Annotated in this window: 60 protein-coding genes and 2 tRNA genes (2 of these 62 only partly in view); 43 read left to right on the plus strand and 19 right to left on the minus strand. The window is 67.4% G+C overall.

Annotated elements, in window-relative coordinates:
- From hisG to tatC, 14 genes are all read left to right on the plus strand, one after another.
- Positions 1-399, plus strand: partial view of an ATP phosphoribosyltransferase gene (hisG, locus tag CAP38_RS14000; protein ID WP_086122046.1) — the 3' portion only. It extends 261 nt beyond the left edge of the window; 399 of the gene's 660 nt are visible here — the last part of the coding sequence; its start codon lies off the left edge, out of view; it ends in the stop codon at positions 397-399.
- Positions 396-1,751, plus strand: a complete 1,356-nt coding sequence (gene hisD / locus CAP38_RS14005; protein WP_086122047.1) for a histidinol dehydrogenase — start codon at positions 396-398, stop codon at positions 1,749-1,751. The genes hisG and hisD overlap by 4 nt, the downstream gene beginning before the upstream one ends.
- On the plus strand, positions 1,748-2,842 hold the full coding sequence (gene hisC / locus CAP38_RS14010; protein ID WP_086122048.1) for a histidinol-phosphate transaminase: 1,095 nt from the start codon (positions 1,748-1,750) through the stop codon (positions 2,840-2,842). Before hisD ends, hisC begins: the two co-directional genes overlap by 4 nt.
- The gene (gene hisB / locus CAP38_RS14015) at positions 2,839-3,468 is read left to right on the plus strand and encodes an imidazoleglycerol-phosphate dehydratase HisB (protein WP_086122049.1); all 630 of its coding nucleotides are present in this window, start codon (positions 2,839-2,841) and stop codon (positions 3,466-3,468) included. The genes hisC and hisB overlap by 4 nt, the downstream gene beginning before the upstream one ends.
- A gap of 13 nt (positions 3,469-3,481) precedes the next feature.
- Positions 3,482-4,144: an imidazole glycerol phosphate synthase subunit HisH gene (gene hisH / locus CAP38_RS14020; protein ID WP_086122050.1), complete on the plus strand. Its 663-nt coding sequence runs from the start codon at positions 3,482-3,484 to the stop codon at positions 4,142-4,144.
- A gap of 21 nt (positions 4,145-4,165) precedes the next feature.
- Positions 4,166-4,906, plus strand: coding sequence for a 1-(5-phosphoribosyl)-5-[(5-phosphoribosylamino)methylideneamino]imidazole-4-carboxamide isomerase (hisA, locus tag CAP38_RS14025; protein WP_086122051.1), 741 nt, complete (start codon positions 4,166-4,168; stop codon positions 4,904-4,906).
- A gap of 3 nt (positions 4,907-4,909) precedes the next feature.
- On the plus strand, positions 4,910-5,689 hold the full coding sequence (gene hisF, locus CAP38_RS14030) for an imidazole glycerol phosphate synthase subunit HisF (RefSeq protein ID WP_086122052.1): 780 nt from the start codon (positions 4,910-4,912) through the stop codon (positions 5,687-5,689).
- Entirely contained in the window at positions 5,689-6,078 is a 390-nt protein-coding gene (gene hisI / locus CAP38_RS14035; protein WP_086122053.1) for a phosphoribosyl-AMP cyclohydrolase, read from the plus strand. Before hisF ends, hisI begins: the two co-directional genes overlap by 1 nt.
- Positions 6,079-6,082: 4 nt before the next feature.
- Positions 6,083-6,448, plus strand: a complete 366-nt coding sequence (locus CAP38_RS14040; protein WP_086122054.1) for a phosphoribosyl-ATP diphosphatase — start codon at positions 6,083-6,085, stop codon at positions 6,446-6,448.
- 25 nt (positions 6,449-6,473) lie between these two features.
- Positions 6,474-6,863 (plus strand): hypothetical protein, encoded by a 390-nt coding sequence (locus CAP38_RS14045; protein WP_086122055.1) that lies wholly within the window; start codon positions 6,474-6,476, stop codon positions 6,861-6,863.
- A complete protein-coding gene (locus CAP38_RS14050) occupies positions 6,860-7,222 on the plus strand; it encodes a histidine triad nucleotide-binding protein (protein WP_086122056.1) in 363 nt (120 codons plus the stop codon). The genes CAP38_RS14045 and CAP38_RS14050 overlap by 4 nt, the downstream gene beginning before the upstream one ends.
- Positions 7,223-7,350: 128 nt before the next feature.
- Positions 7,351-7,584 carry a Sec-independent protein translocase subunit TatA gene (gene tatA / locus CAP38_RS14055; protein WP_086122057.1) on the plus strand — a complete coding sequence of 78 codons (234 nt, stop codon included), beginning with the start codon at positions 7,351-7,353 and terminating at the stop codon, positions 7,582-7,584.
- An 84-nt stretch (positions 7,585-7,668) separates the two neighbouring features.
- Positions 7,669-8,160 carry a Sec-independent protein translocase protein TatB gene (tatB, locus tag CAP38_RS14060; RefSeq protein ID WP_086122058.1) on the plus strand — a complete coding sequence of 164 codons (492 nt, stop codon included), beginning with the start codon at positions 7,669-7,671 and terminating at the stop codon, positions 8,158-8,160.
- Positions 8,160-8,936 carry a twin-arginine translocase subunit TatC gene (gene tatC / locus CAP38_RS14065; protein WP_086122059.1) on the plus strand — a complete coding sequence of 259 codons (777 nt, stop codon included), beginning with the start codon at positions 8,160-8,162 and terminating at the stop codon, positions 8,934-8,936. The genes tatB and tatC overlap by 1 nt, the downstream gene beginning before the upstream one ends.
- A 1-nt stretch (position 8,937) precedes the next feature.
- Here the strand turns inward: tatC and CAP38_RS14070 are convergent, their stop codons facing one another.
- Positions 8,938-10,089, minus strand: a complete 1,152-nt coding sequence (locus CAP38_RS14070) for a Do family serine endopeptidase (protein WP_086122060.1) — start codon at positions 10,087-10,089, stop codon at positions 8,938-8,940.
- Between the two features lie 63 nt (positions 10,090-10,152).
- Between CAP38_RS14070 and CAP38_RS14075 the strand changes: the two genes are divergently transcribed.
- Positions 10,153-10,914 (plus strand): Nif3-like dinuclear metal center hexameric protein, encoded by a 762-nt coding sequence (locus CAP38_RS14075; RefSeq protein ID WP_086122061.1) that lies wholly within the window; start codon positions 10,153-10,155, stop codon positions 10,912-10,914.
- A complete protein-coding gene (gene pdxA / locus CAP38_RS14080; RefSeq protein WP_086122062.1) occupies positions 10,911-11,954 on the plus strand; it encodes a 4-hydroxythreonine-4-phosphate dehydrogenase PdxA in 1,044 nt (347 codons plus the stop codon). Before CAP38_RS14075 ends, pdxA begins: the two co-directional genes overlap by 4 nt.
- A 9-nt stretch (positions 11,955-11,963) precedes the next feature.
- Here pdxA and mscL read toward each other — a convergent pair whose 3' ends face one another.
- Positions 11,964-12,392 carry a large conductance mechanosensitive channel protein MscL gene (gene mscL / locus CAP38_RS14085; RefSeq protein ID WP_086122063.1) on the minus strand — a complete coding sequence of 143 codons (429 nt, stop codon included), beginning with the start codon at positions 12,390-12,392 and terminating at the stop codon, positions 11,964-11,966.
- A 199-nt stretch (positions 12,393-12,591) separates the two neighbouring features.
- On the opposite strand from mscL, the gene petA reads away from it, so the two are divergent.
- The 6 genes from petA (at position 12,592) to CAP38_RS14115 (ending at position 16,790) form a co-directional block, all read left to right on the plus strand.
- Positions 12,592-13,209 (plus strand): ubiquinol-cytochrome c reductase iron-sulfur subunit, encoded by a 618-nt coding sequence (petA, locus tag CAP38_RS14090; protein WP_086122064.1) that lies wholly within the window; start codon positions 12,592-12,594, stop codon positions 13,207-13,209.
- Between the two features lie 47 nt (positions 13,210-13,256).
- A complete protein-coding gene (locus tag CAP38_RS14095) occupies positions 13,257-14,657 on the plus strand; it encodes a cytochrome bc complex cytochrome b subunit (RefSeq protein ID WP_086122065.1) in 1,401 nt (466 codons plus the stop codon).
- Between the two features lie 30 nt (positions 14,658-14,687).
- Positions 14,688-15,443: a cytochrome c1 gene (locus CAP38_RS14100; RefSeq protein WP_086122066.1), complete on the plus strand. Its 756-nt coding sequence runs from the start codon at positions 14,688-14,690 to the stop codon at positions 15,441-15,443.
- Positions 15,444-15,562: 119 nt separating this feature from the next.
- Complete coding sequence (locus CAP38_RS14105; RefSeq protein WP_086122067.1) at positions 15,563-16,174, plus strand: glutathione S-transferase N-terminal domain-containing protein; 612 nt, start codon at positions 15,563-15,565, stop codon at positions 16,172-16,174.
- Between the two features lie 11 nt (positions 16,175-16,185).
- Entirely contained in the window at positions 16,186-16,683 is a 498-nt protein-coding gene (locus tag CAP38_RS14110; protein ID WP_086122068.1) for a ClpXP protease specificity-enhancing factor, read from the plus strand.
- 31 nt (positions 16,684-16,714) lie between these two features.
- Positions 16,715-16,790: transfer RNA gene (locus tag CAP38_RS14115), tRNA-Thr, on the plus strand.
- Between the two features lie 4 nt (positions 16,791-16,794).
- Here CAP38_RS14115 and CAP38_RS14120 read toward each other — a convergent pair.
- On the minus strand, positions 16,795-17,112 hold the full coding sequence (locus CAP38_RS14120; RefSeq protein ID WP_179188559.1) for a DciA family protein: 318 nt from the start codon (positions 17,110-17,112) through the stop codon (positions 16,795-16,797).
- Between the two features lie 46 nt (positions 17,113-17,158).
- Between CAP38_RS14120 and CAP38_RS14125 the strand changes: the two genes are divergently transcribed.
- The 5 genes from CAP38_RS14125 to CAP38_RS14145 all read left to right on the plus strand — a co-directional run bounded on the left by CAP38_RS14125 (position 17,159) and on the right by CAP38_RS14145 (position 23,645).
- Positions 17,159-18,106, plus strand: coding sequence for a M23 family metallopeptidase (locus CAP38_RS14125; protein ID WP_179188560.1), 948 nt, complete (start codon positions 17,159-17,161; stop codon positions 18,104-18,106).
- Positions 18,107-18,273: 167 nt separating this feature from the next.
- Complete coding sequence (gene secA / locus CAP38_RS14130; RefSeq protein WP_086122071.1) at positions 18,274-21,018, plus strand: preprotein translocase subunit SecA; 2,745 nt, start codon at positions 18,274-18,276, stop codon at positions 21,016-21,018.
- Positions 21,019-21,047: 29 nt separating this feature from the next.
- Positions 21,048-22,295 (plus strand): bifunctional glutamate N-acetyltransferase/amino-acid acetyltransferase ArgJ, encoded by a 1,248-nt coding sequence (argJ, locus tag CAP38_RS14135; RefSeq protein ID WP_086122072.1) that lies wholly within the window; start codon positions 21,048-21,050, stop codon positions 22,293-22,295.
- 10 nt (positions 22,296-22,305) lie between these two features.
- A complete protein-coding gene (locus CAP38_RS14140; RefSeq protein WP_086122073.1) occupies positions 22,306-23,184 on the plus strand; it encodes an ATP-binding protein in 879 nt (292 codons plus the stop codon).
- Complete coding sequence (locus CAP38_RS14145; RefSeq protein WP_086122074.1) at positions 23,184-23,645, plus strand: NUDIX domain-containing protein; 462 nt, start codon at positions 23,184-23,186, stop codon at positions 23,643-23,645. The genes CAP38_RS14140 and CAP38_RS14145 overlap by 1 nt, the downstream gene beginning before the upstream one ends.
- On the opposite strand, the gene CAP38_RS14150 is transcribed toward CAP38_RS14145, so the two are convergent.
- The 8 genes from CAP38_RS14150 to CAP38_RS14185 form a co-directional block, all read right to left on the minus strand.
- Complete coding sequence (locus tag CAP38_RS14150; RefSeq protein WP_086122075.1) at positions 23,631-23,849, minus strand: DNA gyrase inhibitor YacG; 219 nt, start codon at positions 23,847-23,849, stop codon at positions 23,631-23,633. The genes CAP38_RS14145 and CAP38_RS14150 overlap by 15 nt on opposite strands.
- Positions 23,846-24,601 carry a cell division protein ZapD gene (gene zapD, locus CAP38_RS14155; protein WP_086122076.1) on the minus strand — a complete coding sequence of 252 codons (756 nt, stop codon included), beginning with the start codon at positions 24,599-24,601 and terminating at the stop codon, positions 23,846-23,848. The genes CAP38_RS14150 and zapD overlap by 4 nt, the downstream gene beginning before the upstream one ends.
- 42 nt (positions 24,602-24,643) lie before the next feature.
- On the minus strand, positions 24,644-25,234 hold the full coding sequence (gene coaE, locus CAP38_RS14160) for a dephospho-CoA kinase (RefSeq protein WP_086122077.1): 591 nt from the start codon (positions 25,232-25,234) through the stop codon (positions 24,644-24,646).
- A gap of 4 nt (positions 25,235-25,238) precedes the next feature.
- Positions 25,239-26,096 carry an A24 family peptidase gene (locus CAP38_RS14165; RefSeq protein WP_086122078.1) on the minus strand — a complete coding sequence of 286 codons (858 nt, stop codon included), beginning with the start codon at positions 26,094-26,096 and terminating at the stop codon, positions 25,239-25,241.
- Positions 26,096-27,313, minus strand: coding sequence for a type II secretion system F family protein (locus CAP38_RS14170; RefSeq protein WP_086122079.1), 1,218 nt, complete (start codon positions 27,311-27,313; stop codon positions 26,096-26,098). The genes CAP38_RS14165 and CAP38_RS14170 overlap by 1 nt, the downstream gene beginning before the upstream one ends.
- A gap of 40 nt (positions 27,314-27,353) precedes the next feature.
- Positions 27,354-29,084, minus strand: a complete 1,731-nt coding sequence (pilB, locus tag CAP38_RS14175) for a type IV-A pilus assembly ATPase PilB (protein ID WP_086122080.1) — start codon at positions 29,082-29,084, stop codon at positions 27,354-27,356.
- Positions 29,085-29,229: 145 nt separating this feature from the next.
- Positions 29,230-29,306 (minus strand) — tRNA-Pro (locus tag CAP38_RS14180).
- A 53-nt stretch (positions 29,307-29,359) separates the two neighbouring features.
- The gene (locus tag CAP38_RS14185; RefSeq protein WP_256924465.1) at positions 29,360-30,343 is read right to left on the minus strand and encodes a polyprenyl synthetase family protein; all 984 of its coding nucleotides are present in this window, start codon (positions 30,341-30,343) and stop codon (positions 29,360-29,362) included.
- A gap of 247 nt (positions 30,344-30,590) precedes the next feature.
- Here CAP38_RS14185 and rplU point away from each other — a divergent pair, with 247 nt between their 5' ends.
- The 4 genes from rplU (at position 30,591) to proB (ending at position 33,478) form a co-directional block, all read left to right on the plus strand.
- Positions 30,591-30,902 (plus strand): 50S ribosomal protein L21, encoded by a 312-nt coding sequence (rplU, locus tag CAP38_RS14190; protein WP_086122082.1) that lies wholly within the window; start codon positions 30,591-30,593, stop codon positions 30,900-30,902.
- Positions 30,903-30,914: 12 nt separating this feature from the next.
- Positions 30,915-31,172 (plus strand): 50S ribosomal protein L27, encoded by a 258-nt coding sequence (gene rpmA, locus CAP38_RS14195; protein WP_086122083.1) that lies wholly within the window; start codon positions 30,915-30,917, stop codon positions 31,170-31,172.
- A 77-nt stretch (positions 31,173-31,249) separates the two neighbouring features.
- Complete coding sequence (gene cgtA, locus CAP38_RS14200; protein WP_086122084.1) at positions 31,250-32,320, plus strand: Obg family GTPase CgtA; 1,071 nt, start codon at positions 31,250-31,252, stop codon at positions 32,318-32,320.
- Between the two features lie 9 nt (positions 32,321-32,329).
- Positions 32,330-33,478: a glutamate 5-kinase gene (gene proB / locus CAP38_RS14205; RefSeq protein WP_086122085.1), complete on the plus strand. Its 1,149-nt coding sequence runs from the start codon at positions 32,330-32,332 to the stop codon at positions 33,476-33,478.
- 21 nt (positions 33,479-33,499) lie between these two features.
- On the opposite strand, the gene CAP38_RS14210 is transcribed toward proB, so the two are convergent.
- Both CAP38_RS14210 and CAP38_RS14215 read right to left on the minus strand, forming a co-directional pair.
- The gene (locus tag CAP38_RS14210; protein WP_086122165.1) at positions 33,500-34,051 is read right to left on the minus strand and encodes a CNP1-like family protein; all 552 of its coding nucleotides are present in this window, start codon (positions 34,049-34,051) and stop codon (positions 33,500-33,502) included.
- On the minus strand, positions 34,048-34,686 hold the full coding sequence (locus tag CAP38_RS14215; protein ID WP_086122086.1) for an RNA pyrophosphohydrolase: 639 nt from the start codon (positions 34,684-34,686) through the stop codon (positions 34,048-34,050). The genes CAP38_RS14210 and CAP38_RS14215 overlap by 4 nt, the downstream gene beginning before the upstream one ends.
- Before the next feature lie 173 nt (positions 34,687-34,859).
- Here CAP38_RS14215 and CAP38_RS14220 point away from each other — a divergent pair, with 173 nt between their 5' ends.
- Together CAP38_RS14220 and CAP38_RS14225 are read left to right on the plus strand one after the other, a co-directional pair.
- Complete coding sequence (locus tag CAP38_RS14220) at positions 34,860-36,605, plus strand: proline--tRNA ligase (protein ID WP_086122087.1); 1,746 nt, start codon at positions 34,860-34,862, stop codon at positions 36,603-36,605.
- Positions 36,602-37,231: a lytic transglycosylase domain-containing protein gene (locus CAP38_RS14225; protein WP_086122088.1), complete on the plus strand. Its 630-nt coding sequence runs from the start codon at positions 36,602-36,604 to the stop codon at positions 37,229-37,231. Before CAP38_RS14220 ends, CAP38_RS14225 begins: the two co-directional genes overlap by 4 nt.
- 13 nt (positions 37,232-37,244) lie before the next feature.
- On the opposite strand, the gene CAP38_RS14230 is transcribed toward CAP38_RS14225, so the two are convergent.
- The 5 genes from CAP38_RS14230 to hemA form a co-directional block, all read right to left on the minus strand.
- Complete coding sequence (locus CAP38_RS14230; RefSeq protein ID WP_086122166.1) at positions 37,245-38,252, minus strand: AAA family ATPase; 1,008 nt, start codon at positions 38,250-38,252, stop codon at positions 37,245-37,247.
- Between the two features lie 172 nt (positions 38,253-38,424).
- Entirely contained in the window at positions 38,425-38,748 is a 324-nt protein-coding gene (gene grxD, locus CAP38_RS14235) for a Grx4 family monothiol glutaredoxin (RefSeq protein WP_086122089.1), read from the minus strand.
- A gap of 48 nt (positions 38,749-38,796) precedes the next feature.
- A complete protein-coding gene (gene prmC, locus CAP38_RS14240) occupies positions 38,797-39,630 on the minus strand; it encodes a peptide chain release factor N(5)-glutamine methyltransferase (RefSeq protein WP_086122090.1) in 834 nt (277 codons plus the stop codon).
- The gene (gene prfA, locus CAP38_RS14245) at positions 39,627-40,712 is read right to left on the minus strand and encodes a peptide chain release factor 1 (RefSeq protein ID WP_086122091.1); all 1,086 of its coding nucleotides are present in this window, start codon (positions 40,710-40,712) and stop codon (positions 39,627-39,629) included. The genes prmC and prfA overlap by 4 nt, the downstream gene beginning before the upstream one ends.
- 65 nt (positions 40,713-40,777) lie before the next feature.
- Positions 40,778-42,067: a glutamyl-tRNA reductase gene (hemA, locus tag CAP38_RS14250; RefSeq protein ID WP_086122092.1), complete on the minus strand. Its 1,290-nt coding sequence runs from the start codon at positions 42,065-42,067 to the stop codon at positions 40,778-40,780.
- 47 nt (positions 42,068-42,114) lie between these two features.
- Between hemA and CAP38_RS14255 the strand changes: the two genes are divergently transcribed.
- Positions 42,115-42,375, plus strand: a complete 261-nt coding sequence (locus CAP38_RS14255; protein ID WP_086122093.1) for a hypothetical protein — start codon at positions 42,115-42,117, stop codon at positions 42,373-42,375.
- Here the strand turns inward: CAP38_RS14255 and ugpQ are convergent, their stop codons facing one another.
- Positions 42,376-43,164 (minus strand): glycerophosphodiester phosphodiesterase, encoded by a 789-nt coding sequence (gene ugpQ, locus CAP38_RS14260; RefSeq protein ID WP_086122094.1) that lies wholly within the window; start codon positions 43,162-43,164, stop codon positions 42,376-42,378.
- A 92-nt stretch (positions 43,165-43,256) separates the two neighbouring features.
- Between ugpQ and CAP38_RS14265 the strand changes: the two genes are divergently transcribed.
- The 9 genes from CAP38_RS14265 to aspS all read left to right on the plus strand — a co-directional run.
- A complete protein-coding gene (locus CAP38_RS14265; protein WP_086122095.1) occupies positions 43,257-47,132 on the plus strand; it encodes a DUF3683 domain-containing protein in 3,876 nt (1,291 codons plus the stop codon).
- Between the two features lie 36 nt (positions 47,133-47,168).
- On the plus strand, positions 47,169-47,582 hold the full coding sequence (locus tag CAP38_RS14270; RefSeq protein WP_086122096.1) for a gamma-butyrobetaine hydroxylase-like domain-containing protein: 414 nt from the start codon (positions 47,169-47,171) through the stop codon (positions 47,580-47,582).
- Positions 47,583-47,596: 14 nt separating this feature from the next.
- The gene (gene ubiE / locus CAP38_RS14275; protein ID WP_086122097.1) at positions 47,597-48,328 is read left to right on the plus strand and encodes a bifunctional demethylmenaquinone methyltransferase/2-methoxy-6-polyprenyl-1,4-benzoquinol methylase UbiE; all 732 of its coding nucleotides are present in this window, start codon (positions 47,597-47,599) and stop codon (positions 48,326-48,328) included.
- A gap of 35 nt (positions 48,329-48,363) precedes the next feature.
- On the plus strand, positions 48,364-49,374 hold the full coding sequence (locus tag CAP38_RS14280; protein WP_086122098.1) for a Tim44 domain-containing protein: 1,011 nt from the start codon (positions 48,364-48,366) through the stop codon (positions 49,372-49,374).
- Positions 49,375-49,436: 62 nt separating this feature from the next.
- Positions 49,437-50,006: an SCP2 domain-containing protein gene (locus CAP38_RS14285; RefSeq protein WP_086122099.1), complete on the plus strand. Its 570-nt coding sequence runs from the start codon at positions 49,437-49,439 to the stop codon at positions 50,004-50,006.
- A complete protein-coding gene (gene ubiB / locus CAP38_RS14290; RefSeq protein ID WP_086122100.1) occupies positions 50,003-51,568 on the plus strand; it encodes a ubiquinone biosynthesis regulatory protein kinase UbiB in 1,566 nt (521 codons plus the stop codon). Before CAP38_RS14285 ends, ubiB begins: the two co-directional genes overlap by 4 nt.
- A 113-nt stretch (positions 51,569-51,681) precedes the next feature.
- Positions 51,682-51,990 carry an FmdB family zinc ribbon protein gene (locus CAP38_RS14295; protein ID WP_086122101.1) on the plus strand — a complete coding sequence of 103 codons (309 nt, stop codon included), beginning with the start codon at positions 51,682-51,684 and terminating at the stop codon, positions 51,988-51,990.
- Positions 51,991-51,999: 9 nt separating this feature from the next.
- Complete coding sequence (locus CAP38_RS14300) at positions 52,000-52,674, plus strand: DUF502 domain-containing protein (RefSeq protein WP_086122102.1); 675 nt, start codon at positions 52,000-52,002, stop codon at positions 52,672-52,674.
- 45 nt (positions 52,675-52,719) lie between these two features.
- On the plus strand, positions 52,720-54,009 hold the 5' portion of the coding sequence (gene aspS / locus CAP38_RS14305; protein WP_086122103.1) for an aspartate--tRNA ligase. The gene runs 513 nt beyond the window's last position; 1,290 of the gene's 1,803 nt are visible here — the first part of the coding sequence; the start codon lies at positions 52,720-52,722; the stop codon falls past the right edge of the window.

A 54,009-nucleotide genomic window follows, 5' to 3' on the forward strand; every position in this document is an offset into this window, starting at 1 on the left:
CCGCTGGACCTGAAGATTGCCCGCTGCCGGGTGAGCGTGGCCGTCCGCTCCGACTTCGATTACGCCACCGCCGTGCGCCAGGGATCGCGCCTGCGCGTGGCCACCAAGTACACCACCATCGCCCGCGAGTTCTTCGCCACCAAGGGCGTGCATGTGGACCTGATCAAGCTCTACGGCAGCATGGAGCTGGCCCCGCTGACCGGGCTGGCCGATGCCATCGTCGACCTGGTCTCCACCGGCAACACGCTCAAGGCCAACCAGCTGGTCGAGGTGGAACGCATCATGGACATCAGTTCGCGGCTGGTGGTCAACCAGGCGTCGCTCAAGCTCAAGCAGGCCCGCCTGCGGCCCCTGCTGGACGCCTTTGCCGCTGCCACCGCGCAGGAGCCCCGCGCATGAACGCACCCTTCGCACCGAGCGCACGTCCGTTGCGCCTGTCCACCAACCAGGCCGACTTCGAGGCCGCCTTTGCGCAGCGCCTGCACTGGTCGGCCGAGACCGACGGTGCCATCGAGCAGCGCGTGGCCGACATCCTGGCCGACGTGCGCGCCCGGGGCGATGCCGCCGTGCTGGAGTACACCGCCCGCTTCGACGGCCTGCAGGCCGACGGCCTGAAAGCGCTGGAGCTGACCCAGGTCGAGCTGAAGGCCGCCTTCGACAGCCTGCCCGCTGCCCAGCGGCAGGCGCTGGAAGCCGCCGCCCGCCGGGTTCGCAGCTACCACGAGGCCCAGAAGCGCGCCAGCGGCGAGAGCTGGACCTACCGCGACGAGGACGGCACCCTGCTGGGCCAGAAGGTCACGCCCCTGGACCGCGTGGGCATCTATGTGCCCGGCGGCAAGGCGGCTTACCCGTCGAGCGTGCTCATGAACGCCATCCCGGCCCACGTGGCCGGCGTCGCCGAGATCATCATGGTGGTGCCCACGCCGCGCGGCGAGCGCAACCCGCTGGTGCTGGCGGCGGCCCATGTGGCCGGCGTCTCGCGTGCCTTCACCATCGGCGGGGCACAGGCCGTGGCGGCCCTGGCCTACGGGACGGCCACCGTGCCCCAGGTCGACAAGATCACCGGTCCCGGCAATGCCTACGTGGCCAGCGCCAAGAAGCATGTGTTCGGCACCGTGGGCATCGACATGATCGCCGGCCCGAGCGAGATCCTGGTGCTGGCCGACGGCACCACCCCGGCCGACTGGGTGGCCATGGACCTGTTCAGCCAGGCCGAGCACGACGAGCTGGCCCAGAGCATCCTGCTGTGCCCGGACGCCGCCTACATCGACGCGGTGCAGGCCGCCATCGACCGGCTGCTGCCCACCATGCCGCGTGCCGCCATCATCGCCAAGAGCCTCAACGACCGGGGCGCGCTGATCCACACCCGCGGCATGGACGAAGCCTGCGCCATCAGCAACCGCATCGCGCCCGAGCACCTGGAGGTGTCCAGCCGCGATCCGCACCGCTGGGAGCCGCTGCTCAAGCACGCCGGCGCCATCTTCCTGGGCGCCTACACCAGCGAGAGCCTGGGCGACTACTGCGCCGGCCCCAACCATGTGCTGCCCACCAGCGGCACGGCCCGCTTCAGCTCGCCGCTGGGCGTGTACGACTTCCAGAAGCGCAGCAGCCTGATCGAGGTGAGTGCCGCCGGCGCCCAGACGCTGGGCCAGGTGGCCGCCGAACTGGCCTATGGCGAGGGCCTGCAGGCCCATGCCCGCGCGGCCGAACTGCGGCTGGACCCGGTGCCGCCGATGCGGGGTGGCGCATGAGCGCGCGGCCCGACCCGCTGGGCATGATCCGCCAGGACGTGCAGTCCATGCACGCCTATGCGGTGCAGGATGCCGCCGGCATGGTCAAGCTCGACGCCATGGAGAACCCCTATCGGCTGCCCGATGCGCTGCAGCGGGCCTTGGGCGAGCGCCTGGGTGCCGTGGCCCTGAACCGCTACCCGGGCCCCCGGGTGGACGATCTCAAGGCCGGGCTGGCCGCCCATGTCGACCTGCCGCCCGGCTTCGGCCTGATGCTGGGCAACGGCTCGGACGAGCTCATCTCGCTGCTGGCCATGGCCTGCGACCGGCCCAGAGCCAGCATCCTGGCGCCCGAACCCGGCTTCGTGATGTACGCCATGAGCGCCCGTCTGCAGGGGCTGGCTTTCCATGGCGTGCCGCTGACGGCCGACTTCCAGCTCGACGAGGCCGCCATGGTGGCGGCCCTGCGGGCGCAGCGTCCGGCCATCACCTACCTGGCCTATCCCAACAACCCCACCGCCAACCTGTGGGATGCCGGCGTGATCCGCCGCCTGATCGACGAGGCCGCGCAGTTCGGTGGCCTGGTGGTGATGGACGAGGCCTACCAGCCGTTCTCCAGCAGCACCTGGCTGGATGCCATGCGCGCCGAGCCGCAGGCCCATGCCCATGTGCTGCTCATGCGCACCCTCTCCAAGTTCGGTCTGGCGGGGGTCCGCATCGGCTACATGGTGGGGGCTGCCCGGCTGGTGGCCGAGGTCGACAAGCTGCGCCCGCCCTACAACATCAGCGTGCTCAATGCCGAATGCGCGCTGTTCGCGCTGGAGCACCAGGGGGTGTTTGCCGAACAGGCGGCCGAGATCCGGCGCGAACGCTCGGCACTGATCGCCGCATTGGCCGCCATGCCCGGCGTCGAGCCCTTCCCCAGCGAGGGCAACATGGTGCTGGTGCGTGTGCCCGATGCCCAGCGTGCCTTCGACGGCCTCAAGGCCGCCGGCCTGCTGGTCAAGAATGTTTCTAAAATGCATCCGTTGCTGGCCCGCTGCCTGCGCCTGACGGTGGGAACCCCTGCCGAGAACGCCCAGCTGCTGCGCGCCTTCCCCACCGTCCTATGACCTCCACGCCCTCCGCCTTCCCCGTGCCGCGCCCCGGCGACCGCACTGCCGACGTGCAGCGCAACACCAGCGAGACGCAGATCGGCGTGCGCATCAACCTCGACGGCACCGGCGTGTCGGTGCTGTCCACCGGCATCGGCTTCTTCGACCACATGCTCGACCAGATCGCCCGCCATGGGCTGATCGACCTGCAGATCCAGGCCGTGGGCGACCTGCACATCGACGGCCACCACACGGTGGAAGACGTGGGCATCACCCTGGGTCAGGCCTTTGCCAAGGCCGTGGGCGACAAGAAGGGCATCCGCCGCTACGGCCATGCCTACGTCCCGCTGGACGAGGCGCTGTCGCGCGTGGTCATCGACTTTTCCGGCCGGCCCGGCCTGCACATGCGGGTGCCGTTCAAGAGCGGCATGGTGGGTGCCTTCGACACCCAGCTGGCCTATGAGTTTTTCCAGGGCTTCGTCAACCACGCCGGCGTGACCCTGCACATCGACAACCTGCACGGCGAGAACGCCCACCACCAGGCCGAGACCGTGTTCAAGGCCTTCGCCCGCGCGGTGCGCATGGCCATCGAGCGCGACCTGCGCATGGGCGACGTGATTCCCTCCACCAAGGGCTCGCTCTGAGCACACCGGCGCGATGAAATCCCAGACAGTGGCCGTGGTCGACTACGGCAGCGGCAACCTGCGCTCGGTGTCGCAGGCGGTGGTGCACGCGGCCCAGGGCAGCGGTGTGGACGTGGTGGTCACGTCCGACGCCGCCACCGTCATGGCGGCCGGCCGGGTGGTGCTGCCCGGGCAGGGCCACATGGCCGATTGCATGCGCGAGCTCTCGGCCTCCGGCCTGCTCGACGCCGTGCTGCATGCCGCCGCCCACAAGCCGCTGTTCGGCGTGTGCGTGGGCATGCAGATGCTGCTGGACCGCAGCGAGGAAGGACCCACCGACGGCCTGGGCCTGATCCCGGGCGACGTGGTCCGTTTTCAGCTGGAAGGCCGGCTGCAGCCCGACGGCAGTCGCTTCAAGGTGCCGCAGATGGGGTGGAACCCGGTGTTCCACGCCCTGGCCGGCCGGTCGGTCCACCCCTTGTGGCAGGGCATCCCCGACGGCGCCCACTTCTATTTCGTGCACAGTTTCCATGCCCGACCGGCCCAGGCCATCCATGTGGCCGGTGAAACCGACTATGGCGGCCGTTTTGCATCGGCCATCGCACGGGATAACATTTTCGCCACCCAGTTCCACCCGGAAAAAAGCGCCGCCCAGGGCCTGGCGCTGTACCGCAACTTCCTCACCTGGCAACCCTGAGCGCCCGCGCTCCTGCCCATCATGCTGCTGATTCCTGCCATTGATCTGAAAGACGGCCAGTGTGTTCGCCTCAAACAGGGCGACATGGACCAATCGACGGTGTTCGGCGAAGACCCGGCGGCCATGGCCCGCAGCTGGGTCAATCGCGGTGCGCGTCGGGTGCATCTGGTCGACCTCAACGGCGCCTTCGCGGGCAAGCCCAAGAACGAGCAGGCCATCCGGGCCATCCTCAAGAGCATCGGGTCCGAGGTGGATGTGCAGCTCGGGGGCGGCATCCGCGATCTCGACACCATCGAGCGCTACCTGGACGCCGGCCTGCGCTACGTGATCATCGGCACCGCGGCGGTCAAGAACCCCGGCTTCCTGCAGGATGCCTGCACCGCCTTCGGCGGTCACATCATCGTGGGTCTGGACGCCAAGGACGGCAAGGTGGCCACCGACGGCTGGAGCAAGCTCACCGGCCACGAGGTGGTCGATCTGGCCAAGAAGTTCGAGGACTACGGGGTCGAGTCGATCATCTACACCGACATCGGCCGCGACGGCATGCTCTCCGGCATCAACATCGAGGCCACGGTCAAGCTGGCCCAGGCGCTCACCATACCGGTCATTGCCTCGGGCGGTCTGTCCAACATGGAAGACATCCGCCGGCTGTGCGCGGTGGAGGACGAGGGCATCGAGGGCGTGATCTGCGGCCGCTCCATCTACAGCGGCGACCTCGATTTCGAGGCTGCCCAGAGCCTGGCCGACGAGCTCAACGGATGACCGATGCTCGCTAAACGCATCATTCCCTGCCTCGACGTGACCGGCGGCCGGGTGGTCAAGGGCGTCAACTTCGTCGAGCTGCGCGATGCCGGTGATCCGGTCGAGATTGCGGCCCGCTACAACGAGCAGGGTGCCGACGAACTCACCTTTCTGGACATCACCGCCACCTCCGACGGGCGCGACCTGATCCTGCCCATCATCGAGGCGGTGGCCTCGCAGGTCTTCATTCCGCTGACCGTCGGTGGGGGCGTGCGCACGGTGGACGATGTGCGCCGTCTGCTCAACGCCGGCGCCGACAAGACCAGCTTCAATTCCGCCGCCATCGCCAATCCCCCGGTCATCCGGGAGGCGGCCGACAAGTACGGCTCCCAGTGCATCGTGGTGGCGATCGATGCCAAGCGCCGCCAGGGAGACGATCTGGCAGCCCGCGGCGAGGGCTGGGACGTGTACAGCCACGGCGGGCGCAGGAACACGGGGCTGGATGCCGTGGCCTGGGCCCGGCAGATGGCCGACTTCGGCGCCGGCGAGATCCTGCTGACCAGCATGGACCGCGACGGCACCAAGTCCGGTTTCGATCTGGCCCTGACCCGTGCCGTGGCCGATGCGGTGCCGGTGCCGGTGATCGCTTCCGGCGGCGTCGGCAACCTCGACCACCTGGCCGACGGCGTGCAGCAGGGCGGCGCCGACGCGGTGCTGGCCGCCAGCATCTTCCACTACGGCGAATACACCGTGGCGCAGGCCAAGGCCCGCATGGCCGAGCGTGGCATTCCGGTGAGGCTCTGATGGACTGGCTCGATACCGTCAGATGGGACAGCCAGGGCCTGGTCCCGGTCATTGCCCAGGAAGCCGCCACCGGCGACGTGCTCATGTTCGCCTGGATGAACCGCGAGGCCCTGGCCAAGACCGCCGAGCTGGGCCGTGCCGTGTACTTCAGCCGTTCGCGCGGCAAGCTCTGGTTCAAGGGCGAAGAGTCCGGGCATGTGCAGCAGGTGCACGACATCCGGCTGGACTGCGACAACGATGTGGTGCTGCTCAAGGTCACCCAGCTCGGCCACGAGCCCGGCATCGCCTGCCACACCGGCCGCCACAGCTGCTTCTTCCAGCGTTACGAGGCCGGTGCCTGGCACACGGTCGAACCGGTCCTCAAGGACCCGACCTCCATCTACAAGTGACGCCATGTCCCTGACCGACGATCTGCAGCGGCTGGCCGCCGTCATCGAATCCCGCAAGCCGGCCAATGGCGGCGACCCGGACAAGAGCTATGTGGCCCGCCTGCTGCACAAGGGCCCCGACGCTTTCCTCAAGAAGGTGGGCGAGGAAGCCACCGAGCTGGTCATGGCCGCCAAGGATGTCGATCACGGTGGCGACCGCACCAAGCTGGTCAACGAGACCGCCGACCTGTGGTTCCACTGCATGATCGCCCTGGCCCACCATGGCCTGGGCCCGGCCGATGTGGTGGCCGAGCTGGTGCGCCGCGAAGGGCTCAGCGGGCTGGAAGAAAAAGCCCTGCGCAAGGCCCAGGCGCGTGAAGCCGGCGAATGAACCCACCGACTTTCGGGAGCGCACCATGACCGAACAGGACACCGCAGCCTCCACCGACAACGAGCGTGCACAGTCGCTCAAGTCGGTCGGCTGGCTCAGTTACGTGCTTCACCTCATCGTGGCGGTCGGTGCCGTGGTGCCCGGTACCCAGCCCGGGGTGGCCCTGCTGATCGTGGCACTGATCATCGACCTGGTGAAGCGCGACGATGCCCAGGGCACCTGGCAGGCCAGCCATTTCAGCTGGCGGATCCGCACCGTCATCTGGGCCGCCCTGCTGTACCTGCTAACCGCCCCGTTGTGGCTGGCCTTCCTGATCCCGGGCATGCTGGCCTGGGCGGCCATCTCCATCTGGTTCCTCTACCGCATCATCAAGGGCATGGTGGCCATGAACGCCAGCCAGCCCCTTCCCACATGAGCACCCACGACCCGAACTGCATCTTCTGCAAGATCGTTGCCGGCCAGATCCCCAGCCGCAAGGTGTACGAGGACGAGGACATTCTGGCCTTTCACGACATCCAGCCCTGGGCGCCGGTACACTTCCTGCTGGTTCCCAAGCGGCATATCGCGTCCATGGCCCAGGTCGGGCCCGACGATGCTGCCCTCATGGGACGCCTGATGACGTTGATTCCCCGTCTGGCCGCCGAACAGGGTTGCAATCCGTACCCCGAAGGCGGTTTCCGCATCGTGTGCAACACGGGTGTCGAAGGCGGGCAGGAGGTGCATCACCTCCATGTCCATGTCATGGGCGGTCCCCGCCCCTGGTCGCGAGGCTGACGCGACCCGGGCACGGCCTCCTCACGCCAGCCGGGCCAAGTCCCTGGTGTCATCAGTCCCTCATTCCCCCGGGCGTAAAATCGCCCGCCATGCGCTTTGCGCCCTGAATTCATCATCTGGAGATCTCCATGGGTACGTTTTCCATCTGGCACTGGCTCATCGTTCTGCTGATTGTGGTCATGGTCTTCGGCACCAAGAAGCTGAAGAACCTGGGCTCCGACCTGGGTGGCGCGGTCAAGGGGTTCAAGGACGGCATGAAGGAGGGCGGTCAGCCTGCTGACGCGCCTGCCACCCAGCAGGTGACCCAGAACGCTGCCACTGAGAAGACCACCATCGACGTCGAGGCCAAGCAGAAGAGCTGATGACCGGCTCCGGGCCGAGGTCCGATGCCGGCAGGCATCGGGCCAGTCGCGCCGCTTCCCTGCTGCTCAACCGATTGGCGACACATGATTGATCTGGGCATTTCCAAGCTCGCCCTCATCGGGGCGGTGGCGCTGATCGTCATCGGCCCCGAAAAACTGCCGCGCGTGGCCCGCACCGTGGGTGCCCTGCTGGGCAAGGCCCAGCGGTACGTGGCCGACGTCAAGGCCGAGGTCAACCGGTCCATGGAGCTGGAAGAGCTTCGCAAGATGAAGGACTCGGTGGAAAACGCGGCCCGCGACGTGGAGAGCTCCGTGCAGTCCACGACACAGGATTTCGAGAAATCCTGGTCCGAAGCCACCGCAGGCCTGGAATCCAGCGAGCCGCTGTCCGAACCGTCGTCCTCGCTCCTCGATCCGTCCTACCCGGTCTACCGGCATCCGCGCAAGAACTGGCGCGTGAAGCAGAAGGCCATGCCGCAATGGTTCAAGGCCCGGGCCGGCGTGCGGACCCGCACCCAGTCCGGCGCTGCCCGAGTGGCCCGGTTCCGGCCGCGCTCCACCTCCGTTCCCCGCTGATGTCCGATTCCCCGAATTCCACCGACGAACTCGCCGGGACCGAACAGCCCTTCGTGCAGCACCTCATGGAGCTGCGCGACCGCCTGCTGTACGGCGTGATCGGTCTGGCCATCTGCATGGCGGCACTGGCCATCTGGCCGGGGCCGGGCGGGCTGATCGACCTGATCGCCATCCCGATCAAGGCCCACATGCCGCCCGATGCCAAGCTGATTGCGGTGGGTGTGTTCTCGCCCTTCTTCGTGCCGCTCAAGGTGCTGGCCATGGCGGCCTTGCTGGTGTCGCTGCCCTGGTGGATGTACCAGGTCTGGGCGTTTGTGGCACCTGGCCTGTACAGCCACGAAAAGCGGTTTGCCGTGCCGCTCATCATCCTAGGCAGCCTGCTGGCCTACATCGGCATCGCCTTCGTGCAGTTCTTCGTGCTGGACAAGATGTTCGGCTTCATCCAGAAGTTCACGCCCGCCAGTGTGGCCGCCACACCCGACATTGCGTCCTACGTGGAAGCCATCCTGTCCCTGTATCTGGCCTTCGGGCTGGCTTTCCAGGTGCCCATCGTGGTGATCCTGCTGGTCAAGATGGGCATGGTCTCCATCCAGAAGCTCAAGGACTTCCGGGGCTATTTCATCGTCATTGCGTTCATCATTGCGGCGGTCGTCACGCCACCGGACGTCATCTCGCAGCTGGCGCTCGCCGTGCCCATGTGCATCCTGTACGAGCTGGGCATCTGGGGAGCCCGCTGGTTTGTCAAGCAAAAGCCGGAAACGGACGACGCTGCCTGAATCAGCGGCGGGTCGGTGCGCGGGGCACGTTGCGCTGACCCGGCACCACGTCGATCTTCAACCCGGTTTCCCGGCGTTGCACATCCAGGGTGGCCTTCTCGCCCGGTTTGAGCGAGGCAACGGCTGCCAGCAGGTCGGGCACCGTCTTCACTTCCTTCCCGGCCACGGCCGTCACGACATCGCCCGGGCGCATGCCGGCCTGCGCTGCCGGACCGTTCTGCAGCACGCCGGTGATGATCACGCCCTGTCCGCTTCGCACGCCGAAACTCTCGGCCAGCTCCGGGCTGAGATCCTGCGGTTCCACCCCGATCCAGCCGCGGGTGACCTTGCCGTCCTTGACGATGGCCTCCATCACGGTGCGGGCGGTGGAGGTGGGAATGGCAAAACCGATGCCCATCGACCCCCCCGAGCGGGAATAGATGGCGGTGTTGATGCCCATCAGGTGACCGTTGGTGTCGACCAGGGCGCCGCCCGAGTTGCCGGGGTTGATGGCCGCGTCGGTCTGGATGAAGTTCTCGAAGGTGTTGATGCCCAGCTGGGTGCGCCCCAGCGCGCTCACGATGCCGCTGGTGACGGTCTGGCCCACGCCGAACGGGTTGCCGATGGCCAGCACCTGGTCGCCGATCTGCAGCTCGTCCGACTGGCCCAGCGTGATGACCGGCAGGTCGGTCAGGCCGATCTTGAGGATGGCGAGGTCGGTTTCCGGGTCGGTGCCGATCACCTGGGCCACGGTCTGGCGACCGTCGTTGAGGATGACCTGGATCTCGTCGGCTTCTTCGATGACGTGGTTGTTGGTCAGCACGTAGCCCGCCGGGCTCACGATCACGCCCGAGCCCAGGCCCGACTGGGGCTGCGACGGCGCCTGATCCCCGAAAAAGAAACGGAACCAGGGGTCGTTGGTGTGCGGATTCTCGGCCGGCGCCTTGCTGGTGTTGATGCTCACCACGGCCGGAGACGCCAGCTTCGCCGCTTCCCTGAAGCTGCCCGCTCCGCCACCCGACACGATGCCGGCGGGTGCCTCGAACACCGGAATCACCGACAGACCCCGCTGGCTCGATCGGCCCAGCCACTGGGGCTGAAGGGTCGCCACCACGAACAGAATGCCCACCAGGACGGTGACGGTTTGCGCGAACAGGAGCCAGAGTCGTTTCATGCCGGTATTCTCCCGTATCCCGTGCGGGCGCTGTCCGCCTCCTGATCCACGTCACCACCCGCCATGCCGATTTCCCGTGAACAGCTCACCCAGGCCTTCGACCAGCTGCTGGAGCCCGGTCGCTTCAAGGACTACGGCCCCAACGGACTGCAGGTCGAGGGCCGGCAGGACGTGCGCCGCATCGTCTCGGGCGTGACCGCCAGCAGGGCACTGATCGAGGCGGCCATCGAGGCGGGCGCCGATGCCATCTTCGTCCACCACGGGCTGTTCTGGCGCGGCCAGGACGGTCGCGTGACGGGCTGGATGAAGCAGCGCCTGGCGCTGCTGCTGGCCCACGACATCAACCTCTACGCCTACCACCTGCCTCTGGATGCCCATCCGGATCTGGGCAACAACGCGCAACTGGCCCGTGTGCTGGGCATCGACCCCGAGCCGGCGCCGGGAGGCCGGTTCGGCGACCAGCAGCTGGGCTTGATCGGTGTCCGCTGCGAAGCATCCGCGCAGGCGCTGGCCGACCACGTGGCGGCCGTCCTGGGCCGCCCGGTGACGCTGGTGGCCGAGCCCGACCGGCCGGTTCGCCGGGTGGCGCTGTGCACCGGCGGTGCACAGGGCTACTTCGAGGCGGCCATTGCGGCGGGTGCCGATGCCTTCATCACGGGCGAGATCTCGGAGCCCCAGGCGCATTACGCCCGCGAGTGCGGGGTGTCGTACCTGGCCTGCGGCCACCATGCGACCGAGCGTTACGGCGCGCCGGCGGTGGCAGATCATGTGGCACGGGCGCTGGGTCTGGAGCACCAATTCATCGACATCCCCAACCCCGCATGACGCCCACGAACCGCCCGCCGCTGCTGATCTCCATGGGCGACCCGGCCGGCATCGGGCCGGAGATCATTGCGCGGGCCTTGCTGGAGCGTCCGGGTCTGATCGATGACGTGGTGGTCTGCGGCGATGCAGGCGTGATGGAGCGGGCGCTGGTGCTGGTGGCGGCCAACCGGGCGCCGGCGGGCGCGCGCCCGGTGCTGGCGGTGGTCGGGACGATGACCGATGCGCCGTCTGCCCCGCCGGGCACGCTCAAGCTGTGGCAGGCCTGCCGGCCGGTCGGCCCTGTCGCGCCAGGACAGGTCGATGCCGCTGCCGGCCGGGCCGCCGCCGACTGCGTGGTCGCAGCGGCCGGTGAAGTGCTGGCCGGACGGGGCAGGGCCCTCGTCACCGCACCCCTGCACAAGGAAGCACTGGCGGCTGCGGGCATCGATCACCCCGGACACACCGAGCTGCTGCAGGCGCTGGCGGCGAACCACGCCGGCGTGCCGGTGGGTGCCATGCCGGTGCGCATGATGCTGAGCTGTCCGGACCTCAGCGTGGTGCTGGTCAGCATCCATGTGGCGCTGCAGGAGGCCATCCGCCTGCTCACCCCGCAGCGGCTGGAGGAAACCATCCGCATCGCGCATGCGCATTTCCTGCGCTCCGGCGTGGCGAATCCCCGGGTGGCGGTGGCCGGCCTCAACCCCCATGCCGGCGAGGGCGGGCTGTTCGGCCGGGAGGATGTGGACATCATCGCGCCCGTGGTGCAGCGCTTGCTGGCGGAAGGGATGGAGGTCAGCGGGCCGCATCCGCCCGACACGGTGTTCATGCGGGCCCGCCGGGGGGCTTTCGATGTGGTGGTGGCGCAATACCACGACCAGGGGCTGATCCCGGTCAAGCTGCTGGGGCTCGATGACGGCGTGAACACCACGTTGGGCCTGCCGCTGGTGCGCACCAGTCCCGACCACGGTACCGCCTTCGACATCGCCTGGACCGGGCAGGCCAGCGCGGCCAGCCTGCTGGCTGCCATCGACGCCGCCCGCCGGTTCACCGGCGGCGCCTGAGTGCCTGGCTTACTTGCGCAGGCTGTCGCGGATCTCGCGCAGCAGGGCGATGTCTTCCGGGGTGACCGGCTCGGCCGGCGGGGCCGCGGGGGCCTCGCGCTTGAGCCGGTTGATCTGCTTGACCATCATGAAGATGATGAAGGCCATGATGGTGAAGTTGATCGCCACGGTGATGAAGCTGCCGTAGGCAAACACCGGCACCCCGGCCGCCTTCATGGCCGCCAGCGTGCGGGCCGTGCCTTCGGGCACCTGGGCCAGCGGGATGAACAGGTTGCTGAAATCGAGCTTGCCGAAGATCGCGCCCACCAGCGGCATGATGACGTCCTCCACCATGGAGGTGACGATCTTGCCGAACGCCCCGCCGATGATGACGCCGACCGCCAGGTCGATCACGTTGCCCTTGACCGCAAATTCCTTGAATTCCTGCAGCATTCCCATGGTTTTTCCTCCTCGATGAAACCTCAAATGTACTGATTCATTCTGACCGGTCGGCCCGGCTGTCCGCTTCGGGGTGTTCCCTCTGGCGCTGTCGCCTCGGTACCTTACCAAGCCGCCCTGACAAGGCGGGGCGCCAGCGGGCGTCCAGTACAATGCCGGGTTGTCCCCAATGTCCCCGTCCGATCCCAGAAAGAATCCCATGAGTGAAGCTACTGCCAACAAAGGCTCCGGCACCGTGGATAGCAGCCGCCGTACCTGGCTGATCACCTCCTGCGCCATGGGTGGCGTGGGTGCGGCCGCCGTCGCTGTTCCCTTCGTGAGCACCTTCCAGCCGTCCGAGCGGGCCAAGGCCGCCGGCGCAGCGGTCGAGGTCGATGTGTCCGGCATCGCCCCGGGCGAGAAGATCGTGGTGGAGTGGCGGGGCAAGCCGGTGTGGATCATGCGCCGCACCCCCGAACAGCTGGCCTCGCTGGAGGCGGTCGAGCCCGAGCTGGCCGACCCCAACTCCGACCGTACGGCCGTGCCCACCCCGGAATACGCCAAGAACCGTCACCGCTCGATCAAGCCCGAGTTCCTGGTGACCGTGGGCATCTGCACCCACCTGGGCTGCTCGCCTGGCGACAAGCTCACCCCGGGTCCGCAGCCCTCGCTGCCGGACAACTGGAAGGGCGGTTTCCTGTGTGCCTGCCACGGCTCGACCTTCGACGTGGCCGGTCGCGTGTTCAAGAACAAGCCTGCTCCCGACAACCTGGAGGTGCCGCCGCACCACTTCGTGTCGGACACCGTGCTGCTTGTCGGTGAAGAGAAGACGGCCTGACCGGGCCACTGCCATCCTGCACAGTCTCCTGAATCCAGAGGCATCCCATGGCTCAATTCAAAGAAATTTCCCCTGACGCCCCGGTGGGCGAGAAGGCATTGAACTGGATCGACAACCGGTTCCCGCTGTCCAAGCTCTACAACGAGCACCTCGCCGAGTACTACGCGCCCAAGAACTTCAACTTCTGGTACTTCTTCGGGTCGCTGGCGCTGCTCGTGCTGGTGATCCAGATCGTCACCGGCATCTTCCTGGTGATGCACTACAAGCCGGATGCCAACCTGGCCTTCGCCTCCGTCGAGTACATCATGCGCGATGTGCCCTGGGGCTGGCTGATCCGCTACATGCACTCCACCGGTGCCTCCGCCTTCTTCGTGGTGGTGTACCTGCACATGTTCCGGGGCCTCATCTACGGCAGCTACCGCAAGCCGCGCGAGCTGGTCTGGGTGTTCGGCTGCGCGATCTTCCTGTGCCTGATGGCCGAAGCCTTCATGGGTTACCTGCTGCCCTGGGGCCAGATGTCCTACTGGGGCGCCCAGGTGATCGTGAACCTGTTTGCAGCCATCCCCTTCATCGGTCCTGATCTGGCCCTGCTGATCCGTGGCGACTTCGTGGTCGGTGACGCCACCCTGAACCGCTTCTTCAGCTTCCACGTGATCGCCGTGCCGCTGGTCCTGCTGGGCCTGGTGGTGGCGCACATCATCGCCCTGCACGAAGTGGGTTCCAACAACCCCGACGGCGTGGAGATCAAGGCCAACAAGGACGCCACCGGCAAGCCGGTCGACGGCATCCCGTTCCACCCCTACTACACCGTGCACGACATCCTGGGCGTGTCGGTGTTCCTGATGATCTTCTCGGCCGTGGTGTTCTTCGCCCCCGAGTTCGGCGGTTACTTCCTGGAATACAACAACTTCATTCCGGCCGACCCGCTCACCACCCCGCTGCACATTGCTCCGGTCTGGTACTTCACGCCGTTCTACTCCATGCTGCGCGCCATCACCGCCGAGATGATGTACGTGCTGGTGGCCTGCGTGGTGCTGGGTGCGGTGCTGGGTGTGCTCAAGGCCAAGATCGCCTCGGCCCTGAAGGGTGGCATCGTGGTGGGCGCCGTGGCCTTGAGCGCGGCCATGCTGTCGATCGATGCCAAGTTCTGGGGCGTCGTGGTGATGGGTGGTGCCGTGATCATCCTGTTCTTCCTGCCCTGGCTCGACAACAGCCCGGTCAAGTCGATCCGCTACCGTCCGAGCTGGAACAAGTGGCTGTACTTCGTGTTCGTGGTGAACTTCCTGATCCTGGGTTACCTGGGCGTGCTGCCGCCGTCGCCGATCGGCGAGCGCGTGTCGCAGGTGGGCACCCTGTTCTACTTCGGCTTCTTCCTGCTGATGCCGTGGTGGAGCCGTCTGGGCGAGTTCAAGCCGGTGCCCAGCCGTGTCACCTTCCAGCCCCACTGAACGCCCAGAGCCTTTCGGAGAGTCATTCCCATGAAAAAAATCATTCTGGGCCTCATGCTGTCGCTCGGACTGTCGGGTGCAGCGCTGGCTGCGGGCCCGTCCATCCCGTACGACCAGGCGCCCAAGCGCACCAACGACATGGCGGCCCTGCAGAACGGCGCCAAGCTGTTCGTCAACTACTGCCTGAACTGCCACTCGGCGGCCTTCATGCGCTACAACCGCCTGCGCGACATCGGCCTGAACGACAAGCAGATCGCGGAGAACCTGACCTTCACCACCGACAAGATCGGTGACACCATGAAGGCCAACATCAACCCGGCCGATGCCAAGGCCTGGTTCGGCAAGGTGCCCCCCGACCTCACCCTGGTGGCGCGCTCGCGTTCCAGCCGTGCCGGCCCGGGTTCGGATTACATCTACACCCTGCTGCGCACCTACTACCGTGACGAGACCAAGCCCACCGGCTGGAACAACAAGGCTTACCCGAACATCGGCATGCCCAACCCGTTGTGGCAGCTGCAGGGCGAGCAGGCCCCGGTCTACGAGAAGGTGATGAGCCACGGTCAGGAAGTCCAGGTCCTCAAGGGCTGGACGCAGACCAAGCCCGGCACCATGACCCCGGCCGAATACGACCAGGCGGTGGGTGACCTGGTGGCCTATCTGCAGTGGATGTCCGAGCCGGCGCAGAACAGCCGGGTCCGCATCGGCGTCTGGGTGATGATCTTCCTGGCCGCATTCACCGTGGTCGCCTGGCGCCTGAATGCCGTCTTCTGGAAAGACATCAAGTAATCACCCCGCTGACCTCCGACCCGCGCGAGCAGGGTGACGGAGGTCCTGACCACAGTGGTTTGCGGTGCCTGAAGGGCACGTCGGCAGGCCACTGTTTTTTGCTTTGAGGAGCCTCCCCCATGATGGTCTTGTATTCGGGTACCACCTGCCCCTATTCGCATCGCTGCCGTTTCGTCCTGTTTGAAAAGGGCATGGACTTCGAGATCCGCGATGTGGACCTCTACAACAAGCCCGAAGACATCAGCGTGATGAACCCGTACGGTCAGGTGCCCATCCTGGTCGAGCGCGACCTGATCCTGTACGAGTCGAACATCATCAACGAGTACATCGACGAACGTTTCCCTCATCCGCAGCTCATGCCCGGTGATCCGGTGGACCGCGCTCGCGTGCGCCTGTTCCTGCTCAACTTCGAGAAGGAACTGTTCACCCATGTGTCCACGCTCGAATCCCGCACCAGCAAGGGCAACGAGAAGGCCCTGGAGAAGGCCCGTGCCCACATCCGTGATCGGCTGACGCAGCTGGCCCCGGTGTTCATGAAGAACAAGTTCATGCTGGGCGACAACTTCTCCATGCTGGACGTGGCCATCGCTCCGCTGCTGTGGCGCCTGGACTTTTATGGCATCGAGCTGAGCAAGAACGCCGCCCCGCTGCTGAAGTACGCCGAACGCATCTTCTCGCGCCCTGCCTACATCGAGGCGCTGACCCCGTCCGAAAAGGTCATGCGCAAGTAAGCGGCCCCGCCATGAGCAGCGAAGCGCCCGTCTCGTCCACCCGGCCCTACCTGATCCGCGCGCTGCACGAATGGTGTGCGGACAACGGCTTTTCGCCGTACATCGCTGTCCAGGTGGACGCATCGGTCCAGGTGCCCATGGAGTTCGTCAAGAACGGCGAGATCGTTCTTGACGTGAGCATGGACGCCACCAGCGGCTTGCGCCTGGGCAACGACTACATCGAGTTCAAGGCCCGATTCGGCGGCGTCGCGCGGGAGATCATCATCCCGGTGTCCCACGTGATCGCCATCTACGCCCGTGAAAATGGCCAGGGCATGGCGTTCCCGGCCCCGCCCCCGGCACCGGTTCCGGCCGCAGTGTCGTCGGTGCCGTCGGTGCCGTCCGCCCCGGCAGAGGCGGCCGGGGTGGTGGCATCTTCCGCTCCGGCATCGGCCGACGCGCCGTCCGGACCGGATACGCCAGGGCCTGATCGGCCCGCAGGACGCCCTCAGCTCAAGCGAGTGAAGTGAGCCGTAAAATGGTCGGCTTTCGGTGGTTCCGGCCGCTTTAGCTCAGTTGGTAGAGCAATCGCCTTGTAAGCGATAGGTCGTCCGTTCGAGTCGGACAAGCGGCACCAGTCTTCACCGGACCGGGGACTGGACCTTGAGCCGAATCGTTCGGATCGGGGCGCCCTGTTCGGTCAGACGTTCCAGAAAGCGTGGCAGCAGCTGGCGCAGCTTGGTCGACGCAGCGGTGCTGCGGACCAGCAGGCACCAGTCGGTGTCCTCCAGCGGGCCGGCCACCACGTGCGGACGCAGGGCGGCGGGCATGAGCGGCCGGATCTGCTGAAGACACCAGTCGGACTGGCGGATCCGCTCCTGCAGGGCCGCCAGTGTCGGAGCGGCGCCAGCGGCCTCCTCGAGGCTGAAGACATGGGGCGAGCGGAAGGGCGATGGCATGGTCGTGGCGGGGAACCCGAGTGCGACCCGAGTGAAAGGAAGCAGCGTGCACATCATTATCACGGACGCATGGCTGGCCCGAACCCAGGCCCTGCACCTCAACGGCTGGAAGCTGCTGGCCGCTGCATTCCTCGCCTCGTTGATGCTGATGCTGGGCTCGGTGGCGGCCTACCACTGGATCTTCCTCGAAGGCATCCGGCAGGGGTGGCCCGGTTTCGCTTCGGTGGCCCGTCTGGTGCAGCGCGATCAGGCCGCCTTGCAGGACGCCCACCTGCGCGCCAACATCGACGCCATGGCCCGCCGCCTCGGCGAAATGCAGGCCCGCATGATGCAGATCGACTCGCTCGGGGAGCGGGTGGCGGGCCTGGCCGGTCTGAACCCCGCCGAGGTCCGCAGCACGCCCGGGTCCGGAGGCGTGCTCGTCGGGCCCCGCCCGCTGGACCTGGGCGAACTCGGTCAGGCCATGGACCAGCTGGACCGCTCGGCCACCGAGCGGGTGGACTGGCTCACGGTGATCGAGTCGCGGCTGTTCGACCAGACCATCCAGCGTTCCCTCATCCCGACCGAACTGCCGGTCAAGGACGTGGAGCTCGGTTCGCGCTTCGGCCTGCGCATCGACCCCTTCACCGGCCAGCAGGCCATGCACACCGGTGTGGACTTCCCGGCCGAGGTGGGCACCCCCATCGTGGCGGCTGCCGGCGGCGTGGTGCAGGCGCAGGAATACCACCCCGCCTACGGCAACATGGTCGAGATCGACCATGGCAACAACATCGCCACCCGCTATGCGCATGCATCCCGGGTGCTGGTCAAGAAGGGCGACATCGTCAAGCGCGGCGATCTGATCGCCGAGGTCGGCAACACCGGCCGCTCCACCGGCCCGCACCTGCACTTTGAAGTGCTGGTGTCCGGCGTGCCCCAGAACCCGGCCCGATTCCTGGCTTCCAACCCGACGGTGGCCAACGTCCGCGCGCAGGCCCCGCCCCATCGCCACTGACGGCGCTTCAGGGTCCGGTGGATAGAATGTCAGCTTTGTCCCGTCAGGCTGCGCCACCACCGGAATCCGGGGTGTTTTGACCCTCCCCAGCGCGTCCTAGCCGGACGCATGTCCTTGAATTCCCAGCCTGGTCGGCATGCAAGCAGCATGCGGGCGGGCCCGCATGTATGGCCACCAACTTCCTCACCAAACTCTTCGGCAGCCGAAACGACCGACTGCTCAAGCAGTACCGCAAGACTGTGGAGCGCATCAACGCGCTGGAACCTCAATTTGAAAAGCTCGACGACGGGGCCCTGAAGGCCAAGACCGACGAATTCCGCCAGCGCCTGGCGCAGGGCGAGGCCCTGGATGCGCTGCTGCCGGAAGCCTTTGCCGTGGTGCGCGAGGCGAGCAAGCGCGTCATGAAGATGCGCCACTTCGATGTGCAGCTGATCGGCGGCATGGCCCTGCACCAGGGCAAGGTGGCCGAGATGCGCACCGGCGAAGGCAAGACACTGACCGCCACGCTGCCGGTCTACCTAAACGCCCTGACCGGCAAGGGCGTGCACGTGGTGACGGTGAACGATTACCTGGCCAGCCGCGACGCCCAGTGGATGGGCCGGCTCTACAACTTCCTCGGACTGACCGTCGGCATCAACCTGCCGCAGGCACCGCGCGACGAGAAGCAGGCCGCCTACCGTGCCGACATCACCTACGGCACCAACAACGAATATGGCTTCGACTACCTGCGCGACAACATGGTGTACGAGGTGGCCGACCGGGTGCAGCGCGGCCTGAACTACGCCATCGTCGACGAGGTGGACTCCATCCTGATCGACGAAGCGCGCACCCCGCTGATCATCAGCGGCCAGGCCGAAGACCAGACGCCCATGTACCTGGCCATCAACCGTCTGGTGCCCCAGCTGGTGCGCCAGGAAGGCGAGGCCGACGTGCGCACCGGCGAGGGCGTGATCAAGCCCGGCGACTTCACCGTCGACGAGAAGGCGCACACCATCCACATGACCGAGCAGGGCCATGAAAAGGCCGAGCAGCTGCTGTCGGCGGCCGGTCTGCTGGCCGAAGGTGCGTCGCTGTACGACCCGGCCAACATCTCGCTGCTGCACCACCTCGTCACCTCGCTGCGGGCGCACCACCTCTACCACCGCGACCAGCACTATGTGAACCAGAACGGCGAGATCGTCATCGTCGACGAGTTCACCGGTCGCCTCATGTCGGGTCGTCGCTGGAGCGATGGTCTGCACCAGGCGGTGGAAGCCAAGGAAGGTGTGGCCATCCAGCCCGAGAACCAGACGCTGGCCTCCATCACCTTCCAGAACTACTTCCGTCTGTACGGCAAGCTCGCCGGCATGACCGGCACGGCCGACACCGAGGCCTACGAGTTCCAGGAAATCTATGGCCTGGAGACGGTGGTGATCCCGCCCAACCGTCCCAGCAAGCGCGAGGACCAGCTCGACCGGGTCTACAAGACCACGCCGGAGAAGTACGCCGCCGCCATCGAGGACATCCGGGAATGCCACGAGCGCGGCCAGCCGGTGCTGGTGGGCACTTCGTCGATCGAAAACTCGGAAATCATCTCTCAGCTGCTGCAGAAGGCCGGCCTGCCCCACGAGGTGCTCAACGCCAAGCAGCATGCCCGCGAGGCCGACATCATCATCCAGGCCGGACGGCCCGGCGCCATCACGATCGCCACCAACATGGCGGGCCGTGGAACCGACATCGTGCTGGGCGGCAATCTGGAGAAGATGCTGGCCAGCATCGAGAACGATGACTCGCTGGACGAGGCCACCCGCGCGGCCCGCATGCAGCAGATGCGCGAGCAGTGGCAGGCCGACCACGAGAAGGTCAAGGCCCTGGGCGGTCTTCGCATCATCGCCACCGAGCGCCACGAGTCGCGCCGCATCGACAACCAGCTGCGCGGCCGTTCGGGCCGGCAGGGTGATCCGGGTTCCTCGCGCTTCTACCTGAGCCTGGACGATTCCCTGATGCGCATCTTCGCCGGGGACCGGGTGCGCGCCATCATGGACCGCCTGAAGATGCCCGAGGGCGAAGCCATCGAGGCCGGCATCGTCACCCGCAGCATCGAGGGTGCGCAGCGCAAGGTCGAGGCCCGCAACTTCGACATCCGCAAGCAGCTGCTCGAGTACGACGATGTGGCCAACGACCAGCGCAAGGTCATCTACCAGCAGCGCAACGACATCCTGGACGCGACCTCGCTGCGGGCCCAGATCGACTCGCTGCGAGAGGGCGCCATCACCGACGTGGTGCACCAGTACGTGCCCGAAGGCAGCGTCGAGGAACAATGGGACCTGCAGGGTCTGGAGAAGACGCTCAAGGAAGAGTGGGCCATCGATGTCCCGGTCACCACCTGGGTGTCCGACGCCGAGGCGATGGACGCCGAAGAGATCGTCACCCGCGTGGTGGCGGCCGCAGCCGAGACCTTCGGGGCCAAGGTGGCGCTCGTGGGCGAGGACAGCTTCACCTCCTTCGAGCGCGTCGTGCTGCTGCAGACCATCGACAGCCAGTGGCGAGACCACCTCTCGGCCCTGGACTACCTGCGCCAGGGCATCCACCTGCGGGGCTACGCCCAGAAGCAGCCCAAGCAGGAGTACAAGCGCGAGGCTTTCCAGCTGTTCGCGCAGCTGCTCGACAGCGTCAAGAACGAGGTCACCCGTGTGCTCATGAACGTGCGGGTGCAGTCGGCCGAACAGATCTCCCAGGCCGCCGAGCAGCTGGAGGAGAAGGCCGAGGCCATCAGCAACGTGACCTACACCGCGCCCACCGAGACCGGTGAGGTCGAGACCACCACCGACCCGGCCACCCAGGTGGCCGCCGTGCCGCGTGTGGGCCGCAACGACCCCTGCCCCTGCGGCAGCGGCAAGAAGTACAAGCACTGCCACGGCAAGCTCGATTGAGCCGGCCCTGAACCACCTCCGGAGGCCCCATGCCCGTTCTCCTGTCTGCCCCGAGCGTTGCCGATCTGCTGCCGGTGCCCGGTGTGCGCATCGGTGTCGCCCAGGCCGGCATCCGCAAGGCCCATCGCAAGGACCTCACCGTCTTCCTGCTGGATGAAGGCTGTGCCGTGGGGGCGGTGTTCACCCGCAACCGATACGCAGCCGCGCCGGTGCAGGTGTGCCGCGAGCATCTGGCGGCGGGGCAGGGCGTGCGGGCGCTGGTCATCAACACCGGCAACGCCAATGCCGGCACCGGCGAGCCGGGTCTGACCCATGCCCGCCAGACCTGCACCGCACTGGCCCGCAGCCTGCAGGTGGCGCACGAGCAGGTGCTGCCGTTCTCGACCGGCGTGATCATGGAGCCGCTGCCCATGGACCGCCTGCTGGCCGGCCTGCCCGCCGCCCTGGCCGACGCGGCCGTCACCCAGGACGACAGCGGCGCCCAGTGGTTGTCGGCGGCCGAGGGCATCATGACCACCGACACCCTGCCCAAGGCCGCCAGCGTGCAGTTCCATCTGGACGGGCACGCCGCTCGGGCCACCGGCATTGCCAAGGGGGCCGGCATGATCCGCCCCAACATGGCCACCATGCTGGGCTTCCTGGCCACCGACGCGGCCGTGGCGCCGGATCTGATGAACGATCTCGCGCGGCGGCTGGCCGATCGCTCCTTCAACCGCGTGACGGTCGATGGCGACACCAGCACCAACGATTCCTTCGTGGTCATGGCCACCGGCCGTGCCGGCAACGCGCCGGTGACCGATCTCGACGGTCCTGCCGGACAGGCCCTGCTGGCTGCGCTCACCCCGCTGGCGCAGCGGCTGGCCCATGCCATCGTGCGCGACGGCGAGGGGGCCACCAAGTTCATCACCGTCACCGTGGAGGGTGGCCGCGACCGGGAGGAATGCCTCAAGGCCGCGTATGCCATCGCCCATTCGCCGCTGGTCAAGACCGCCTTCTTCGCCAGCGACCCCAACCTGGGCCGCATCCTGGCGGCGGTGGGCTATGCCGGCATCGACGACCTGGAGGTCGGCGGCATCGACCTGCATCTGGGCGATGTGCATGTGGTGCGCCAGGGGGGGCGCAACCCGGACTACCGGGAGGAAGACGGCCAGCGTGTGATGAAGGCCGCCGAGATCCTGGTGCGTGTGGGACTGGGTCGTGGCCAGGCCACCGAGACGGTCTGGACCTGCGATTTCAGCCACGACTACGTGACCATCAACGCCGACTACCGCTCCTGAGCCCCTGCCGATGAACGCCTCTTTTGAACGCCTGCTGGAGCGGGCCGAACAGCTCATGGCCCGCATCGAGTCGGTGTTGCCGCAGCCCCTGGGCGAGCCCGACTGGTCGGCATCGGTGGCGTTCCGCTACCGCAAGCGCAGCAGCGGGCATGGCTCCCTGGAGCCGGTGCGGCAGGTGGCCACCATCCGCCTGGAGGACCTGCAGGAGATCGACGGCCAGAAGGACAAGATCCTGCAGAACACCCGGCACTTCGTGCAGGGACTCCCGGCCAACAATGTGCTGCTCACCGGTGCCCGCGGCACCGGCAAGTCCTCGCTGGTGAAGGCCTGTCTCAATGCCCTGTCGGACCAGGGGCTGCGCCTGATCGAGGTGGACAAGGCCGATCTGACCGACCTGCCCGACATCGTCGACGTGGTGGCCCACCGTCCCGAGAAGTTCATCATCTACTGCGACGACCTGAGCTTCGAAGACGGAGAGGCCGGCTACAAGGCCCTCAAGTCCATCCTGGACGGTTCGGTGTCTGCCGCCAGCCCCAATGTGCTGATCTACGCCACCAGCAACCGGCGTCACCTGCTGCCGGAGTACATGAAGGACAACCTCAGCTACACCCATACCGCCGATGGCGAGGTTCACCCGGGTGAAGCGGTCGAGGAAAAGATCTCCCTGTCCGAGCGCTTCGGACTGTGGGTCAGCTTCTATCCGTTCAGCCAGGACGAATACCTGGCCATCGTGGGACAGTGGCTGGCTTCTTTCGGTGTGGCGGCGCCGGCCATCGAGGCGGCACGTCCTCAGGCACTGGTCTGGGCGCTCGAGCGGGGCTCGCGCAGCGGCCGTGTGGCCTACCAGTTCGCCCGCGATTACGCCGGCTCGCACGGCACGCCGGCCTGATGCAGCCGTCCGACGTGCTGGTGGTGGATGGCGACCCCGGCCGTGCGGTCGACCGGCCTGTCGTGGATGTGGCGGTGGGTGTGCTCATCGCCCCGGATGGACGTTTTCTGCTCACCTCCCGCCCACCCGGCAAGGTGTACGCCGGGCACTGGGAATTCCCCGGCGGCAAGCTGGAACCGGGCGAGACGGTGGAGCAGGCGCTGCGTCGGGAGCTGCAGGAAGAGATCGGCGTGACCATCGGTTCCGCCCAGCCCTGGCGCGAGCAGCTGGTGGACTACCCGCACGCCCTGGTGCGGCTGCATTTCTGCAAGGTCTTCGACTGGACGGGTGCCCTCACCATGCGCGAAGGCCAGGACTTCTGCTGGGAACGGCTGCCGGTCCAGTGCAGCCCGGTACTGCCCGGCACGGTGCCGGTGCTGGCCTGGCTGGCCCAGGAACAAGGCGGATCAGTGCTCGCGTGAAGCGGGGCCGTCGGGTCCGTCCGGCTCTCCCGTGCCGGGCAGCGCAAAACGTTCGCTGGCCCAGGCGCCGAAGTCCACCTGACGGCAGCGTTCGCTGCAGAACGGGCGGAACGGATTCGACGGGGCATACAGGCTCTCACCGCCGCACGACGGGCATCGCACCCGCCGCCCTTCGCCCTGACCATCGAAACCGTGAGCCGTCATGCGCAGAGGGCCAGTTCGAAGTTCGCGTCCTCGCCGGCCGGGTGGAGTCGGCCGTCCTCGCCCAGCCGCATCAGGCGGACCGAGAACATCAGGCGGTTGCCACTGATTTCCGGCACCAGGCCGCTGACCGCATCGACGCTCAGCCGCAGCAGCTGGAAGGTCCTGCCCTGGGGCAGGTTCTGCTGGAACTGGCCGCCCGGCGCCACTACCTTCTGTGATCCGCCGGAATCGCGCAGCAGCTTGAGCAGCAGGCCGATGGATTCCGCCAGCGGAGCCAGGGATTGCGCCCAGCCGGACAGATCCGCCTGACGACGGGCCGGTTCATGGTGCTGCCAGTGGTAGTAGGAGGGCAGGTCGAACTCGCAGGTGCCGCCCGGAATGCCGATGCGGCTGCGGATGCCCATGAGCCAGTCGTTCTCGGTGAGGGACTGGCCCGTCTTGCCGGAGAGCTGGCTCAGGCGCCCGAAGCAGTCATCGATCTGACCGATCACCGCGTCCAGTGCCGCTTCCGAAATGGCCGGGTTGCCACGGTAGCCGTTGAACACCTGCTTGTGCCGCTCCAGGTCCTTGAGCACGTCCGACTTCATGTCGGCCCGGGAGGCGACGTCCATCACCTCGAAGATGGTCTGGATCGCGAAGTGATGATCCAGCGGGTGCTGGCGGGGGATCAGCTCGGCCAGCCGCCGGAACAGGTGCTCCAGGCGCAGGTAGGTCCGGATGCGTTCGTTGAAAGGGTATTCGTACAGGATCACGGGTGCGCCGGCGTGTGGGTGATGGATGCCCTACGGGGTTCATCATAGCCCGAACCGATGGGCCAGATCGTCGGCCACGCTGGCCAGGCGGCTCAGGTCATCGACGTCGTTGAACACCACCAGATCGGCCACCGACCGCCGTTGTTCCCGCGAAGCCTGCTGGCGGATCACCGAGGCCGTGGTCTCGGGCGTCCAGCCGCTGCGGGCGAGCACCCGGCGTGTCTGTGTGGCCTCGCTGCAGTCCACCACCAGCACCCGGTCGAGCCGGGCCGGCCACCGGGGCGATTCGGCCAGCAGGGGGATGTCGAACACCACACAGGCCGAGGCACAGGCGGCCAGCTGCCGTGCCATGGCCTCGCCCACCAGAGGGTGGATGATGGACTCCAGCACCTGCCGGGCCGCCGGGTCGGCGAACACGCGGGCACGCACCCGGTCGCGGTCGAGTGCGCCGTCGGGGCCGATCATGTCGGCGCCCATCCGCTCGCGGATGGCCGGTATCGCCGATCCGCCGGCGGCCGTGGTGGCGCGGGACAAGGCATCGGCATCGATCACATCGGCGCCCCGCTCGGCCAGCAGACGGGCCAGCGTGCTCTTGCCGCTGCCGATGCCGCCGGTCAGGCCCAGCCGCAGCATGGCTTCACAAGCCCAGGACGGAGAGGATGGCGCCGGGCCCGAACACCATGGCGGTCAGGCCCGCCAACGCCAGAAACGGGCCGAAGGGCACATAGCCGCCGTCGCGCAACTGGCCGACCAGCTTGATGCCGATGCCCACGACCGCACCGATCACCGACGACATCAGGATGATGGGTACCAGCGCCTGCCACCCGAACCACGCGCCCAGCGCGGCAAACAGCTTGAAGTCTCCGTAACCCATGCCTTCCTTGCCGGTCAGCAGCTTGAAGGCCCAGTACACCAGCCACAGGGACAGATAACCGCCCACCGCCCCCCAGACGGCGTCGCGCAGCGGCACGCCGGTCCAGGCAAGCGCCGAGGCGCACAGACCCGCCCACAGCAGGGGGAGGGTGATGTCGTCGGGCAACAGGGTGGTGTCCCAGTCGATGGCGGCCAGAGCGACGATGGCCGCCGCAAAGCCGCACCACAGCAGGGCCTGCACCGAAGCGCCCCATTGCCAGCCGCACCACGCAAACAACAGGCCGGTGAACAGTTCGACGGCGGGATAGCGGAGGCTGATCGGCGCCTTGCAGGCGCTGCAGCGCCCCCGCAGCACCGCGTAGCTGAGCACCGGGATGTTCTCGAACCAGCGGATGGCGTGGCCGCAGTGCGGGCAGGCCGATCGCGGCACCATCAGGTTGTAGCGCTCCAGCGGCTCGGCCGGCGCCTCTGCCCCTTCCGGTGCATTCAGTTCGGCGCATTCACGCGCCCACTGGCGCTCCATCATCTTCGGCAGGCGATGGATCACCACATTCAGAAAGCTGCCCACCAGCAAGCCCAGCAGCCCCAGCACCACCGGGGCCAGCGTTGCGTCCAGGGGCATCAGACCACCTGGCCCAGCTTGAAGATCGGCAGGTACATCGAGACCACGATGCCGCCGATGATGGTGCCCAGCACCACGATGATGATCGGCTCCATCAGGCTGGAGAGACCGGCCACCATGTCGTCGACTTCGGCCTCATAGAAATCGGCGGCCTTGCCCAGCATGTGGTCGATCGAGCCGGATTCCTCGCCGATGGCACACATCTGCAGCACCATCGAAGGAAAGATGTTGGCGTTGGACATGGCCACCGTCAGGCTGGTGCCGGTGGAAACCTCCTGCTGGATCTTTTCGGTGGCGATCGCGTACACCGAGTTGCCCGACGCACCACCCACGGAATCGAGCGCCTCCACCAGCGGCACGCCGGCAGCGAACATGGTGGAGAGCGTGCGCGTCCAGCGCGCGATGACTGACTTTTCCACCAGCTCGCCGAAGATGGGCATCTTCAGCAGCATCCGGTCCATGAACTGCTGCACCTTCTCGTTGCGGCGCCAAGCCTGGAAGAAGAAGTACAGGCCGCCGCCGATGCCGCCGAAGATGAGCCACCACCACTGCACGAAGAACTCGCTCATGCCGATGACGAACAGGGTGGGAGCGGGCAGGTCGGCCCCGAACGAGGTGAACACCTGCTTGAACGACGGGATCACGAAGATCATGATCACCGCCACCACGACAAACGCCACGATGATCACCGCGGTCGGGTACATCAGGGCCGACTTGATCTTGGACTTGATGGCCTCGGTCTTCTCCATGTACTCGGCCAGCCGGTCGAGCAGCTCTTCAAGGATACCGGCGGCTTCACCCGCCTCGATCAGGTTGCAGTAGAGGTTGTCGAAGTAGAGCGGGTGCTTGCGGAAAGCCGCGCTCAGCGAGGTGCCGGTTTCCACGTCGGCGCGGATCTCGTTGAGCAGCTTGGTGACGCTGGGGTTGGCATTGCCCCGGCCGACGATGTCGAAGGCCTGCAGCAAGGGCACGCCGGCCTTCATCATGGTAGCCAGCTGGCGGGTGAAGATGGCGATGTCCTTCGGCTTGATCCGCTTGCCGGAACTCATCCGGCGCTTCTTCACCTTGCCGGGAATGATGCCCTGCCGCCGCAGCGTGGCCAGCACCTGGTTCTCGCCGACCGCGCGGATTTCCCCGCGCATCGGCCGGCCGTTGCGATCCTTGCCTTCCCATTCGAACACGAAGTCCTTAACGCTCTTGGTTGCCGCGGTAGCCATGGGTGCCTCTCTGCTGATGTCGTCGTGATCGCTGCCGTCGTCACTCGTTGGTCACGCTGAGGACCTCTTCCAGCGAGGTCAGGCCCAGCTTGACCTTGAGCAGTCCGGATTCCCGCAGGCTGCGCACGCCTTCCTTGCTCGCCTGCTGCGCGATGTCCAGCGCACTGCCGCCGCGCAGGATGATGCGCTGTATTTCCTCGCTGATGGGCATCACCTGGTAGATGCCGACCCGACCCTTGTAGCCGTTGTTGCAGGCCGAGCAGCCCACCGGCTTGTAGGGCGTCCAGGTGCCATCGAGTTCCTCGGGCTTGTAGCCGGCTTCCAGCAGCGCCTTGCGAGGCACATCCAGCGGCGCCTTGCAGGTGGCGCACAGCCGCCGTGCAAGACGCTGGGCCGTGATCAGGATGACGCTGGAGGCGATATTGAACGTGGGTATCCCCATGTTCATCATCCGCGTGAGCGTCGTCGGTGCATCGTTGGTGTGCAGGGTCGACAGCACCAGGTGGCCCGTCTGGGCCGCCTTGATCGAGATGTCGGCCGTCTCCAGATCCCGGATCTCGCCCACCATGATCACGTCCGGATCCTGGCGCAGGAAGGCCTTGAGCGCGACTGCAAAGGTCAGGCCTGCCTTCTCGTTCATGTTGACCTGGTTCACGCCCGGCAGGTTGATCTCGGACGGATCTTCGGCCGTCGAGATGTTCACCCCGGGCTTGTTCAGGATGTTCAGGCAGGTGTAGAGCGACACCGTCTTGCCGGAGCCGGTGGGGCCGGTGACCAGCACCATGCCGTAGGGGCGGCTGATGGCGTTGAGCAGCCGCTCCTTTTCTTCCGGCTCGTAGCCCAGGGCATCGATGCCGAGCTTGGCGCTGCTCGGGTCCAGGATACGGATCACGATCTTCTCGCCGAACAGCGTGGGCAGGGTGCTGACCCGGAAGTCGATCACCCGGTCCGGCCCGATCTTGAGCTTCATGCGGCCGTCCTGCGGCACCCGTTTCTCGGAAATGTCCATCCGAGAGATCACCTTGATGCGCGACGCCAGCTTGTCCTTGATGGCCACGGGTGGCGATGCGATCTCGCGCAGTTCGCCGTCGATGCGGAAGCGGACCCGGTACTGGTGTTCGTAGGGTTCGAAGTGCAGATCGGATGCGCGCATGTTGAACGCATCGATGAGCATCTTGTGCAGGAACTTGACCACCGGGGCGTCGTCGACCTCGGTGGCCTTCTCGGCCGTGTCGGTCACGGCGCTCTCGGCTGCCAGGTCGTCGAACTCGACGTCCCCGACGATGTTTTCCATGGCCTCGTTCGCCGATGTGGTGCGAACATCGACCAGCTTGCTGAGCTTGTCGTACTCGGCGATCACCCAGTCCACGCCCATCTGGGTCGCAAACTTGATCTTCTCGGCGGCCTGCTGGTCCGCGGGATCTGCGGTGGCGACGATGAGGCGGTTGTTGCGCTTGCTCAGGACCACGATCCGGTAGTCGGCGCAGATCTTGGGGTCGAGCAGCTCGGTGGGCAGACGGTTGACGTCGATGGCATCCAGGTCGAGCAGGGGGGCCGCGAACGCGGTCGACATGGTGTGCGCGAGGTCGTACGGCGACACGGCGCCCGACCCGGTCAGCTCGGCAATGAAGCTCGTGCGCGAACTCTGGGCCTTGCGGTAGAGGTCTTCCGCAGCTTTCTGTCCCAGCTTTCCTGCGGAAACAAGGGCACGCCCCAGACCCGGCAGCGCCATCGAGGGGGTGTCAGTGGGGAGGGAATCGACCGACGCCATCAGCGTAATCTAACGTAAATCAACGACTTGCCCGAACACTCTGAGGTGATTTGTGGGCAAAAAGACGACGTCGAAGACCAGACGGCATCGCCGATCGGCAAGCGGTCTGCAGCGGCTGCCCGACGGAAGGGACCAGGAGGGAATCTGGTCGGGGTGAGAGGATTCGAACCTCCGGCCTCTACGTCCCGAACGTAGCGCTCTACCAGGCTAAGCTACACCCCGATGTCACCTGACGGCAACGGGTGACACCGCCAGCGGGTGCCACCGTGGATCGTTCAGGAGCGTCGCTCCAGAAGTCCAGCCGCTAATTGTAGCAAAGCTTCAGTGTGGTCATTGGCCGGCAGGCAACGGGCCGCTTGCATGGCCCGTCGAGCCTCCTGGGAAGCGCTGTCCCGGGCCCGCTCCAGGGCGCCGGTGCGGCGGATGATGCCCACGATGTCGTCCAGGCGGTTCGTGTTGCCGGTCTCTATGGCTTCGCGGATCAGCGCCTGATCGGCGTCTGCGGCCATCTGCAAAGCACAGATGATCGGGAGCGTGACCTTGCCCTCGCGCAGGTCGTCACCCAGGTTCTTGCCGAGTTCTGCCGGGTCGCCCTCGTAGTCGAGCACGTCGTCGATGACCTGGAACGCGGTGCCCAGCGCCTGCCCGTAGCGTGCGCAACCTTCCTCGATTTCGGGGGAGGAGCCCGCCAGGATGGGGGCGAGTCGGGCACTGGCCTCGAACAGTTTGGCCGTCTTGGAGCGGATGACGCGCAGATAGGTCTCTTCGTCGATCGTCGCGTCGTGCATGTTCATGAGCTGCAGCACCTCGCCTTCCGCGATGACGTTAGTGGCCTCCGACAACACCTGCATCACCCGCATGTTGTCGACATCCACCATCATCTGGAAGGCGCGCGAGTACAGGAAGTCACCCACCAGCACGCTGGCGGCGTTCCCGAACTCGTGGTTGGCGGTCGATCGGCCACGTCGCAGGGTGGATTCATCGACCACGTCGTCATGCAGCAGGGTCGCTGTGTGGATGAACTCGACCACGGCCGCCAGCGTGTGGCGATGCGGGTGCTGGCTGCCCAATGCGCCGCTCACCAGCAGCAGCAGTGCCGGACGCAGGCGCTTGCCACCGGCAGAGATGATGTATTGCGCGACTTCCTTGACCAGCGGGACGTCGGAGGTGAGGCGCTCCGAGATCACGCGGTCGACCCGCTCCATGTCGTGCTGGATCAGCGCCAGCGGGGAGGCGGTGGATGCGTTCGGTGAGGTCAAGATGGTGGCCAGGGTCGTTGGGGAGAGGCTTGCCGCAGGCGGCTGCAAACTCCTCGAAATTATAGAAACCGGGGGGCGTGGCGCCCGGCCGCCCGGCCTTGTCTTGTCACCCGTGCAGGGTCAGGGTAGAATCGCGGGTTCGGCGGAATTGGGTCTGCCGAGCGTTCCTGTGGTGTTCACCGTGCGACGTGCTGGCAACGGCCAGGATGCTGCCCCAGATCACCCGGGCTCATTTCAAGAGGTTCATATGTACGCGGTCATAAAAACCGGTGGCAAGCAGTATCGCGTTGCTGCCGGCGAAAAAATTAAAGTAGAACAGATTGCTGCGGAAGTGGGCCAAGAGATCGTGTTCGACCAGGTTCTGGCAGTCGGCAACGGCAGCGAGATCAAAGTGGGCACTCCCTTGGTTTCCGGCGCAACGGTCACGGTCAAAGTGGTGTCGCACGGTCGTCACGACAAGGTTCGCATCTTCAAGATGCGCCGTCGCAAGCACTACCAGAAGCGTCAAGGCCACCGTCAGAATTTCACCGAGCTCGAAATCGCATCGATCTCGGCCTAAGGAGAGAGCAACATGGCACAGAAAAAAGGCGGCGGCTCCACGCGAAACGGGCGCGATTCCAAGCCCAAGATGCTCGGTGTGAAGGCCTTCGGCGGTGAACTCGTTTCCGCCGGTTCGATCATCGTGCGCCAGCGCGGTACCAAGTTCCACCCCGGCACCAATGTCGGCGTGGGCAAGGACCACACCCTCTTTGCTACCGTCGACGGCCACGTCCAGTTCGCCACCAAAGGCGCGCTGAACCGCCACACGGTGAGCATCACGCCGGTTTAATCCGCCGGTGTTCCCCCGAAAGGCCCGCGCGTGCGGGCTTTTTTGTTGGGGTGCCGGTTTCCTGACAGGGATCTGCCATGAAGTTTGTGGACGAAGCCACGATCGATGTTGCTGCGGGGGATGGCGGCAACGGCTGCGCGTCGTTCCGGCACGAGAAGTACAAGGAGTTCGGCGGGCCTGACGGCGGCGACGGCGGGCGCGGCGGGCATGTCTACGCCCTGGCCGATGCCAGTCTGAACACGCTGGTCGACTTCCGGTACACCCGCCGCTTCGAGGCGCAGCGGGGGGAACATGGCAAGGGTTCCGACATGTTCGGCGTCAAGGGCGACGACATCATCCTCAAGATGCCGGTGGGCACCATCGTGGCCGACGACGAGACCGGCGAGGTGCTGCACGAACTGCTCAAGCCCGGCGAGCTGGTCATGCTGGCCAAGGGCGGGGACGGCGGATTCGGCAACATGCACTACAAGAGCTCGACCAACCGGGCGCCGCGGCAGAAGACCCCGGGCTGGCCGGGCGAGCGGCGCACACTGCGGCTCGAGCTCAAGGTCCTGGCCGACGTGGGGCTGCTGGGCATGCCGAACGCCGGCAAGTCCACCCTGATTGCCGCCATTTCCAATGCCCGGCCCAAGATTGCCGATTACCCGTTCACCACGCTGTACCCCAACCTGGGGGTGGTGCGGGTGGGTCCGGAGAAGAGCTTCGTGGTGGCCGACGTTCCCGGGCTGATCGAGGGGGCATCCGAGGGTGCAGGTCTGGGACACCAGTTCCTGCGTCACCTGCAGCGCACCCGCCTGTTGCTGCATCTGGTGGATGCGGCGCCCTTCGACGAGTCGGTCGATCCGGTGGCGCAGGCCAAGGCCATCGTGGGCGAGCTCAAGAAGTTCGACCCCGCGCTGCACGCCAAGCCGAGGTGGCTGGTGCTCAACAAGCTGGACATGGTGCCGGTGGAAGAGCGCGAGTCGCGCATCAAGGACATCGTTCGGCGCCTGCGGTACAAGGGGCCGGTGTTCGAAATCTCGGCGCTGACCCGTGAGGGCACCGAGCGTCTGGTGCAGAAGGTCTACGAGCACATTGCACAGGTCCACCAGGCGGCGCAGCCGGTGGCCGTCGATCCGCGTTTTCAGACGGGCGCCGAGAGCGCCTGATCCAGTCTCATGAACGAACCCGTCCTTGAACAGAATGCAGCGGTGCTGCGCCATGCACGCCGCATCGTGGTGAAGGTCGGCTCCAGCCTGGTGACCAATGAAGGGCGGGGGCTGGACGAAGAGGCCATCCGGCAGTGGAGCCGTCAGCTGGCGGCGCTGGTGCAGGAGGGGCGGGAGCTGATCATGGTCAGCAGCGGCGCCGTGGCCGAAGGCATGAAGCGCCTGGGCTGGACCAGTCGCCCGAAGGAGATCAACGAACTGCAGGCGGCGGCGGCGGTGGGCCAGATGGGCCTGGTGCAGATGTACGAGACCCAGCTGCGGGCTTGTGGCGTGGGCAGCGCGCAGGTGCTGCTCACCCATGCCGACCTGGCCGACCGCGAGCGGTACCTCAATGCCCGCTCCACGCTGCTCACCCTGCTGCAGCTGCAGGTGGTGCCGGTGATCAACGAGAACGACACGGTGGTCAACGACGAGATCAAGTTCGGCGACAACGACACCCTGGGTGCCCTGGTGGCCAATCTGGTGGAGGCCGATGCGCTGGTCATCCTGACCGACCAGAAGGGGCTGTACACCGCCGACCCGCGCAAGGATCCGGCCGCCGAGTTCGTGCATCTGGCGCGGGCGGGTGATCCGGCCCTGGAGACGATGGCCGGTGGTGCCGGCAGCGGCATCGGCAAGGGCGGCATGATCACCAAGATCCTGGCGGCCAAGCGGGCTGCGGGTTCCGGGGCATCCACCGTGATCGCCTGGGGGCGTGAGCCGGATGTCCTGCTGCGTCTGGCCGCCGGCGAGTCCATCGGTACCTGCCTGGTCGCCCAGACCGCCAAGCACCAGGCACGCAAGCGCTGGATGTCCGATCACCTGCAACTGCGGGGGGCGGTGGTGGTGGACGACGGCGCCGTCGACAAGATCGTGGGCGAGGGCAAGAGCCTGCTGCCCATCGGCATGACCGGTGTGGAGGGTGATTTCTCCCGGGGCGACGTCATCGCGGTGCGTGACCTGCGAGGCACCGAGGTGGCCCGGGGTCTGGCCAACTATGCAAGTACCGAGGCACGCCTGCTGTGCCGCAAGGCATCGGCCGATTTCGAGCGCCTGCTCGGCTACGCTGCCGAGCCGGAGATGATCCACCGCGACAACCTGGTGCTGTCCCGGGGCTGACCTCCACCCCGGTCTGGCCGGTCAGCGCAGGTCAGGCTTGCCGCGCTCGAGCTCGTTGAGCATGCGGGCCGGCGGATTGTTGGGCGTGGGGCCGTCGCACAGACCGGCACGTGCCATGAACATCTGCCGCCGGGTGGCCCCCCGGAAGCTCAGGGGCTGCCAGCTCTGTTCGCTGCTGCCGGTGCCAGACTGGCGCCAGCCCGATGCCGGGTCCCAGCGCGCATAGATGCGGGTCTCGGCCGTCTGGCAGCGCACGCCCTCGTACAACACATTGAGCGCACCGCTGGCGCTGCGCGCCACGAACACGTAGCGGATCACGCCGTCGCTGCCCACCTGCAGCGTGGTCGGCTCGATGCCGAACTCCATGGTCGTGGTCTGCTCGAGGCGGAAGGTCCGGACCTTGTCGAGGCTGAAGCTGGCCGGGGGCGTCCACTGCGCCTCTTCCCAGGGCTTTTCTTCCTCGTCGTTGCGGGACGTCGGCATGGTGCTGGCTGCGCCGGCGGCACCGGCCAGCACGGCCGACGCCACGCCTGCCAGCAGCGGGCGCACGAAACGGTGAAGGGGGAGGGTCATGGGGTCGGTCCCGGCACGCACTGGCCGGACGTTTGAGGGTCGGGGTCGAAGCTGGCGCCCGGGGGCAGTTCCAGCCCGGCCGGCGGCTGCAACACCGTGCTCGGGGCTCCGTGGTCTTCCTGGACGCGGCGGTTGCCGCGCAGGAACCGGTTGCGCTGGTCATTGCGAGGCAGGTAGCGGGCGAGTTCGGTGAGGGCCATCTCGTACACCCCCCGCTTGAACTCCACCACCACATCCAGCGGAACCCAGTAGTCGTTCCAGCGCCAGGCATCGAACTCGGGATGATCGGTGGCGCGCAGGTTCAGGTTCCAGTCCTGTGCCACCAGGCGCAGCAGGTACCAGATCTGTTTCTGGCCTTTGTAGTGACCGCGTGCATCCCTGCGGATGAAGCGGTCTGGCACTTCATAGCGCAACCAGTCCCGTGTGCGGGCAACGATGGCCACGTGTTCGGGCTTGAGCCCGACCTCCTCGTGCAGTTCCCGGTACATCGCCTGCTCGGGGGTTTCGCCCCGATCGATGCCCCCTTGGGGGAACTGCCAGGAGTGGGAGCGGATGCGCTTGCCCCAGAACACCTGGTTCTTCTGGTTGAGCAGAATGATGCCGACATTGGGCCTGAAGCCTTCTCTGTCAAGCATAATCAACCCCGAATTTTGAACTGCGGCCATTATGCATCGGTGATGCATGCGCGCGTAGGGTACTGCCCCCCGTAGGTGCATGAACGGCGGCTGGTGGCGCCCGGTGCGGCCGCCTCCCCTCCTCATTCCCGCCGATCTGCAACGTTACGTGCCCCTCAGGGCACCGCGCCGCCATGAAAGCCTCCCTGTTCCTGATCTCCACCCTCAAAGAAGCACCGGCCGACGCCGAGGTGGCCAGCCATCGCCTGATGACCCGCGCCGGCATGATCAAGAAGCTCGGTGCCGGCATCTACAACTACATGCCGATGGGCCTGCGCGTCATCCAGAAGGTCGAGCGCATCGTGCGTGAGGAGATGAACCGGGCCGGGGCGGTGGAGCTCACCATGCCGGTGGTGCAGCCGGCCGAGCTGTGGCAGGAGACCGGCCGCTTCGACAAGATGGGCCCGGAGCTGCTGCGCATCAAGGACCGTCACGACCGCGACTTCGTCATCCAGCCCACCAGCGAAGAAGTCATCACCGACATCGCCCGGCAGGAGCTGCGGAGCTACAAGCAGCTGCCCAAGAACCTGTACCAGATCCAGACCAAGTTCCGCGATGAGCGTCGCCCGCGTTTCGGGCTGATGCGCGGGCGCGAGTTCATCATGAAGGACGCCTACAGCTTCGACCGCGACGAAGCCGGCGCCAAGGCCAGCTACCAGGTGATGGCCGCTGCCTACCGCCGCATCTTCGACCGCTTCGGTCTGAAATACCGGGCGGTGGCGGCCGACAGCGGCGCCATCGGCGGTGATCTGAGCGAGGAATTCCAGGTGATCGCGGCCACCGGCGAGGACGCCATCGTGTACTGCCCGCAGAGCGACTACGCCGCCAACATCGAAAAGGCCGAGGCCCTGCCTCCGGCGGGTCCGCGTCCCGCGCCGGCCAATCCGCTGACCCGCACCCCCACCCCTGGCAAGAGCACCTGCGCCGACGTGGCCGAGCTGCTGGGCGTGCCGCTGGCCACCACGGTGAAGTCGCTGGTGCTGGCCACCGACACCCTGGACGAGCAGGGCGAGGTGGTGTCCTCCCAGGTGTGGCTGCTGCTGCTGCGCGGCGACCACGACATGAACGAGGTCAAGGTCGGCAAGGTGCCGGGCCTGGACAAGGGTTTCCGCTTTGCCACCATCCCCGAGATCGAAGCCCACTTCGGCTGCCGCCCGGGCTTCCTGGGCCCCATCGGCCTGAAGCAGCCGGTGCAACTGGTGGTGGACCGCGAGGTGGCGGTGCTGGCCGACTGGATCTGCGGCGGCAACGAGGTGGATGTCCACCTCACCGGTGTGAACTGGGGGCGTGATCTGCCGGAGCCCACCCGGGTGGCCGACATCCGCAACGTGGTCGAGGGTGACCCGTCGCCCGACGGCAAGGGCATGCTGGCCATCGAGCGCGGCATCGAGGTGGGCCATGTGTTCTACCTCGGCACCAAATACAGCCGCGCCATGAATGCCACCTTCCTCGGTGAGGACGGCAAGCCGGCGCCCTTCGAGATGGGCTGCTACGGCATCGGCATCACCCGCCTGCCGGCCGCCGCCATCGAGCAGAACCACGACGAGCGCGGCATCATCTGGCCCGATGCGATTGCACCCTTCACCGTGGTGGTGTGTCCCATCGGCATGGACCGCAGCCCCGAGGTGAAGGCCGCCGCCGAGTCGCTGTACGCCGAACTGCTGGCGGCTGGCGTGGACGTGATCCTCGACGATCGGGGCGAGCGTCCCGGTGCCATGTTTGCCGACTGGGAACTCATCGGCGTCCCGCACCGCGTGACCATCGGCGACCGGGGCATCAAGGCCGGGCAGGTGGAGTACCAGCACCGCCGCGACACCGCCGCCACGCAGGTGCCGGTGACCGAGATCGCCGCCCTGCTCAGGAGCAAGATCAGCGCATGAAGCCGGAGGGCTGGACGCGGCGGGACGGCCTGCTGGCGCTGGCCGCCTGCGGATTGCCAGGGTGGTCGGCACCGGCGCGGGCCGGCGGTCAGATCGAGGAGCCTCTGGCCGATTCGGTGCGCGGCGCACTCAGTGCCGCGATTGCCAACACGGCTCCGCCGATCCCGGAGTTCACCGACACCGAAAGGCGACTTGCCTACCTGCGCTGGCTGGGTGCCACCAGCGACCGTCTCAAGCGACGCAAGCCCGATTTCCAGACCCGCATCGAGTTCCTGCAGACGGTGTGGTACGAGACCAAGCGCGCCGGCCTGGACACCACCCTGGTCATGGGCCTGATCCAGGTGGAGAGCGGCTTCCGCAAGTTCGCCATCTCCAGTGTGGGCGCCCGGGGCTACATGCAGATCATGCCGTTCTGGGCGCGGCTCATCGGTGACGGCAACGTGCCTGCGCTGTTCAACATGCAGACCAACCTGCGCTTCGGCTGCGTGATCCTGCGCCACTACCTCGACCGGGAGCGCGGTGACACCTTCATGGCGCTGGGCCGCTACAACGGCAGTCGGGGCAAGCCGCAGTACCCGAACGCGGTCTATGCGGCCCGCCGCCAGTGGGCGCACCCCGACGCCTGAAGCCCGGTCGGTCCTATTGCAGGAAGCCCATGCGGCCCTTGCCGTTGCCCGGGCGCGGCAGGTCGTCGGCCTCGATGCGGTAGCGGCCGTCCAGCCGGGCATTGCCGAACGCCGTGACCAGCGCCCGGCGCATCTCGCGCGGGGCCAGCGCGGCCAGGGCATCGAGCACATCGCTGGCGGGTTCGGGGTCGAAGCGCAGGCCCCAGTCGTGTTCGCTCAGGATGCCGCGGTACAGGTGTTCGGCGATGCGCCGGGCGGCCTCGTGCGAGGGCGGCGCGATCTCGTACACGTTCATGCGGTTGAGGATGGGCTCCGGGATGCTGCGCTCGTCGTTGGCCGTGGTCACCCAGATCACCTGGCTGGCGTCGATCGGCACCTCGGCGAACTCGTCGATGAAGTGCTGCGCGGTGTCGTGTTCCAGCAGGCTGTAGAGCGCGCCCAGCGGGTCGTACTGCGCGTCGGCGCTGGCCTTGTCGATCTCGTCGACCACGATCACCGGGTTGGCGTACTCGCCGTCCACCAGCGCCTCGAACACCTTGCCCGGCTTGGCGCCCTTCCATTGCGACGACGAGCCCGACAGCAGCCAGCCCGCCGTCATGCTGCTCATGGGCACCAGGGTCATGCCGGTGCCCAGCAGTTCGGCGATCTGGCGGGCGAAGTGGGTCTTGCCCACACCGGGTGGCCCGAGCAGCAGCATGGGCGTGACCTCCAGCGTGTCCTGGCTGTCCTGCGCCAGGGCGACATGGCGCTTCACGTCGTCGAGCACCTCCCCGAAGTTGGGCAGCTGGTCGTAGAGCGGGGCCATGTCCGGCACGCCGGCGGGCTTGACCGCAAAGCGCTCCGGGCCGCGTTCCAGCATGCGCTGCCAGGTGTTCTTGAGCGCCTCGTACTCGCGCTCGTTGCCGCTGGCCAGCAGCTTGGACAGGCGCCGCTCGACCTGCGCCGACTCGAACACGCGGCGCATGCGTGCGATCGGAAGACCCCGGGGGGTCGAAGTCACCAGGCTGCGCGAGCTGCTCATGGGGATCTCCTTGTGGTCGATGTCCTGCGTTTCATTCAAGCACAAGGCATGCCTGCACTCAACGCCGGAAAAACCGGAGAAAACACCGCTTGACCTGCGCCACGCTGGTGCAGCAGGCGCCGCGCGTACAAAAAAGCCACCCGAAGGTGGCCTGGCCGTGTGCCGTTGCGGATCAGCCCTGGGGGCCGAGCACCTGCTGGAGTTCGCCCGACTGGTACATCTCCATCATGATGTCGGAGCCACCGATGAACTCGCCCTTGACGTAGAGCTGCGGGATGGTGGGCCAGTTGCTGTATTCCTTGATGCCCTGACGGATCTCGTCGTCTTCCAGCACGTTGACCGTGGTCACCGTCTTGGGGTCCACGCCGCTGGCCTTGAGGATCTGGATGGCCCGGCCGGAGAAGCCGCACATGGGGAAGCTGGCGTTGCCCTTCATGAAGAGCACGATGGGGTTGGATTTGACCAGTTGGTCGATGCGGGTCTGGGTGTCGCTCATGGTGGGGGTCCTCGCGGAATGGGCCGCTGCGGCCCGGAACAGCCGTGATTATCGTCCCGCAGGCCAGCGGCCTCCGCTGCACCGCGCAATGCCCGCGATGTCGTTGCGGCTGGCCACCCGCTCGAAGCCGGCTTCGTCCAGCAGGGCGCGGACCGCCGGGGCCTGGTCGTGGCCGTGCTCGAGCAGCAGCCAGCCGCCGGGCACCAGCGCGCCGGGGGCCTGCGCCACCAGGGTGCGGATGTCGTCCAGGCCGTCGATGCCGGCGGTCAGGGCCGAGCCGGGTTCATGGGCGAGTGCCGGCAGGTGCGGGTCGGCCTCGGCAATGTAGGGTGGGTTGCTCACCAGCAATTCGAACCGCTCGCCCGGCAGCGCTGCCAGCCAGGCGCCGTGGGCGAAGCGCAGCGGCAGACCGAGGCGCTCGGCATTGGCCCGTGCCACGGTCAGGGCAGCGGTGCTGGCATCGGTGGCGGTGATACGCCAGTCCGGCCGACGGCTGCGCAAGGCCAGGGCGATGGCACCACTGCCGGTGCCCAGGTCGGCCACGCGCGCGGCGGGCGGCAGCTCGGCGGACAGCGACAGCGCCCACTCGACCAGGGTTTCGGTATCGGGCCGCGGCACCAGCACCCGGGCGTCGACCCTCAGCGACAGGCCGAAGAACTCCTGCTCGCCCCGCAGGTAGGCCATGGGCTCGCCGGCCTGGCGCCGCGCCACCAGGGCGTCCAGGCGGGCTGCAGCGTCGGCCGACAGGGGCTCGTCGCCATGGGCGGCCAGCCAGGCGCGGTCGTGCGGATCGCGGCCGGCCACCATGAGCAGCAGCATCTGGGCGTCCAGCCGCTCCAGGCCCCCGGCCAGCAGCGATCGCAGGGCGGTGTCGAGGGTCATCGCGGGGCAGCCTCCAGCTCGGCCAGCAGCTCGGCGCCGCGCGCCACCTGCAGGGCATGGATGACCTCGCCCAGGTCGCCCTCCATCACCGCCAGCAGCTTGTACACGGTGAGGTTGATGCGGTGGTCGGTGAGCCGGCCCTGGGGAAAGTTGTAGGTGCGGATGCGGTCGCTGCGGTCGCCGCTGCCGATCAGGCCCTTGCGGGTGGCGGCCTCGCGGGCGGCGCGCTCGCTGCGGTCCTTCTCGCGCAGCCGGGCGGTGAGCACCTGCAGCGCCTTGGCCTTGTTGCTGTGCTGAGAACGGCCGTCCTGGCATTCAGCGGTGATGCCGGTGGGCAGGTGGGTCACGCGCACCGCAGAGTCGGTCTTGTTGATGTGCTGGCCGCCGGCGCCGCTGGCGCGGAAGGTGTCGATGCGCAGCTCGGCCGGGTTGAGCTGGATGGCCTGGGCCTCGTCGGGCTCGGGCATCACGGCCACGGTGGCGGCGCTGGTGTGGATGCGGCCCTGGGTTTCGGTGGCGGGCACCCGCTGCACCCGATGGCCGCCCGACTCGAAGCGCAGCCGGCCATAGACACCGTTGCCCTCGATGCGCAGCACCACTTCCTTGTAGCCGCCCACCTCGCCCGGCGATTCGCTCACCAGCTCGGTGCGCCAGCCCTGGCTGTCGGCATAGCGGGTGTACATGCGGGCCAGGTCGCCGGCGAACAGGGCGGATTCGTCGCCACCGGTGCCGGCCCGGATCTCGACGAAGGCCGGACGTTCGTCGTCCGGGTCGCGCGGCAGCAGGAGTTGCTGCAACTGGCCGTCGAGAGCCTGCAGGTCGGCATCGCAGGCGGTCATTTCTTCCCTCGCCATGCCGGCCATGTCGGGATCGGCCAGCAGTTCTTCGGCCGCGGCCCGGTCGGCCTCGCGCTGCTGGTGACGGTCGAACACCGCGACCAGCTCGCCCAGATCGGCGTGCTCGCGGCTGAGCTGTCTGAAGCGCGCCATGTCGTCCACCACGTCGGGTGCGGCGAGCAGGGCGTCGAGCTCGTGCAGGCGCGCGCGCTGGCGCAGCAGGGTGTCACGGACGAAGGGCTTCATGGGGAGGGGAGCCGATCCGCCGGTCGGCAGCGGTGGCGGCAGGCGGTGTGGGCCCGGCGGGCGGGCTAGGCGGCGTCGCGCGGCGGCGTGCCTTCGCGCAGGAACAGGCGGGAGACGGTCTGGGCGGTGGCCGCACGCGAAGCGGCATCGCCGGCGTGCAGCTCGGCCAGGGTGCCGTGGAGCATCTTCTGGGTCAGGCCTTTGGCCAGCGCCTCCATCACCGCTTCCACCGGCTCGCCTTTGGCCAGCATCCGGCGGGCACGGGCCATTTCGGCCTGCCGCCACGCATCGGCCTGGGCATTGATCTGCTGGATCAGCGGCACCACGCCGTGGGCGGGGTCGCGCTGTTCCATCCAGTGCATGAAGCTGAGCACGCCCGCGTCGATGATGGCTTCGGCCTGGGCCACGGCGGCCTGTCGCTGGTCGCGCCCGGTCTGCACCACGGCGGCCAGATCGTCCACCGTGTAGAGGTAGACATCGCCCAGGTCCTTGACCTCGGCCTCGATGTCGCGCGGCACCGCCAGATCGACCATGAACATCGGGCGGTGGCGGCGCTTTTTCAGCGCCCGCTCGACGGCACCCAGGCCGATGATGGGCAGGGTGCTGGCGGTGCAGCTGATGACGGCGTCGAACTCGTGCAGGCGCTCGGGGATCTCGGCCAGGCGCATCACCTGGGCGCCGAAGCGGCTGGCCAGGGCTTCGCCGCGCTCCAGCGTGCGGTTGGCGATGGCCATCGAGCGGGGCGTGCGGGCGGCAAAGTGGGTGGCCGCGAGTTCGATCATCTCGCCCGCGCCCACGAACAGCACGCGGGTTTCCTTGAGGTCTTCGAACAGCTGCGAGGCCAGCCGCACGGCCGCGGCGGTCATGCTGATCGAGTGGGCGCCGATCTCGGTGGAGGTCCGCACCTGCTTGGCCACCGCGAAGGAGCGCTGGAAGAGCTGGTGCAGCGTGGAGCCCAGGGCGCCTGCCTCGTCGGCGGCGCGCACCGCGTTCTTCATCTGGCCCAGGATCTGCGCCTCGCCCAGCACCATGCTGTCCAGGCCGCTGGCGACCCGGAAGGCGTGGCGCGCCGCCTGATCGTCGCGCAGGACGTAGGCATGCTCCCGGAGCACCTGAGGGCTCACGCCGCCGGTCTGCGCCAGCCATTCCAGCGTGGGCTCCACAATCGCGTGGTCGCCGGCGCCGTACAGTTCGGTGCGGTTGCAGGTGGACAGCAGCGTGGCCTCGGGTTGCCGGGGCAGGCTGCTGCGCAGGGTCTGGAGGGTGGGCTGGATCTGGTCCAGGGCGAACGCAAACCGTCCGCGCAGGTCGAGCGGGGCGGTGTTGTGGTTGATTCCCAGGGTCCAGACTGACATGGCTCGATTATAAATTTCGCCCCCGTCGTGGGGACTGTCAACTTTATATGACACTTTGGCTGTTAGCGGAACATGCAATCGGATTCCTGTTCCCGGCCCTGGCCGTGGGCGGGGTGCTGTGGCTGGCGCTGCGCACCCGCCGTACGGCCCGGCTGGGACCCGCCGCCCAGGCTTTGGTTCTGGTTCTGGTCGGGACGCTGGTGCTGCTGGCCGGGCTGCTGGTGTTCGGCCGGGATGGCAAGATGCTCACCTACGCGGCCCTGGTGCTGGTGCAGGGCACGGCCGGCTGGTGGTTGCGCGGGCGCTGATCAGGTCCGGATGTCGCCGCGGACCGGATCGAAGGCATCGACCCGGTCGGTGATCAGCCCGTCCAGGCCCATGCCGATCAGTCGCCGGGCTTCCTCGGCCTCATTGACGGTGTAGGTCAGGCAGCGAAGCCCGGCCTCCCGGGCCCGCGCCACACGCTCAGCGGTCCAGAGCCTGTGTTGCAGCACCACGGCGCAGCAGCCCAGCGCCATCGCCGGTTCGAGCCACCGGCGGTCGTCGGCGCCGTCGGGCAGCTGGCTGATCAGCAGACCCCGGGGCAGGTCCGGCGCCGCAGCCAGAGCGCCAGCCAGGGCCTCTGGGCGGAACGATGTGAGCAAAGGGCGCAGGGTCGGGTGGTCCGACCACAGCCGTCGGGCCTCCCGGCCCACCACGCGCCCGGTGAGATCGTCCGTGCCGGGGCTGGGCTTGATTTCCAGGTTGACCCAGTGGCCTTCCGGCTGTGCCAGGCTGAAAGCGGCCACATCGGCGAGGGTCGGCAGCCGTTCTCCCCGGAACGCCGGGGAGTGCCACGCGCCGGCATCCAGATCCGCCAGCCAGCTCCAGGGCTGCTCCCCCGCCGGGCCGCGTCCGCTGGTGGTCCGCTCCAGCGTGTCGTCGTGCAGCAGGAAGGGCACGCCATCGGCGCTCAGCCGCACGTCGCATTCGAGCATCCGGTAGCCGTGTGCCGCACCCAGGCGGAAGGCGGCCAGGGTGTTTTCAGGGGCCAGACGGCCAGCGCCCCGGTGGGCGATCCAGCGCGGGTAGGGCCAGGGTGCGGAAGGGGTCGGCATGGGCGGATTCTGCCGGCCCTTTGGCCCGTGCGGCCATGGGGCCTCAGGTACCATCGCGTGTTACTTTCAGCAGCCCTCCGCCGGCCGCCCCCATGAACGCACCGACCCCGCTCCCGCTTCTCGCCCACGCCTCCGACGATGCGCCGCGCCTGCGCGAGATTCCGTACAACTACACCTCCCTGTCCGATCGGGAGATCGTGATCCGGTTGCTGGGTGAACGTGCCTGGTCCTTGCTGGACGGACTGCGGGGCGAACGCCGCACCGGCCGGTCGGCCCGCATGCTGTACGAGGTGCTCGGCGACATCTGGGTGGTTCAGCGCAACCCGTACCTGCAGGACGACCTGCTCTCGAGTGCCAAGCGCCGCACCCAGCTGGTCGACGCCCTGAACCACCGCCTGACCGAGGTGCAGAAGCGCCGCTCGGCCGACGACGCCGTGCGCGACGCCATGGTGGCCGAGCTGCTGCAGGCCGCCCGCGGCGCGGTCGAGCGGTTTGCGCGGTCGTTCGACGAGATGGCCGACCTCCGCCAGCGGGCCACCCGGGCGCTGCGCAAGCTCACGGCCAAGGACAACATCAAGTTCGACGGCCTGTCCCGGGTGTCGCACGTCACCGATGCCACCGACTGGCGGGTGGAATACCCCTTCGTGGTGCTCACGCCGGACACCGAGGCCGAGATGGCCGGTCTGGTCAAGGGCTGTGTGGAGCTCGGCCTGACCATCGTCCCGCGCGGGGGCGGTACCGGCTACACCGGCGGCGCCATCCCGCTGACCTGGAAGAGCGCGGTGATCAACACCGAAAAGCTCGAGGCCATGACCGAGGTCGAATGGGTCACTGTGCCGGGCCACGACGAGAAGCTGCCCACCATCTGGACCGAGGCCGGTGTGGTCACCCAGCGCGTGGCCGACGCCGCCGAACGGGCCGGCCATGTGTTCGCGGTCGATCCCACCAGCGCCGAGGCGTCGTGCATCGGCGGCAACATCGCCATGAATGCCGGTGGCAAGAAGGCGGTGCTGTGGGGCACGGCGCTGGACAACCTGATCAGCTGGCGCATGGTGACGCCCCAGGCCCAGTGGCTGGAGGTCACCCGTCTGGACCACAACCGCGGCAAGATCCACGACGCCGAGGTCGCCACCTTCGAGCTGCGTTACTTCGAGGCCGACGGCCGCACCCCGGTGCGCACCGAGACCCTGAGCATCCCGGGCCGCACCTTCCGCAAGGAAGGCCTGGGCAAGGACGTGACCGACAAGTTCCTCTCGGGCCTGCCGGGCATCCAGAAGGAGGGCTGTGACGGCCTGATCACCAGCGCCCGCTGGCTGGTGCACCGCATGCCGGCGCACACCCGCACCGTCTGCCTTGAGTTCTTCGGCAACCCGAAGGACGGCGTGCCCAGCATCGTCGAGATCAAGGACTTCATGTTCGCCGAGCAGAAGCGCTCGGGCGTGCTGCTGGCGGGTCTGGAGCACCTGGACGACCGCTACCTGAAGGCGGTGGGCTACGCCACCAAGAGCAAGAAGGGCAACGGCGGCCTGCCCAAGATGGTGCTGATCGGCGACATCGTGGGCGACGACCCCGACGCCGTGGCGCGCGCCACCAGCGAGGTGATCCGCATCGCCAACACCCGCAGCGGTGAAGGTTTCGTGGCCATCAGCGCCGAGGCCCGCAAGAAGTTCTGGCTCGACCGCAAGCGCACCGCGGCCATCAGCAAGCACACCAACGCCTTCAAGATCAACGAGGACGTGGTGATCCCGCTGCCGCGCATGGGCGAGTACACCGAAGGCATCGAGCGCATCAACATCGAGCTCTCGCTGCGCAACAAGATCGCCCTGGCCGATGCGCTGGAGGCTTTCTTCACCCGTGGCAACCTGCCGCTGGGCAAGACCGACGATGCCAGCGACATCCCCAGCGCCGAACTGCTGGAAGACCGGGTGCAGCAGGCGCTGGCCCTGGTGCGCGACGTGCGCGAGCTGTGGTCGGGCTGGCTGGCCCGGGTCGATGCCCTGTTCCCCCAGCTGCAGGACCACACCCTGCGTGCCAGCTGGAAGACCCAGATCCGTGCTCCGCTGCAGCAGATCTTCAGCGGCTCGGCCTTCGGCGCCATCCTCACCGAATGCCAGGCCATCCACCAGCGCGTGCTCAAGGGCCGGGTGTGGGTGGCCCTGCACATGCATGCCGGCGACGGCAACGTGCACACCAACATCCCGGTCAACAGCGACGACTACGCCATGCTGCAGACCGCCCATGAGGCGGTGGCCCGCATCATGACCCTGGCCCGCAGCCTGGACGGCGTGATCTCGGGCGAGCACGGCATCGGCATCACCAAGCTCGAGTTCCTCACCGACGCCGAGCTCAAGCCCTTTGCCGACTACAAGGCCAAGGTCGACCCCGAGGGCCGCTTCAACAAGGGCAAGCTGCTGCGCCAGTCCACCGGCGACGCCGACGTGCGCAGCGCCGATCTGGCCCATGCCTACACCCCCAGCTTCGGCCTGATGGGACACGAGTCGCTGATCATGCAGCAGAGCGACATCGGCGCCATTGCCGATTCGGTCAAGGACTGCCTGCGCTGCGGCAAGTGCAAGCCGGTGTGTGCCACCCATGTGCCGCGCGCCAACCTGCTCTACAGCCCGCGCAACAAGATCCTGGCCACCTCGCTGCTCATCGAGGCCTTCCTGTACGAGGAGCAGACCCGCCGGGGCATCAGCATCCAGCACTGGGAGGAGTTCGAGGACGTGGCCGACCACTGCACGGTCTGCCACAAGTGCTACACCCCGTGCCCGGTGAAGATCGACTTCGGCGACGTCACCATGAACATGCGCAACCTGCTGCGCAAGATGGGTCAGAAGAGCTTCCGCCCGGGCAACGCGGCGGCCATGTTCTTCCTGAACGCCACCAACCCCGAGACCATCAAGGTGATGCGTTCGGCCATGGTCGATGTCGGCTTCAAGGCCCAGCGGCTGGCCAACAACCTGCTGCAGGGCCTGGCCCGCCAGCAGACCAGCGCCCCGCCAGCCACGCTGCGCGCCGCGCCGGTCAAGGAGCAGGTGATCCACTTCATCAACAAGAAGATGCCCGGCGGCCTGCCCAAGAAGACGGCGCGGGCCCTGCTGGACATCGAGGACAAGAACTACGTCCCCATCATCCGCGACCCGCAGAAGACCACGGCCGACACCGAAGCGGTGTTCTATTTCCCGGGCTGCGGCTCGGAGCGGCTGTTCAGCCAGGTGGGTCTGGCCACCCAGGCCATGCTCTGGCATGCCGGCGTGCAGACCGTGCTGCCGCCGGGCTACCTGTGCTGCGGCTACCCGCAACGCGGCTCGGGCCAGTTCGACAAGGCCGAAAAGATCATCACCGACAACCGGGTGCTGTTCCACCGCGTGGCCAACACGCTGAACTACCTCGACATCAAGACGGTGGTGGTGAGCTGCGGCACCTGCTACGACCAGCTGCAGGGCTATGAATTCGACAAGATCTTCCCGGGCTGCCGCATCGTCGACATCCACGAGTTCCTGCTCGAAAAAGGCGTGACCCTGCCCCAGGGCCAGGGCGGCTACCTCTACCACGACCCCTGCCACAGCCCCATGAAGCAGCAGGAGCCGATGAAGACGGTGCGCGCCCTGGTGGGCGACAACGTCATCGAGAGCAAGCGCTGCTGTGGCGAGTCGGGCACCCTGGGCGTGACCCGGCCGGACATCTCCACCCAGATCCGCTTCCGCAAGGAAGAGGAGCTGCAGAAGGGCGAGGCCGCACTGCGCGCCAACGGCACGGTCGGCATGAACGACAACGTCAAGATCCTCACCTCCTGCCCGAGCTGCCTGCAGGGTCTCAACCGCTACCAGGACGATCTCAAGAGCGGTCTGCTGGAGGCCGATTACATCGTCGTGGAGATGGCCCGCCAGATCCTGGGCGAGCACTGGCTGCCCACCTATGTGGCCCAGGCCAACCAGGGCGGCATCGAACGGGTGCTGGTCTGACCGCCGAACCCCCCCATCTCCCACCGGAACACGAACATGGCTGGACTCAACAAAGACACCCCGACCCCGCAGGACATCACGGTCCACAACGCCTCGAAGGTGATGGAGATCGCCTTCTCGGACGGCAAGACCTTCCGCATCCCGTTCGAGCTGATGCGGGTCTATTCCCCGTCGGCCGAGGTGCAGGGGCATGGCCCCGGCCAGGAGACGCTGCAGACCGGCAAGCGCGAAGTCGGCATCCTGGCACTCGACCCGGTGGGCAATTACGCCATCCAGCCCACCTTCACCGACGGCCACGACTCCGGCATCTTCTCCTGGGACTACCTGTATTTCCTGGGTGACCGCCAGGCCGAGCTGTGGGCCGACTACGAGGCGCGGCTGCAGGCCGCCGGCACCCACCGGGACGCCCCCATGCCCGAGAAGGCCGGCCACGGCTGCGGCAGCCACTGAACCCCCAGGCGCCCATGGCCAAGACCCATTTCGGATTCCAGACCGTCGACGAGCGCGAGAAGGCCCGGCGCGTGCGCGGCGTGTTCGACTCGGTCGCACCGCGGTACGACCTCATGAACGACCTGATGTCGGCGGGCCTGCACCGGCTCTGGAAGCGCTACACCATCACCGTGGCCAACCCGCAGCCCGGCCAGCAGGCCCTGGACATCGCCGGCGGCACCGGGGACCTGTCCATGGCGCTGGCCCGCAAGGTCGGCCCGACCGGTCGGGTGGTGCACACCGACATCAACGAAGCCATGCTGCGCGAGGGCCGCGCGCGCCTGCTCGACCACGGTCTGGTGCTGCCCACCCTGGTCTGCGACGCCGAGAAGCTGCCGTTCGCCGATGCCAGTTTCGACATCGTCACCGTGGCTTTCGGTTTGCGCAACATGACCCACAAGGAACTTGCGCTGGCCGAAATGCATCGCACGCTCAAGCCGGGGGGCAAGTTGCTGGTGCTGGAGTTTTCCCGGGTCGCCAAGCCGCTGGAAAAGGCTTACGACTGGTATTCCTTCAACATCCTGCCCAGGCTGGGTCAGATGGTGGCCAATGACGCGGAGAGTTACCGCTACCTGGCCGAGTCGATCCGCATGCACCCCGACCAGGAAACGCTCAGGCACATGATGAAAAACGCCGGCTTCGGCCATGTCGATGTCCACAACCTCACGGCCGGGGTGGTGGCGCTGCATGTGGGCATCAAGTGCTGAGGCGGCGACGCAAAGATTCACCCACGGAGGCAAACATGAAACAGAAGATCTGGGCCACCCTGCTGGCCATCACCATGGCGGTGGGGTCCACCGAGGTCTGGGCCAAGCGGCTGGGGGGCGGTTCGTCCATCGGCAAGCAGTCCGGCAACGTGACCCAGCGCAGCACGGCGCCGGCCCAGCCGGCGCAGGCCCCCACCCAGGCCGCGCCGGCCACGGCGCCCAGCCAGACCACGGCGGCCCGTCCGGGCACCGCTGCACCGGCCGCTGCCGCTCCCAAGCGCCCCTGGGGCGCCATGCTCGGTGGCCTGGCCGCCGGCCTGGGTCTGGCCTGGCTGGCTTCGGCCCTGGGCTTCGGTGAGGCCTTCGCGCAGTTCCTGCTGTTTGCCCTGCTGGCCCTGGTGATCATGGTCGTCATCGGTGCCGTGATGCGCCGCCGCGCCGGTTCTGCCCCGGCCGCCGGTGGTCTGGCTTACCAGGGTGCCGGCCGCAGCCCGGCGGCCGAGCCGATGGCCCCGCGCTCCTACAGCCCGCAGAACGTCGGCAACGACGCATCGGCCCGTCCGTGGGAGCGCAGCGCCCCCATCGGCCTGGAGCCGCTGGGCAGCAACCAGGGCGGCTCGATGATCGGCTCGGCCCTGTCGGGTCGCCAGAGCTGGGGCGTTCCGGCCGGTTTCGACGCCGAAGGCTTCCTCAAGGCTTCCAAGGCAAACTTCATCAACCTGCAGGACGCCTGGGACCGCGCCGACATTCCGGCCCTGCGCGCCATGATGACCGACGACATGCTGGTCCAGATCCAGGCCCAGCTGGCCGAGCGCGAACAGCAGGGCGCCGGCCAGCCCAACAAGACCGAGGTGGTCATGCTGGACGCCCAGCTGCTGGGCATCGAGGAGGTCGACGGCGTCTACATGGCCAGCGTCGAGTTCTCCGGCCTGATCCGCGAGGAGGCCTCGTCCGGCCCCAACCCGTTCCGCGAGGTCTGGAACATCACCCGTCCCCAGCAGGGTCCGGGGGGCTGGCTGGTGGCCGGGGTGCAGGCCCTGCAGTAAGCCCTGAGGCTTTCCTCCGGCGTCACGGGCGCCGGGGCTTTATCCGTCAGAATCGGGTGGTCATGAATGATGAACCACCCGTTTTTTCGTCCGGCGCCGGTGCCCGCACCGACAGCCATCCCCTGACCGGCCTGCTGGAGGCTCTGCGCCCGCCCCCATGGGTGGTGGACGAGGTCCAGAACCGCGTGGTGCTGTTCCTCAACCATGTGCTGCAGCAGGAACCGGCTGCCACCGACCGGCTGCGGCGCCAGCAGGGCAAGGCCATGCTGGTGCGCTGGAACGACATCAGCCTGGTGCTGGTGCCCACCGCCGCCGGCCTGCTGGAGCGCGGCGCCCCCGACGCCCGCCCCGAACTCACCATGACCGTGGCCCAGACCTCGCCGCTGGCGGTGGCCCAGTCGCTCATGGCCGGCCAGAAGCCGGCGGTGGACATCCAGGGCGATGTCCAGCTGGCGGCCGAGGTGGCCTGGCTGGTGGACAACGTGCGCTGGGACGTGGAGGAAGATCTGGCCCGCCTGATCGGCGATGCGCCGGCCCACACCCTGGGCCGTTTCGCCACCGGTGCGGTGCAGGCCCTGCGGGCCTTCCTGGAGCGCCTGCCGCGCCCGCCCGGCGGCGGGACTGCCCCATGACGCGCTACCTGCGCGGTGCGTTCATCGTCTGGGTGGTGCTGCGGCATGGCCTGGACGAGCTGGTGCTCTCCAGCTTCCGCCACCCCTGGATCCGCATGCTGGCCCGGGTGGTCACCCTGGGCCGCAAGCTCGATGCGCCACGCGGCCAGCGGCTGCGCGAGGCGCTGGAGCGGCTGGGCCCGATCTTCGTGAAGTTCGGTCAGGTGCTGTCCACCCGGCGCGACCTGCTGCCGCCGGACATTGCCGACGAGCTGGCCCGGCTGCAGGACCGGGTGCCGCCATTCCCCAGCGCCGTGGCCGTGGCCACCATCGAGCGGGCCTTCGGCCGTCGCCTGGATCAGGTGTTCAGCCATTTCGAGCAGGTGCCGGTGGCCAGTGCGTCCATCGCCCAGGTGCATTTCGGCACCCTGCGCGACGGTCGCCACGCCGGCCGTGAGGTGGCGGTCAAGGTGCTGCGGCCCAACATGCTGCCGGTCATCGAGAAGGACCTGAGCCTCATGCGGCTGATGGCCGGCTGGGTCGAGCGCCTGTCGGCCGACGGCAAGCGCCTCAAGCCGCGCGAGGTGGTCTCCGAGTTCGACAAGTACCTGCACGACGAGCTCGACCTGCTGCGCGAGGCCTCGAATGCGGCCCAGCTGCGTCGCAACATGGCCGGCCTGAACCTGGTGATGATTCCCGAGATGCTCTGGGACTACTGCCACACCGAGGTGATGGTCATGGAGCGCATGCACGGCATCCCGATCAACCGGGTCGACGAGCTGCGCCGGCGTGGCGTGGACATCCCCAAGCTGGCGCGCGACGGCGTGACCCTGTTCTTCACCCAGGTGTTCCGCGACGGCTTCTTCCACGCCGACATGCACCCGGGCAACATCCAGGTCAGCCTGGACCCGGCCACCTTCGGCCGCTACATCTCGCTGGATTTCGGCATCGTCGGCACCCTGACCGAGTTCGACAAGGAATACCTGGCGCAGAACTTCACCGCCTTCTTCCGCCGCGACTACCGCCGTGTGGCCGAGCTGCACATCGAGTCGGGCTGGGTGCCGCCCCAGACCCGGGTGGACGAGCTGGAGGCCGCCATCCGCGGGGTGTGCGAACCGTACTTCGACCGGCCGCTCAAGGAGATCTCGCTGGGCATGGTGCTCATGCGCCTGTTCCAGACCTCGCGCCGTTTCCAGGTGGAGATCCAGCCCCAGCTGGTGCTGCTGCAGAAGACGCTGCTCAACATCGAGGGCCTGGGCCGCGATCTGGACCCCGATCTGGACCTGTGGAGCACCGCCAAGCCCTTCCTGGAGCAGTGGATGCTGGAGCAGGTCGGCCCGCAGCGCCTGCTGGCCCAGCTCAAGGCCGAGGCGCCGCAGTACGCCAAGCTGCTGCCCGCCATCCCGCGCCTGCTGCACGACTACCTCAAGCACCGGCCGGATGATCTCCGGCGCGACATCGACGCGCTGGTGACGGAATCCCGCCGCACCCACCGGCTGCTGCAGACCCTGATCTACGGGGGCGTGGGCTTCGTGCTGGGACTGATCGCCATGCAGATCGTCCTGCGCATTCGGCTGTTCTGACGCCCGGGCCGTGTCCCACGCCCATCGGGGCGCGAATTTATAATGGCCGGTTTTGGTCTGCACGCCCCCTGTGCGGGGCGTGCGGTTGTTTCACAGGTACCTTCTGTTCTGCCATGCCGATCTATGCCTACAAGTGCGAGTCCTGCGGCCATGCCAAGGACGTCCTGCAGAAAATCTCCGATCAGCCGCTGAATGACTGCCCGTCCTGCGGCCAGCCCACCTTCCGCAAGCAGCTCACCGCTGCCGGCTTCCAGCTCAAGGGATCGGGCTGGTACGTGACCGACTTCCGGGGTGGCAACAACGGCGCCACCGGCGCGCCGGCCCCGGCCACCGACAGCGCGGCGGCCGCAGCCCCGGCCCCGGCGGCTGCACCGGCGGCGGCCAGTCCGGCCCCCGCTCCTGCGCCCTCCACCCCGACCTGAGCACGCCGCATGCCCTCCCTGCGCAAGTGGCTGCTGTCGGGACTGCTGGTCCTGGTGCCCCTGATCATCACCCTGTGGGTGCTGGACTGGGTGGTCGGCACGCTCGACCAGACGCTGCGCATCCTGCCCACCCACTGGCATCCGGACCAGGTCCTGGGCGTGCACATCCCGGGCCTGGGCGTGGTGTTCGCGCTGGCCGTGGTGCTGACCATCGGCGCGCTGGCGTCCAACATCATCGGCAACCGGCTGGTGAACTGGTGGCATGCGCTGCTGCACCGGATTCCGGTGGTGCGCTCCATCTATTCGGGCGTCAAGCAGGTGTCGGACACGCTGTTCTCGGAGAAGGGCAATGCCTTCCGCAAGGCGGTGCTGGTGCGCTGGCCGCACGAGGGCATGTGGACCATTGCCTTCCTCACCGGCAGCCCGGCCGGTCAGGTGCTGTCGACTCTGCGCGATCAGCCCGGTGCCCGGGCCGGCGACGAGGCCTTCATCAGCGTCTTCGTGCCCACCACACCCAACCCCACCGGCGGCTACTTCGTCATGGTGCGCCAGCGCGACTGCGTGGAGCTGGCCATGACGGTGGATGAAGCCCTGACCTACATCGTCTCCATGGGCGTCATCGTCCCGGGCAGCGGTCGCGGCAACGCGCCGCCTGCCGTGCTGCCCGCCATCCCCAAACCTTGAAAACCGGGCGGCTGCCGCCCGATCCCTCTGCGAAAGAAGCTCCACATGGCCATGCGCTCCATCTACTGCGGTCTGGTGACCGAAGCCCAACTCGGACAGACCGTCACGCTGGCGGGCTGGGTCAACCGCCGTCGCGACCACGGTGGCGTGATCTTCATCGACCTGCGTGACCGCGAAGGCACAGTGCAGGTGGTGTGCGACCCCGACCGGGCCGAGATGTTCAAGACCGCCGAGGACGTGCGCAACGAGTTCTGCGTGCAGGTGATCGGCCTGGTGCGCGCCCGCCCCGAGGGCACCACCAACGACAACATCAAGAGCGGCAGGATCGAGGTGCTGTGCCACGAGCTCAAGGTGCTCAACCCGTCGGTCACGCCGCCGTTCCAGCTCGACGACGACAACCTCTCCGAGACCACCCGCCTGACCCACCGCGTGCTGGACCTGCGCCGCCCCTACATGCAGCGCAACCTGATGCTGCGCTACAAGGTGGCCATGGAGGTGCGCAAGTTCCTCGACGCCAACGGTTTCGTCGACATCGAGACCCCCATGCTCACCAAGAGCACGCCCGAAGGCGCGCGCGACTACCTGGTGCCCAGCCGCGTGCACGACGGCCAGTTCTTCGCGCTGCCGCAGTCGCCCCAGCTGTTCAAGCAGCTGCTGATGGTGGCCGGCTTCGACCGCTACTACCAGATCACCAAGTGCTTCCGCGACGAAGACCTGCGCGCCGACCGCCAGCCCGAGTTCACCCAGATCGATATCGAGACCTCGTTCCTGACCGAGGAAGACATCCGCGACATGTTCCAGGGCATGATCAAGACGGTGTTCCAGAACACCCTGGGCGTGGACCTGGGCGAGTTCCCGGTCATGGCCTACGGCGAGGCCATGCACCGCTTCGGCTCGGACAAGCCCGACCTGCGCGTCAAGCTGGAGTTCACCGAACTCACCGATGTGATGGCCGACGTGGACTTCAAGGTGTTCAGCGCACCGGCCCAGATGAAGAACGGCCGCGTGGTCGCCCTGCGGGTGCCGGGCGGCGGCGAGATGAGCCGCAGCGAGATCGACGCCTACACCGAGTTCGTCAAGATCTACGGCGCCAAGGGCCTGGCCTGGATCAAGGTCAATGAGGTGGCCAAGGGCCGCGACGGCCTGCAGAGCCCGATCGTCAAGAACCTGCACGACCAGGCCGTGGCCCAGATCCTGGCGCGCACCGGTGCGCAGGATGGCGACATCATCTTCTTCGGTGCCGACAAGGCCAAGATCGTCAATGACGCCATCGGCGCCCTGCGCCTGAAGATCGGCCACAGCGAACTGGGCAAGAAGAACGGCCTGTTCGAGGAC

Origin of the sequence: Hydrogenophaga sp. IBVHS2, from assembly GCF_002127215.1 — a bacterium.
GTDB lineage: Bacteria > Pseudomonadota > Gammaproteobacteria > Burkholderiales > Burkholderiaceae_C > Hydrogenophaga.

Excerpts from the sequence above, each read along its gene's own strand:
- grxD (WP_086122089.1), bottom strand. The coding sequence starts at position 38,748 with ATGAGCGACACCCAGACCCGCATCGACCAACTGGTCAAATCCAACCCC.
- hisI (WP_086122053.1), top strand. The coding sequence starts at position 5,689 with ATGGACTGGCTCGATACCGTCAGATGGGACAGCCAGGGCCTGGTCCCG.
- CAP38_RS14070 (WP_086122060.1), bottom strand. The coding sequence starts at position 10,089 with ATGAAACGACTCTGGCTCCTGTTCGCGCAAACCGTCACCGTCCTGGTG.
- CAP38_RS14145 (WP_086122074.1), top strand. The coding sequence starts at position 23,184 with ATGCAGCCGTCCGACGTGCTGGTGGTGGATGGCGACCCCGGCCGTGCG.
- CAP38_RS14270 (WP_086122096.1), top strand. The coding sequence starts at position 47,169 with ATGGCTGGACTCAACAAAGACACCCCGACCCCGCAGGACATCACGGTC.
- CAP38_RS14050 (WP_086122056.1), top strand. The coding sequence starts at position 6,860 with ATGAGCACCCACGACCCGAACTGCATCTTCTGCAAGATCGTTGCCGGC.
- hisD (WP_086122047.1), top strand. The coding sequence starts at position 396 with ATGAACGCACCCTTCGCACCGAGCGCACGTCCGTTGCGCCTGTCCACC.
- hisH (WP_086122050.1), top strand. The coding sequence starts at position 3,482 with ATGAAATCCCAGACAGTGGCCGTGGTCGACTACGGCAGCGGCAACCTG.
- petA (WP_086122064.1), top strand. The coding sequence starts at position 12,592 with ATGAGTGAAGCTACTGCCAACAAAGGCTCCGGCACCGTGGATAGCAGC.
- cgtA (WP_086122084.1), top strand. The coding sequence starts at position 31,250 with ATGAAGTTTGTGGACGAAGCCACGATCGATGTTGCTGCGGGGGATGGC.
- hisF (WP_086122052.1), top strand. The coding sequence starts at position 4,910 with ATGCTCGCTAAACGCATCATTCCCTGCCTCGACGTGACCGGCGGCCGG.
- CAP38_RS14280 (WP_086122098.1), top strand. The coding sequence starts at position 48,364 with ATGAAACAGAAGATCTGGGCCACCCTGCTGGCCATCACCATGGCGGTG.
- CAP38_RS14045 (WP_086122055.1), top strand. The coding sequence starts at position 6,474 with ATGACCGAACAGGACACCGCAGCCTCCACCGACAACGAGCGTGCACAG.
- ugpQ (WP_086122094.1), bottom strand. The coding sequence starts at position 43,164 with ATGCCGACCCCTTCCGCACCCTGGCCCTACCCGCGCTGGATCGCCCAC.
- hisC (WP_086122048.1), top strand. The coding sequence starts at position 1,748 with ATGAGCGCGCGGCCCGACCCGCTGGGCATGATCCGCCAGGACGTGCAG.
- tatB (WP_086122058.1), top strand. The coding sequence starts at position 7,669 with ATGATTGATCTGGGCATTTCCAAGCTCGCCCTCATCGGGGCGGTGGCG.
- pdxA (WP_086122062.1), top strand. The coding sequence starts at position 10,911 with ATGACGCCCACGAACCGCCCGCCGCTGCTGATCTCCATGGGCGACCCG.
- CAP38_RS14255 (WP_086122093.1), top strand. The coding sequence starts at position 42,115 with ATGACACTTTGGCTGTTAGCGGAACATGCAATCGGATTCCTGTTCCCG.
- CAP38_RS14120 (WP_179188559.1), bottom strand. The coding sequence starts at position 17,112 with ATGCCATCGCCCTTCCGCTCGCCCCATGTCTTCAGCCTCGAGGAGGCC.
- proB (WP_086122085.1), top strand. The coding sequence starts at position 32,330 with ATGAACGAACCCGTCCTTGAACAGAATGCAGCGGTGCTGCGCCATGCA.
- CAP38_RS14100 (WP_086122066.1), top strand. The coding sequence starts at position 14,688 with ATGAAAAAAATCATTCTGGGCCTCATGCTGTCGCTCGGACTGTCGGGT.
- prfA (WP_086122091.1), bottom strand. The coding sequence starts at position 40,712 with ATGAAGCCCTTCGTCCGTGACACCCTGCTGCGCCAGCGCGCGCGCCTG.
- CAP38_RS14165 (WP_086122078.1), bottom strand. The coding sequence starts at position 26,096 with ATGCCCCTGGACGCAACGCTGGCCCCGGTGGTGCTGGGGCTGCTGGGC.
- hemA (WP_086122092.1), bottom strand. The coding sequence starts at position 42,067 with ATGTCAGTCTGGACCCTGGGAATCAACCACAACACCGCCCCGCTCGAC.
- CAP38_RS14225 (WP_086122088.1), top strand. The coding sequence starts at position 36,602 with ATGAAGCCGGAGGGCTGGACGCGGCGGGACGGCCTGCTGGCGCTGGCC.
- argJ (WP_086122072.1), top strand. The coding sequence starts at position 21,048 with ATGCCCGTTCTCCTGTCTGCCCCGAGCGTTGCCGATCTGCTGCCGGTG.
- CAP38_RS14140 (WP_086122073.1), top strand. The coding sequence starts at position 22,306 with ATGAACGCCTCTTTTGAACGCCTGCTGGAGCGGGCCGAACAGCTCATG.
- ubiB (WP_086122100.1), top strand. The coding sequence starts at position 50,003 with ATGACGCGCTACCTGCGCGGTGCGTTCATCGTCTGGGTGGTGCTGCGG.
- CAP38_RS14295 (WP_086122101.1), top strand. The coding sequence starts at position 51,682 with ATGCCGATCTATGCCTACAAGTGCGAGTCCTGCGGCCATGCCAAGGAC.
- tatC (WP_086122059.1), top strand. The coding sequence starts at position 8,160 with ATGTCCGATTCCCCGAATTCCACCGACGAACTCGCCGGGACCGAACAG.
- CAP38_RS14150 (WP_086122075.1), bottom strand. The coding sequence starts at position 23,849 with ATGACGGCTCACGGTTTCGATGGTCAGGGCGAAGGGCGGCGGGTGCGA.
- CAP38_RS14040 (WP_086122054.1), top strand. The coding sequence starts at position 6,083 with ATGTCCCTGACCGACGATCTGCAGCGGCTGGCCGCCGTCATCGAATCC.
- prmC (WP_086122090.1), bottom strand. The coding sequence starts at position 39,630 with ATGACCCTCGACACCGCCCTGCGATCGCTGCTGGCCGGGGGCCTGGAG.
- hisA (WP_086122051.1), top strand. The coding sequence starts at position 4,166 with ATGCTGCTGATTCCTGCCATTGATCTGAAAGACGGCCAGTGTGTTCGC.
- coaE (WP_086122077.1), bottom strand. The coding sequence starts at position 25,234 with ATGCTGCGGCTGGGCCTGACCGGCGGCATCGGCAGCGGCAAGAGCACG.
- secA (WP_086122071.1), top strand. The coding sequence starts at position 18,274 with ATGGCCACCAACTTCCTCACCAAACTCTTCGGCAGCCGAAACGACCGA.
- CAP38_RS14110 (WP_086122068.1), top strand. The coding sequence starts at position 16,186 with ATGAGCAGCGAAGCGCCCGTCTCGTCCACCCGGCCCTACCTGATCCGC.
- CAP38_RS14170 (WP_086122079.1), bottom strand. The coding sequence starts at position 27,313 with ATGGCTACCGCGGCAACCAAGAGCGTTAAGGACTTCGTGTTCGAATGG.
- CAP38_RS14075 (WP_086122061.1), top strand. The coding sequence starts at position 10,153 with ATGCCGATTTCCCGTGAACAGCTCACCCAGGCCTTCGACCAGCTGCTG.
- CAP38_RS14285 (WP_086122099.1), top strand. The coding sequence starts at position 49,437 with ATGAATGATGAACCACCCGTTTTTTCGTCCGGCGCCGGTGCCCGCACC.
- pilB (WP_086122080.1), bottom strand. The coding sequence starts at position 29,084 with ATGGCGTCGGTCGATTCCCTCCCCACTGACACCCCCTCGATGGCGCTG.
- CAP38_RS14265 (WP_086122095.1), top strand. The coding sequence starts at position 43,257 with ATGAACGCACCGACCCCGCTCCCGCTTCTCGCCCACGCCTCCGACGAT.
- rplU (WP_086122082.1), top strand. The coding sequence starts at position 30,591 with ATGTACGCGGTCATAAAAACCGGTGGCAAGCAGTATCGCGTTGCTGCC.
- mscL (WP_086122063.1), bottom strand. The coding sequence starts at position 12,392 with ATGGGAATGCTGCAGGAATTCAAGGAATTTGCGGTCAAGGGCAACGTG.
- tatA (WP_086122057.1), top strand. The coding sequence starts at position 7,351 with ATGGGTACGTTTTCCATCTGGCACTGGCTCATCGTTCTGCTGATTGTG.
- CAP38_RS14095 (WP_086122065.1), top strand. The coding sequence starts at position 13,257 with ATGGCTCAATTCAAAGAAATTTCCCCTGACGCCCCGGTGGGCGAGAAG.
- rpmA (WP_086122083.1), top strand. The coding sequence starts at position 30,915 with ATGGCACAGAAAAAAGGCGGCGGCTCCACGCGAAACGGGCGCGATTCC.
- CAP38_RS14105 (WP_086122067.1), top strand. The coding sequence starts at position 15,563 with ATGATGGTCTTGTATTCGGGTACCACCTGCCCCTATTCGCATCGCTGC.
- CAP38_RS14215 (WP_086122086.1), bottom strand. The coding sequence starts at position 34,686 with ATGCTTGACAGAGAAGGCTTCAGGCCCAATGTCGGCATCATTCTGCTC.
- CAP38_RS14220 (WP_086122087.1), top strand. The coding sequence starts at position 34,860 with ATGAAAGCCTCCCTGTTCCTGATCTCCACCCTCAAAGAAGCACCGGCC.
- hisB (WP_086122049.1), top strand. The coding sequence starts at position 2,839 with ATGACCTCCACGCCCTCCGCCTTCCCCGTGCCGCGCCCCGGCGACCGC.
- CAP38_RS14230 (WP_086122166.1), bottom strand. The coding sequence starts at position 38,252 with ATGAGCAGCTCGCGCAGCCTGGTGACTTCGACCCCCCGGGGTCTTCCG.
- ubiE (WP_086122097.1), top strand. The coding sequence starts at position 47,597 with ATGGCCAAGACCCATTTCGGATTCCAGACCGTCGACGAGCGCGAGAAG.
- CAP38_RS14300 (WP_086122102.1), top strand. The coding sequence starts at position 52,000 with ATGCCCTCCCTGCGCAAGTGGCTGCTGTCGGGACTGCTGGTCCTGGTG.
- CAP38_RS14210 (WP_086122165.1), bottom strand. The coding sequence starts at position 34,051 with ATGACCCTCCCCCTTCACCGTTTCGTGCGCCCGCTGCTGGCAGGCGTG.